The 55,293-nt window shown below is 57.4% G+C and carries 58 protein-coding genes, 4 tRNA genes and 1 riboswitch (2 of these 63 only partly in view); of the genes, 28 read left to right on the top strand and 34 right to left on the bottom strand.

What is annotated here, in order from left to right; all coding sequences use genetic code 11:
* A protein-coding gene (locus ACR0AP_RS12125) for a GFA family protein (protein WP_480506932.1) crosses the window boundary here: on the bottom strand, positions 1–386 show its 5' portion. The gene continues 52 nt to the left of window position 1, outside the view; the window shows 386 of its 438 coding nt (coding positions 1–386); it begins with the start codon at positions 384–386; the stop codon falls past the left edge of the window.
* A gap of 24 nt (positions 387–410) precedes the next feature.
* A complete protein-coding gene (locus ACR0AP_RS12120) occupies positions 411–1,844 on the bottom strand; it encodes an NAD(P)-dependent oxidoreductase (protein WP_480506931.1) in 1,434 nt (477 codons plus the stop codon).
* A 231-nt stretch (positions 1,845–2,075) separates the two neighbouring features.
* Here ACR0AP_RS12120 and ACR0AP_RS12115 point away from each other — a divergent pair, with 231 nt between their 5' ends.
* A complete protein-coding gene (locus tag ACR0AP_RS12115) occupies positions 2,076–2,879 on the top strand; it encodes an undecaprenyl-diphosphate phosphatase (protein ID WP_480506930.1) in 804 nt (267 codons plus the stop codon).
* Here ACR0AP_RS12115 and ACR0AP_RS12110 read toward each other — a convergent pair whose 3' ends face one another.
* The gene (locus ACR0AP_RS12110) at positions 2,880–3,863 is read right to left on the bottom strand and encodes a complex I NDUFA9 subunit family protein (RefSeq protein ID WP_480506929.1); all 984 of its coding nucleotides are present in this window, start codon (positions 3,861–3,863) and stop codon (positions 2,880–2,882) included.
* Positions 3,864–4,064: 201 nt separating this feature from the next.
* Here ACR0AP_RS12110 and ACR0AP_RS12105 point away from each other — a divergent pair.
* Positions 4,065–4,151, top strand: a tRNA-Leu gene (locus ACR0AP_RS12105).
* 133 nt (positions 4,152–4,284) lie between these two features.
* Here ACR0AP_RS12105 and dxs read toward each other — a convergent pair.
* From dxs to ACR0AP_RS12075, 6 genes are all read right to left on the bottom strand, one after another.
* The gene (dxs, locus tag ACR0AP_RS12100) at positions 4,285–6,213 is read right to left on the bottom strand and encodes a 1-deoxy-D-xylulose-5-phosphate synthase (RefSeq protein WP_480506928.1); all 1,929 of its coding nucleotides are present in this window, start codon (positions 6,211–6,213) and stop codon (positions 4,285–4,287) included.
* Positions 6,214–6,229: 16 nt separating this feature from the next.
* Positions 6,230–7,096, bottom strand: coding sequence for a polyprenyl synthetase family protein (locus tag ACR0AP_RS12095; RefSeq protein WP_480506927.1), 867 nt, complete (start codon positions 7,094–7,096; stop codon positions 6,230–6,232).
* On the bottom strand, positions 7,097–7,339 hold the full coding sequence (locus ACR0AP_RS12090) for an exodeoxyribonuclease VII small subunit (protein WP_267363166.1): 243 nt from the start codon (positions 7,337–7,339) through the stop codon (positions 7,097–7,099).
* Positions 7,336–8,262, bottom strand: coding sequence for a histone deacetylase family protein (locus tag ACR0AP_RS12085; RefSeq protein ID WP_480506926.1), 927 nt, complete (start codon positions 8,260–8,262; stop codon positions 7,336–7,338). Before ACR0AP_RS12085 ends, ACR0AP_RS12090 begins: the two co-directional genes overlap by 4 nt.
* Positions 8,263–8,330: 68 nt before the next feature.
* On the bottom strand, positions 8,331–9,032 hold the full coding sequence (locus ACR0AP_RS12080; RefSeq protein ID WP_209506983.1) for a response regulator: 702 nt from the start codon (positions 9,030–9,032) through the stop codon (positions 8,331–8,333).
* On the bottom strand, positions 9,029–9,541 hold the full coding sequence (locus ACR0AP_RS12075; RefSeq protein ID WP_209598920.1) for a MarR family winged helix-turn-helix transcriptional regulator: 513 nt from the start codon (positions 9,539–9,541) through the stop codon (positions 9,029–9,031). Before ACR0AP_RS12075 ends, ACR0AP_RS12080 begins: the two co-directional genes overlap by 4 nt.
* A gap of 159 nt (positions 9,542–9,700) precedes the next feature.
* On the opposite strand from ACR0AP_RS12075, the gene ACR0AP_RS12070 reads away from it, so the two are divergent.
* The 4 genes from ACR0AP_RS12070 to ACR0AP_RS12055 all read left to right on the top strand — a co-directional run bounded on the left by ACR0AP_RS12070 (position 9,701) and on the right by ACR0AP_RS12055 (position 12,483).
* Entirely contained in the window at positions 9,701–10,567 is an 867-nt protein-coding gene (locus ACR0AP_RS12070) for a branched-chain amino acid aminotransferase (RefSeq protein WP_480506925.1), read from the top strand.
* Between the two features lie 109 nt (positions 10,568–10,676).
* Positions 10,677–11,627 carry an AraC family transcriptional regulator gene (locus tag ACR0AP_RS12065; RefSeq protein WP_480487834.1) on the top strand — a complete coding sequence of 317 codons (951 nt, stop codon included), beginning with the start codon at positions 10,677–10,679 and terminating at the stop codon, positions 11,625–11,627.
* 111 nt (positions 11,628–11,738) lie between these two features.
* Complete coding sequence (locus tag ACR0AP_RS12060) at positions 11,739–12,104, top strand: SPW repeat domain-containing protein (protein WP_480506924.1); 366 nt, start codon at positions 11,739–11,741, stop codon at positions 12,102–12,104.
* A gap of 172 nt (positions 12,105–12,276) precedes the next feature.
* The gene (locus tag ACR0AP_RS12055; protein WP_480506923.1) at positions 12,277–12,483 is read left to right on the top strand and encodes a hypothetical protein; all 207 of its coding nucleotides are present in this window, start codon (positions 12,277–12,279) and stop codon (positions 12,481–12,483) included.
* Positions 12,484–12,517: 34 nt separating this feature from the next.
* On the opposite strand, the gene cobO is transcribed toward ACR0AP_RS12055, so the two are convergent.
* From cobO to ACR0AP_RS12030, 5 genes are all read right to left on the bottom strand, one after another.
* On the bottom strand, positions 12,518–13,117 hold the full coding sequence (gene cobO / locus ACR0AP_RS12050; protein WP_480506922.1) for a cob(I)yrinic acid a,c-diamide adenosyltransferase: 600 nt from the start codon (positions 13,115–13,117) through the stop codon (positions 12,518–12,520).
* A gap of 56 nt (positions 13,118–13,173) precedes the next feature.
* Positions 13,174–14,109, bottom strand: coding sequence for a DMT family transporter (locus ACR0AP_RS12045; RefSeq protein ID WP_480506921.1), 936 nt, complete (start codon positions 14,107–14,109; stop codon positions 13,174–13,176).
* Between the two features lie 45 nt (positions 14,110–14,154).
* Positions 14,155–14,817: an HD domain-containing protein gene (locus ACR0AP_RS12040; protein WP_480506920.1), complete on the bottom strand. Its 663-nt coding sequence runs from the start codon at positions 14,815–14,817 to the stop codon at positions 14,155–14,157.
* On the bottom strand, positions 14,801–15,901 hold the full coding sequence (gene aroC, locus ACR0AP_RS12035; RefSeq protein ID WP_480506919.1) for a chorismate synthase: 1,101 nt from the start codon (positions 15,899–15,901) through the stop codon (positions 14,801–14,803). The genes ACR0AP_RS12040 and aroC overlap by 17 nt, the downstream gene beginning before the upstream one ends.
* 125 nt (positions 15,902–16,026) lie before the next feature.
* A complete protein-coding gene (locus tag ACR0AP_RS12030; protein WP_480506918.1) occupies positions 16,027–16,467 on the bottom strand; it encodes a 6,7-dimethyl-8-ribityllumazine synthase in 441 nt (146 codons plus the stop codon).
* 130 nt (positions 16,468–16,597) lie between these two features.
* Positions 16,598–16,745: riboswitch (FMN riboswitch) on the bottom strand.
* A gap of 54 nt (positions 16,746–16,799) precedes the next feature.
* Here ACR0AP_RS12030 and ACR0AP_RS12025 point away from each other — a divergent pair.
* Positions 16,800–17,411 (top strand): FMN-binding negative transcriptional regulator, encoded by a 612-nt coding sequence (locus ACR0AP_RS12025; protein ID WP_480506917.1) that lies wholly within the window; start codon positions 16,800–16,802, stop codon positions 17,409–17,411.
* A gap of 19 nt (positions 17,412–17,430) precedes the next feature.
* Here ACR0AP_RS12025 and ACR0AP_RS12020 read toward each other — a convergent pair whose 3' ends face one another.
* The gene (locus ACR0AP_RS12020) at positions 17,431–17,877 is read right to left on the bottom strand and encodes a c-type cytochrome (protein ID WP_480506916.1); all 447 of its coding nucleotides are present in this window, start codon (positions 17,875–17,877) and stop codon (positions 17,431–17,433) included.
* Positions 17,878–18,338: 461 nt separating this feature from the next.
* Between ACR0AP_RS12020 and petA the strand changes: the two genes are divergently transcribed.
* The 6 genes from petA (at position 18,339) to ACR0AP_RS11990 (ending at position 22,653) form a co-directional block, all read left to right on the top strand.
* Positions 18,339–18,923: a ubiquinol-cytochrome c reductase iron-sulfur subunit gene (petA, locus tag ACR0AP_RS12015; protein WP_267363183.1), complete on the top strand. Its 585-nt coding sequence runs from the start codon at positions 18,339–18,341 to the stop codon at positions 18,921–18,923.
* Positions 18,924–18,938: 15 nt separating this feature from the next.
* The gene (petB, locus tag ACR0AP_RS12010) at positions 18,939–20,270 is read left to right on the top strand and encodes a cytochrome b (RefSeq protein ID WP_267363184.1); all 1,332 of its coding nucleotides are present in this window, start codon (positions 18,939–18,941) and stop codon (positions 20,268–20,270) included.
* A 17-nt stretch (positions 20,271–20,287) separates the two neighbouring features.
* The gene (locus ACR0AP_RS12005; protein WP_480482771.1) at positions 20,288–21,079 is read left to right on the top strand and encodes a cytochrome c1; all 792 of its coding nucleotides are present in this window, start codon (positions 20,288–20,290) and stop codon (positions 21,077–21,079) included.
* Positions 21,080–21,278: 199 nt separating this feature from the next.
* Positions 21,279–21,530, top strand: coding sequence for a PepSY domain-containing protein (locus ACR0AP_RS12000; RefSeq protein ID WP_480506915.1), 252 nt, complete (start codon positions 21,279–21,281; stop codon positions 21,528–21,530).
* A 5-nt stretch (positions 21,531–21,535) separates the two neighbouring features.
* Positions 21,536–22,111, top strand: coding sequence for a cytochrome b/b6 domain-containing protein (locus ACR0AP_RS11995; protein WP_480482775.1), 576 nt, complete (start codon positions 21,536–21,538; stop codon positions 22,109–22,111).
* Positions 22,108–22,653: a helix-turn-helix transcriptional regulator gene (locus ACR0AP_RS11990; RefSeq protein ID WP_480506914.1), complete on the top strand. Its 546-nt coding sequence runs from the start codon at positions 22,108–22,110 to the stop codon at positions 22,651–22,653. The genes ACR0AP_RS11995 and ACR0AP_RS11990 overlap by 4 nt, the downstream gene beginning before the upstream one ends.
* On the opposite strand, the gene mtaB is transcribed toward ACR0AP_RS11990, so the two are convergent.
* On the bottom strand, positions 22,635–23,891 hold the full coding sequence (gene mtaB, locus ACR0AP_RS11985; protein WP_480506913.1) for a tRNA (N(6)-L-threonylcarbamoyladenosine(37)-C(2))-methylthiotransferase MtaB: 1,257 nt from the start codon (positions 23,889–23,891) through the stop codon (positions 22,635–22,637). The two genes, ACR0AP_RS11990 and mtaB, sit on opposite strands and share 19 nt — an antisense overlap.
* Positions 23,888–24,721, bottom strand: a complete 834-nt coding sequence (gene dapF / locus ACR0AP_RS11980; protein WP_480506912.1) for a diaminopimelate epimerase — start codon at positions 24,719–24,721, stop codon at positions 23,888–23,890. Before dapF ends, mtaB begins: the two co-directional genes overlap by 4 nt.
* Positions 24,722–24,941: 220 nt before the next feature.
* Between dapF and ACR0AP_RS11975 the strand changes: the two genes are divergently transcribed.
* Positions 24,942–25,017, top strand: a tRNA-Lys gene (locus ACR0AP_RS11975).
* 218 nt (positions 25,018–25,235) lie between these two features.
* Here the strand turns inward: ACR0AP_RS11975 and ACR0AP_RS11970 are convergent.
* A tRNA-Thr gene (locus ACR0AP_RS11970) sits at positions 25,236–25,311 on the bottom strand.
* 238 nt (positions 25,312–25,549) lie between these two features.
* On the opposite strand from ACR0AP_RS11970, the gene ACR0AP_RS11965 reads away from it, so the two are divergent.
* Genes ACR0AP_RS11965 through arsJ form a run of 3 tightly spaced genes read left to right on the top strand, consistent with a single transcriptional unit; the run spans position 25,550 to position 28,640 of the window.
* Positions 25,550–26,383, top strand: a complete 834-nt coding sequence (locus tag ACR0AP_RS11965; RefSeq protein ID WP_480506911.1) for an arsenate reductase/protein-tyrosine-phosphatase family protein — start codon at positions 25,550–25,552, stop codon at positions 26,381–26,383.
* Complete coding sequence (locus tag ACR0AP_RS11960) at positions 26,380–27,378, top strand: ArsJ-associated glyceraldehyde-3-phosphate dehydrogenase (protein ID WP_480506910.1); 999 nt, start codon at positions 26,380–26,382, stop codon at positions 27,376–27,378. The genes ACR0AP_RS11965 and ACR0AP_RS11960 overlap by 4 nt, the downstream gene beginning before the upstream one ends.
* Entirely contained in the window at positions 27,375–28,640 is a 1,266-nt protein-coding gene (gene arsJ, locus ACR0AP_RS11955; protein ID WP_480506909.1) for an organoarsenical effux MFS transporter ArsJ, read from the top strand. The genes ACR0AP_RS11960 and arsJ overlap by 4 nt, the downstream gene beginning before the upstream one ends.
* Positions 28,641–28,841: 201 nt before the next feature.
* On the opposite strand, the gene ACR0AP_RS11950 is transcribed toward arsJ, so the two are convergent.
* Positions 28,842–28,918 (bottom strand) — tRNA-Arg (locus ACR0AP_RS11950).
* Positions 28,919–29,033: 115 nt separating this feature from the next.
* Between ACR0AP_RS11950 and ACR0AP_RS11945 the strand changes: the two genes are divergently transcribed.
* Positions 29,034–30,059: a LacI family DNA-binding transcriptional regulator gene (locus ACR0AP_RS11945; protein WP_267366879.1), complete on the top strand. Its 1,026-nt coding sequence runs from the start codon at positions 29,034–29,036 to the stop codon at positions 30,057–30,059.
* Positions 30,056–31,267 carry a winged helix-turn-helix domain-containing protein gene (locus ACR0AP_RS11940; protein ID WP_480506908.1) on the top strand — a complete coding sequence of 404 codons (1,212 nt, stop codon included), beginning with the start codon at positions 30,056–30,058 and terminating at the stop codon, positions 31,265–31,267. The genes ACR0AP_RS11945 and ACR0AP_RS11940 overlap by 4 nt, the downstream gene beginning before the upstream one ends.
* Positions 31,268–31,270: 3 nt before the next feature.
* On the opposite strand, the gene ACR0AP_RS11935 is transcribed toward ACR0AP_RS11940, so the two are convergent.
* Both ACR0AP_RS11935 and hpaR read right to left on the bottom strand, forming a co-directional pair.
* Positions 31,271–31,969 (bottom strand): fumarylacetoacetate hydrolase family protein, encoded by a 699-nt coding sequence (locus tag ACR0AP_RS11935; RefSeq protein WP_480506907.1) that lies wholly within the window; start codon positions 31,967–31,969, stop codon positions 31,271–31,273.
* A gap of 599 nt (positions 31,970–32,568) precedes the next feature.
* On the bottom strand, positions 32,569–33,003 hold the full coding sequence (hpaR, locus tag ACR0AP_RS11930; protein ID WP_209506956.1) for a homoprotocatechuate degradation operon regulator HpaR: 435 nt from the start codon (positions 33,001–33,003) through the stop codon (positions 32,569–32,571).
* A 188-nt stretch (positions 33,004–33,191) separates the two neighbouring features.
* Between hpaR and ACR0AP_RS11925 the strand changes: the two genes are divergently transcribed.
* A complete protein-coding gene (locus ACR0AP_RS11925) occupies positions 33,192–33,962 on the top strand; it encodes an HpcH/HpaI aldolase family protein (RefSeq protein WP_480506906.1) in 771 nt (256 codons plus the stop codon).
* 4 nt (positions 33,963–33,966) lie between these two features.
* On the opposite strand, the gene ACR0AP_RS11920 is transcribed toward ACR0AP_RS11925, so the two are convergent.
* Entirely contained in the window at positions 33,967–35,109 is a 1,143-nt protein-coding gene (locus ACR0AP_RS11920; protein WP_480506905.1) for a DUF3095 domain-containing protein, read from the bottom strand.
* A gap of 140 nt (positions 35,110–35,249) precedes the next feature.
* On the opposite strand from ACR0AP_RS11920, the gene ACR0AP_RS11915 reads away from it, so the two are divergent.
* From ACR0AP_RS11915 to ACR0AP_RS11895, 5 genes are all read left to right on the top strand, one after another.
* A complete protein-coding gene (locus ACR0AP_RS11915; protein ID WP_480506904.1) occupies positions 35,250–36,422 on the top strand; it encodes an MFS transporter in 1,173 nt (390 codons plus the stop codon).
* Positions 36,423–36,443: 21 nt separating this feature from the next.
* On the top strand, positions 36,444–37,475 hold the full coding sequence (locus ACR0AP_RS11910; protein WP_480506903.1) for a glycosyltransferase family 4 protein: 1,032 nt from the start codon (positions 36,444–36,446) through the stop codon (positions 37,473–37,475).
* A 103-nt stretch (positions 37,476–37,578) separates the two neighbouring features.
* Positions 37,579–38,601, top strand: a complete 1,023-nt coding sequence (locus ACR0AP_RS11905; RefSeq protein WP_480506902.1) for an aspartate-semialdehyde dehydrogenase — start codon at positions 37,579–37,581, stop codon at positions 38,599–38,601.
* Between the two features lie 123 nt (positions 38,602–38,724).
* Positions 38,725–40,356 (top strand): DUF4139 domain-containing protein, encoded by a 1,632-nt coding sequence (locus ACR0AP_RS11900; protein ID WP_480506901.1) that lies wholly within the window; start codon positions 38,725–38,727, stop codon positions 40,354–40,356.
* Positions 40,357–40,573: 217 nt separating this feature from the next.
* Positions 40,574–41,491 carry an endonuclease/exonuclease/phosphatase family protein gene (locus ACR0AP_RS11895; RefSeq protein ID WP_480506900.1) on the top strand — a complete coding sequence of 306 codons (918 nt, stop codon included), beginning with the start codon at positions 40,574–40,576 and terminating at the stop codon, positions 41,489–41,491.
* Positions 41,492–41,554: 63 nt separating this feature from the next.
* Here ACR0AP_RS11895 and ACR0AP_RS11890 read toward each other — a convergent pair whose 3' ends face one another.
* Positions 41,555–42,091: an SRPBCC family protein gene (locus ACR0AP_RS11890; RefSeq protein WP_480506899.1), complete on the bottom strand. Its 537-nt coding sequence runs from the start codon at positions 42,089–42,091 to the stop codon at positions 41,555–41,557.
* A 97-nt stretch (positions 42,092–42,188) separates the two neighbouring features.
* The gene (locus ACR0AP_RS11885; RefSeq protein WP_209506947.1) at positions 42,189–42,839 is read right to left on the bottom strand and encodes a carbonic anhydrase; all 651 of its coding nucleotides are present in this window, start codon (positions 42,837–42,839) and stop codon (positions 42,189–42,191) included.
* A 144-nt stretch (positions 42,840–42,983) separates the two neighbouring features.
* On the opposite strand from ACR0AP_RS11885, the gene ACR0AP_RS11880 reads away from it, so the two are divergent.
* From ACR0AP_RS11880 to ACR0AP_RS11870, 3 genes are all read left to right on the top strand, one after another.
* Positions 42,984–43,373: a hypothetical protein gene (locus ACR0AP_RS11880; protein WP_480506950.1), complete on the top strand. Its 390-nt coding sequence runs from the start codon at positions 42,984–42,986 to the stop codon at positions 43,371–43,373.
* Positions 43,374–43,436: 63 nt separating this feature from the next.
* Positions 43,437–44,819 carry a leucyl aminopeptidase family protein gene (locus ACR0AP_RS11875; protein ID WP_480506898.1) on the top strand — a complete coding sequence of 461 codons (1,383 nt, stop codon included), beginning with the start codon at positions 43,437–43,439 and terminating at the stop codon, positions 44,817–44,819.
* Positions 44,816–45,697: a C40 family peptidase gene (locus ACR0AP_RS11870; protein WP_480486995.1), complete on the top strand. Its 882-nt coding sequence runs from the start codon at positions 44,816–44,818 to the stop codon at positions 45,695–45,697. The genes ACR0AP_RS11875 and ACR0AP_RS11870 overlap by 4 nt, the downstream gene beginning before the upstream one ends.
* 3 nt (positions 45,698–45,700) lie before the next feature.
* On the opposite strand, the gene ACR0AP_RS11865 is transcribed toward ACR0AP_RS11870, so the two are convergent.
* The 10 genes from ACR0AP_RS11865 to ACR0AP_RS11820 all read right to left on the bottom strand — a co-directional run.
* Positions 45,701–46,051, bottom strand: coding sequence for a DUF2794 domain-containing protein (locus tag ACR0AP_RS11865; protein ID WP_209598949.1), 351 nt, complete (start codon positions 46,049–46,051; stop codon positions 45,701–45,703).
* Between the two features lie 73 nt (positions 46,052–46,124).
* A complete protein-coding gene (locus tag ACR0AP_RS11860) occupies positions 46,125–47,789 on the bottom strand; it encodes an ABC transporter permease (protein WP_480506897.1) in 1,665 nt (554 codons plus the stop codon).
* Between the two features lie 122 nt (positions 47,790–47,911).
* On the bottom strand, positions 47,912–49,129 hold the full coding sequence (locus ACR0AP_RS11855) for a phenylacetate--CoA ligase family protein (protein WP_480506949.1): 1,218 nt from the start codon (positions 49,127–49,129) through the stop codon (positions 47,912–47,914).
* 19 nt (positions 49,130–49,148) lie between these two features.
* On the bottom strand, positions 49,149–49,982 hold the full coding sequence (locus tag ACR0AP_RS11850; RefSeq protein ID WP_480474334.1) for an ABC transporter ATP-binding protein: 834 nt from the start codon (positions 49,980–49,982) through the stop codon (positions 49,149–49,151).
* A gap of 111 nt (positions 49,983–50,093) precedes the next feature.
* Complete coding sequence (locus ACR0AP_RS11845) at positions 50,094–51,377, bottom strand: ABC transporter substrate-binding protein (protein ID WP_480474335.1); 1,284 nt, start codon at positions 51,375–51,377, stop codon at positions 50,094–50,096.
* Between the two features lie 74 nt (positions 51,378–51,451).
* On the bottom strand, positions 51,452–52,528 hold the full coding sequence (locus ACR0AP_RS11840) for a branched-chain amino acid ABC transporter permease (RefSeq protein WP_209598953.1): 1,077 nt from the start codon (positions 52,526–52,528) through the stop codon (positions 51,452–51,454).
* A gap of 3 nt (positions 52,529–52,531) precedes the next feature.
* Positions 52,532–52,789 (bottom strand): hypothetical protein, encoded by a 258-nt coding sequence (locus ACR0AP_RS11835; RefSeq protein ID WP_209506939.1) that lies wholly within the window; start codon positions 52,787–52,789, stop codon positions 52,532–52,534.
* Between the two features lie 3 nt (positions 52,790–52,792).
* Positions 52,793–53,779: a branched-chain amino acid ABC transporter permease gene (locus ACR0AP_RS11830; protein ID WP_209506938.1), complete on the bottom strand. Its 987-nt coding sequence runs from the start codon at positions 53,777–53,779 to the stop codon at positions 52,793–52,795.
* Positions 53,780–53,808: 29 nt separating this feature from the next.
* Positions 53,809–54,627, bottom strand: a complete 819-nt coding sequence (locus ACR0AP_RS11825; protein WP_267363930.1) for an ABC transporter ATP-binding protein — start codon at positions 54,625–54,627, stop codon at positions 53,809–53,811.
* A gap of 78 nt (positions 54,628–54,705) precedes the next feature.
* Positions 54,706–55,293 carry the 3' end of an AMP-binding protein gene (locus ACR0AP_RS11820; RefSeq protein ID WP_480506896.1) on the bottom strand. Its footprint extends 1,404 nt past the window's final position, so the window shows 588 of its 1,992 coding nt (coding positions 1,405–1,992); the start codon falls outside the window, past its right edge; the stop codon is at positions 54,706–54,708.

The raw sequence follows: 55,293 nt of genomic DNA, 5'->3' as shown, positions 1-55,293 counted from the left end.
TTGGTCATTTGCCGACGTTCACCTGCGAACGCGTATCCCTCGGGCTTTTTGTCGATATAAAGTTCAAGTTTCAGCGGGTTACCTGTCGCATTTTCAAACAGGCCAGCCGCCATTTGTGTCTGTCCGTGCATCTCACCCGGCAGCGTGATCCGATACCAGAGCGAGGATCCGCAATCGCCGCAAAAAGCACGTTCTGCCCAGTCGGACGAGGTAAATGTCTTGACCGGGCCCAGCGCGGCATAGCCTTCTTTCGCCTGAAAGGTCACCAGCATCGAACTGGTCCACCGACGGCATTGATCACAGTGACACGCCCCCAGAGCATCCCGTACAGGGGTGGCGGTGACTGTGACCGCACCACACATGCATTGGCCTTGAAGTTCCGACATTTCGAACCCTCCTGAAAACTGGGGTTATTCCGCCGCCACGGCAGTTTTGGCGTTGAACCGGTCGATGATCGCGTCAGCGCAGTCGCGCCCGTCACGGATCGCCCATACGACCAGTGAGGCACCGCGCACGATGTCCCCGATCGCGTACACACCTTCCATTTCGGTTTCCCCGGTCTGGAATGCTGCCCTGACCGTTCCCCATCGGGTGACAGGCAAGTCGGGCTGCCCGAACAAGGTGGGCAGGTCTTCAGGTTCAAAACCCAATGCCTTGATCACCAGATCGGCGTCCTCGACATAATCCGCGCCTTCGATCACTTCGGGGGCCTGGCGACCAGATGCATCGGGCTGACCCAGACGCATCTTCTGCACCATCACGCCGGAAACCTTGTCGTCGCCCGTGAATCCCTTCGGTGCACTGAGCCATTCGAATACCACGCCTTCTTCCTCGGCGTTCTGTGTCTCGCGCTGCGAACCCGGCATGTTTGTCCGGTCACGACGGTACAGGCATTTGACCGATGTCGCGCCCTGACGGATCGACGTACGCACACAATCCATCGCGGTGTCACCACCACCGATCACGACAACCTTCTTGCCCTCGGCATTCAGCCGTCCGTTGTCGAAATCCTCAACAGTGTCACCAAAGCTTTTACGGTTTGATGCGGTCAGGAAATCGATTGCCTTCTCGATCCCGGCAAGACCACTGCCCGGCATGGACAGATCCCTCGACTTGTAAACGCCCGTTGCGATGATGATGGCGTCATGCTTTGCGTGAATTTCAGCGAATTTTGCGGCGTCCACGTCGCAGTTCAATACGAACTCGACACCGCCGTCCGCCAACAGGTCGTTACGCCGCTGGACGACTTCTTTTTCCAGCTTGAAGCCCGGAATGCCATACATCAGCAGACCACCCGCACGGTCGTAGCGGTCATAGACCGTGACCTGAACACCGGCCCGACGCAGCATGTCCGCCGCGGCAAGACCACCCGGCCCGCCACCGATAATGCCGACGCTTTCACGGCGCTCTGTCGCAGGGACCACTGGTTTGACCCAGCCTTTGTCCCACGCCGTGTCGGTAATGTACTTTTCGATCGTGCCGATGGTGACCGTTCCGTGGCCGGATTGTTCGATCACGCAATTTCCTTCGCACAAACGGTCTTGCGGGCAGATGCGGCCGCAAATCTCGGGGAAGGTGTTTGTCGCCTGGCTGGTTTCGTAAGCCTCTTCCAGCCGTCCGGTTGCAGTCAGCCGCAACCAGTCGGGAATGTTGTTATGCAGCGGGCAGTGCGATTGACAGTAGGGCACACCGCATTGACTGCAACGGCTGGCCTGTTCTGCTGCTTTCTCGGCAGCGAACTCGGCATAAATTTCGTTAAAGTCTTCTCTGCGGTCATTGGCGGCACGCTTTTCCGGCATGACGCGGTCGATCTGCACAAATTTCAGCATCGGTTGCTTGGCCACGGGTCAGACTCCATGAATTGGCTTGGTTGGATTTCTTTATGCGATGCGCAAACGGATGAAAAGTCATATATGCTGACCTATTGTGAGAATTTTCCACCCGCTCACTCGAAATCTGTGAATTCTTAAAGGAATTTTAGGTACGATTCGGACCTATATGAAGACTTTCCTTTTCCCCACCACCCTTATAGCCATACACCACATAAAAAACGTGGCGGCAGCACGGCAGGGCAGATGAGTCTTTTCCACCTGATTCTCGTGGCAATCATTCAGGGAATAACTGAGTTTTTGCCCATTTCGTCTTCGGGTCACCTGATCCTGCTGCCGAACTTGTCGGGCCTTCAGGATCAGGGTCAGGCCATAGACATCGCGGTGCACGTGGGAACCCTTGGAGCGGTCGTTCTGTATTTCTGGGCGGATGTGAAGCAGGCTCTTGCCGGGGTGCCGCGCGCCCTGACCGGCCGGACAGATACGCCGCAGGCCCGTTTGGCTCTTGGTCTGATCATTGCGACACTTCCAACCGTGATTGCAGGTCTGATTCTGCATCTGACCGGGTTAAGCGAGGCCATGCGTTCGATCGCTGTAATCGGGTGGACGATGCTGGGCTTTGGCCTGCTGCTTTATTGGATTGACCAGAAAGGCCCCCAAAAGAAAGAGGCGTCTGATTGGGGTATTCGCGATGCTTTCGTCATGGGGCTGTGGCAGGTTCTTGCGCTGATCCCCGGAACATCGCGGTCCGGGATCACCATTACAGGGGCACGTCAATTGGGCTATACCAGAGAAGACGGCGCGCGGATTGCCATGCTGATGTCAATCCCAACCATTCTGGCCTCTGGCACACTGCTTGCACTGGATGTGATACGCGACGCTGATGCGCGACTGGCCCGGGATGGGGCCATTGCCGCGGCATTTGCTTTTGTCTCAGCACTATTGGCGCTTAGCCTTATGATGCGACTGCTGCGCAGTGTCAGCTTTACGCCCTATGTGATCTACCGCGTCATTCTGGGCGCAGCATTGTTGTTCATGGCCTACAGCTGATCAGATACGCAGGTTTTTCGCAGAGTTCTGAATGTCATCATACTGCCCCGACGGGCGGAACTTCCACAGATATTCCGGCAGCACCGATTCCAGAGTGGTCGGCGCAATGCCTAGGTCCGCAAAGGACTTGGCCCCGTCAGATACCACGTTGTCATGACGCAGATTCCTGACTTGATCGCGGGTCAAAATGTTGTTCGGGAACAGCTGGAAGCTGACGAATTTTGCGATATCCAGCACACCCGCCATAATCCGGGCAGCAAAAAACGGCAGGCCGACAATGATGCGCCGCCGGTGGACAACTTCAAGCATCTGCTGCATCAGGGCGCGGAAGGTTTTCACTTCCGGTCCGCCAAGCTCGTACACGCCCGGCTCAGCCTGCCCCAGAATGCCTTTGACCGCTGCCTGGGCCACGTCATCCACGTAAACGGGCTGGAATTTGGTCTCGGCACCAACCACCGGCAGAAACGGACCCATGCGGGTCATCCCGGCGAAACGGTTGAAGAACTGATCCTCGGTTCCGAAGATAACCGAGGGGCGCAGGATCATGGCATTGGGCATATGCTTCAAAACACCTGCTTCGCCTTGCGCTTTGCTTTGAGAGTACTCGCTGGCTGAACCTGCATCTGCACCAATCGCCGAGATGTGAACCATCCGTTCGATACCCTGCTCGGCTGCAAGCCGCGCGATACGTTCGGCTCCTTCGGCCTGAACTGCATCAAACGCGTTCTTGCCCAGTTCGTTCAGCACGCCCACACAGTTCACCACGACATCGGCGCTCTGCATCGCCAGCGCGACCGAGGCGTCATCGCGGATATTGCACAGCACAGGCTCAACCTGTCCGACGGCGCCGTAGGGTTTCACGAACATGGCTTCGTTCGGGCGTCGTACAGCCACCCGCACACGCCACCCCTCACTCGCCATGCGCCGCGCGATGTAGCGGCCGACAAATCCCGATCCGCCATAAATCGTCACCAGTTTCGACATGAGAGGGCTCCTGCTGAGAAATTGCGCCCTAGAACTAACGCCCGCAGGCCAGCCAAACAAGGCACTAATTCGCCGCGCCGGTCATGAAATATTCAGGCCAAATTCTCAGTTCGAAAACCGAATTCAAAAAACTTTCAAAATTCATTCAGAATCCGGTTGACGCCCCCCGCCAGTCAGCTTAAACGCCGCTCCACGACACCTGCCCAGGTGGCGGAATTGGTAGACGCGCTAGCTTCAGGTGCTAGTGTCCGTATGGACGTGGAGGTTCGAGTCCTCTCCTGGGCACCAAAACTCCCAAACAAAATTGTCCGTTTAAAAGGTACTTAGTACTCGTATCGGAAACGCACTGCATCCAGCCGTCTTTCCAGCGCCGTACCTATGAAGATCGGTGCAACAAAATACGGATAACGCAGCGCCGGAATTACGCGCGCTTTTCACCGATCGAGGCCACGCCCAGAACATCCAAAACCCTGGCTTCGATCTGCTCGGCATTCATACCTGCAACGGCATACATATCTGCAGGGCTGGCCTGATCGATGAAAATATCAGGCAAGACCATCGAGCGGTATTTCAGACCCCGGTCAAAAACACCTTCATCCGCCAGAAGCTGTGCCACATGGCTGCCAAACCCGCCAACAGCGCCTTCTTCGATGGTGATCAACGCCTCATGATCCGCAGCCAGGTCCAGGATCAGGTCGCGATCCAGCGGCTTGGCAAAGCGGGCGTCGGCTATGGTTGGGTTAATGCCTTTGGCGGTCAGAGACTCGGCTGCTTTCTGAACTTCAGCCAGCCGCGTGCCAAAAGACAAAAGTGCGACGCGCGCGCCTTTTCGGATCATGCGGCCTTTGCCGATCTCCAGTACCTCACCGTGTTCGGGCAAGTCCACTCCAACACCTTCACCGCGCGGATAGCGGAAGGCAATCGGCCCTTCATTATGCGCGACAGCGGTTGCCACCATGTGCAACAATTCCGCCTCATCCGCGGCGGCCATGACGACCATGCCCGGCAGATTGGCCAAATAGGCAATATCGAACGACCCGGCATGGGTGGCACCGTCAGCCCCCACCAAACCTGCGCGATCGATGGCAAACCGAACGGGCAAGCGCTGGATTGCAACGTCATGTACAACCTGATCGTATCCCCGCTGCAGAAAGGTCGAATACATCGCGCAGAATGGCTTCATCCCGCCTGCGGCCAGCGCGGCGGAAAAGGTCACGCCGTGCTGCTCGGCAATTGCCACATCGAAACAGCGTGACGGGTACCGTTCGGCAAACAGGCCCAACCCGGTACCATCTGGCATCGCGGCAGTCACCGCAACGATCTTGTCATCGCGCGCGGCCGCATCCACCAGAGCCTTGCCAAAGACAGACGTGTAAGAAGGCGCGTTTGAAGGGGCCTTTTTCTGCTCGCCCGTAACCACATCGAATTTGGCTGTCGCGTGGCCTTTGTCGCGGGCCTGTTCGGCTGGTGCGTACCCTTTGCCCTTCTTGGTCAAGACGTGGATCAGGATCGGCCCGGTTGCCCGCGCCTTGACGGTGCGCAGAACCGGCAACAGCTGATCCAGGTCATGCCCATCAATAGGCCCGAGATAGGAAAACCCGAGCTCTTCAAACAGCGTTCCGCCCACGGCCATGCCCTTGAGCATTTCCTTAGCGCGTTTGGCCCCTTCGCGGAACGGTTCGGGCAAAAGTGAAACAGCGCCCTTTGCGGCGGCTTTCAGATCGTGGAATGGCGCCTCGGCGTAGATTCGGGACAGATAGCTGGACAGGGCACCAACAGGGGGGGCGATGCTCATTTCATTGTCATTCAGAATGACGATCAGGCGTTTCTTCAGGTGACCGGCATTGTTCATCGCCTCAAAGGCCATGCCTGCGGACATCGATCCATCACCGATCACGGCAATGGCGTCGCCCAACCCTTCAGGGGTTACACCGCCCAGATCACGCGCCACGGCAAAACCCAGTGCAGCACTGATCGAGGTGCTGGAATGCGCGGCGCCAAACGGGTCATAGGGGCTTTCACTTCGTTTGGTGAAACCGCTCAGGCCATCTTTCATGCGCAGCGTGCGGATGCGGTCGCGCCGTTCGGTCAGGATTTTGTGCGGATAGCACTGATGGCCCACATCCCAGATGATCTTGTCGCGCGGCGTGTCGAAAACAGCGTGCAGCGCGGTTGTCAGTTCCACAACACCCAGACCCGCGCCCAGATGCCCGCCGGTCACAGAAACCGCCGAAATCGTCTCGGCCCGCAATTCCTGCGCAACCTGATGCAGCTGCGCGTCCGAGAACCGCTTCAGATCGGCGGGGCGGTTCACAAGGTCCAGCAGGGGCGTTTTGGGGCGGTCAGACATTTGGCGCGTTCCTGGCTTAGCTGTCCCGGGCAATAACGAAGCGAGCGGCTTCCTTCAAGGTTTCTGCCGTTGGGCCATACCCGTCCAGTGCGGCACAGGCCTGATCAGCAAGTTCACTGGCGCGGGTTCTGGCAGCATCCAAACCCAGAAGCGATACGAAAGTGGCCTTTCCCGCATCCGCATCTTTCTGAAGACGTTTGCCTGCCTTTGTCGCATCACCTTCAATATCAAGGATGTCGTCTGCAATCTGAAAAGCAAGACCAAGGGCTCGGGCATATTGGCGCAAGGGCTCTGGATCCGCTTTCGCCAGACGCGCACCCGCACAGGCGGACCATTCGATCAAAGCGCCCGTTTTGCCGCCCTGAAGCTGTGTTATCGCATTCAGCGTCAGAGGCTCAGAAGCGGTTTCCGCCGCGATATCAAGCGCCTGCCCCAAAACCATACCTTGCGCACCGCTTGCCCTGGCCAGTGTCAGTGCCAGATCAACGCGAACGCCTGCATCTCCAACCTCGGGCCGGGTACACAGCTCAAAGGCCAGTGTTTGCAGCGCGTCCCCGGCAAGTACAGCCGTGCCTTCATCCCATTTCACATGCACCGTGGGGCGTCCGCGCCGCAGATCGTCGTCATCCATGCAGGGCAGATCGTCGTGAACCAGCGAATAGGCGTGTAGGGCCTCGATCGCGGTCGCGGGCCAGATCGCGCGGGACTCGTCGATTTGGTGCAGGCGCGCACTTTCCAGAACCAGAAACCCGCGCAGCCGTTTACCGCCCCGGGTGGCGTAGGCCATTGCCCGTGTCACATCCAGATCGTCCAGCGCGCCCATTATCAGGTCAAAATGATCCTGAAGGCGCGCCGCGTCCTGCGCCAGTCTTTCCTGAAACATTTACTGACCTTCGACAGGTGTGGTCCCGGTCGGTTGGCCATTCGCGTCCAGAGTGATCGCGGCCACTTTTTCCTCGGCCCGCTTCAACTCGTCCTCGCAACGCTTTTTCAAAGCGGCCCCGCGTTCATACAGCGCAATCGACTGATCCAGCGCCACGTCGCCGCGCTCAAGCTGACCAACCACGGTCTCAAGCTCTTTCATGGCCTGCTCGAATGTCATCTGCTCAACTGGGGTATCGGTCATCGTGCTGCCTTTATCAGTTCTTCCACATGGGCGCGTGTCGCCTCGGCCAGTGCGTTCAGATCATACCCGCCCTCCAGAGTCGAGACGATACGGCCCTGACACACCTCATCGGCTATCCCGCACAGCTCTGCCGTGATCCAGGCGAAATCGCCAGTCGACCAGTTCAGATTGGCCAGCGGATCGTCCTGATGCGCATCGAACCCGGCCGAGATGATGATCAACTCCGGCCGGAATGCCCGCAGGCGCGGAAAGGCCTGCGTTTCATAGGCGGAACGCATCTCAGCCCCGCCGGTGCCCGGGGCCAGCGGGATGTTCAGAACGTTATCGTAAGCGCCTGTCTCGTCCGGGCGGCCGGATCCGGGCCATAAAGGCATCTGCTGGCTTGTGATCACAAGGGCCCGATCTTCATCCCACAGCAGGTCCTGCGTACCGTTGCCATGATGAACGTCGAAATCGACCACTGCGACCCGCTTTAGCCCGTGGTAATCCAGTGCGTGTTTCGCAGCAAGCGCCGCGTTGCCAAACAGGCAGAACCCCATGGCTTTCTCGGCTTCGGCATGGTGCCCCGGTGGGCGAATGGCACAAAAGGCGTTCGACGCTTCACCGCCCAAAACCAGATCAACAGCCCGCACCGCCGCACCCGCCGCGCGATAGGCCGCATCAAGTGAACCCGGTGACATGAAGGTGTCCCCGTCAATTTGCGCAAACCCGTCAGAAGGGCGCGACGATCTGATGTCGCGGATATGGTTTTCGGGATGAACACGCAGCAAATCATCGTCTGCCGCCAGCGGAGCGGTCACGCGCTTAAGATCCAGCCCTTCCAGCGCGTGCAGGATATGCTCCAGCCGCGCCACCTGTTCCGGATGACCCTGGGGTGTGACATGTCCAAGGCAATCGGCATGTGTCAAAAGGGCGGTTTTCATCGGGATCCCATCTTCATCTGGCTAAAAATATCCTCGCCGAAGGCATTAATCGCCGCGCAGCGGCTCATTCAATCGGGTGCCAGCATATAGCCTGCGCCCCGGACTGTCTGCAGATACCGGGGCTGTTTCGGGTCCTGTTCGATCTTCCGGCGCAGGCGGGTGATCTGCACGTCCACGGCACGTTCTTGCGCCTGTCCTTTATCCCGGCCCAGATCTTCCACCAGTTTTGCACGGCTGATCGGCTCGCCAGGTTGGGCCGAGAAAATTTTCATCAGCTGGCTTTCGGTTGCCGTCAGGCGGACCGGCATTTCGCCCTGCCACATTTCACCACGTTCAATGTCATACCGGATGGGACCAAGATGCAGGATCTTCGCCGCTGTTTCCTCGGCCGGGGTTTCCGGCATTCGGCGCAGGATCGCATTGATCCGCAGCAACAACTCTTTCGGCTCGAAAGGTTTGGCGAGATAATCATCCGCCCCGGCTTCAAGCCCTGCAATCCGATGCTCGGTCTCGCCCTTGGCGGTCAACAACAGGATCGGTGTCGTATGGGTGTCACGCAGTGATCTGGTCAGACTGACGCCATCTTCGCCCGGCATCATCACATCCATGACGATCATGTCGAAATCCAATCCCGACAGAACCCGCCGCGCATGGGCCGCATCCCGTGCCGCTGTCACCAGAAACCCGTTTCGCATCAGGAATTTCTTGAGCAGATCGCGAATGCGTTCGTCATCATCAACAATCAGCAGATGGGCATCCATTTCGCTCATGAACTCGTATCCCGCAATTTCGTATAGGCATGACGCATATCAGCATCCATCATTGCTTCAAGTACTTTGCGAAACCCGGCCACGGCCTCGGGACCGGCATCCTTGAAGGCTGCGCGCATTCTTGTTCGTTGCGCATCTGACAACGTGGCCTCCAACGTTTCGCCCTTTTCCGTCAGAAATAGGTGCCGTTCGCGTTTGTCCACGGTTCCGACCCGGCTTTCCACCAGACCATCCTCGATCAATGTCCGAAGAACCCTGTTCAGAGACTGTTTTGTAACCCCGAGGATCGCCAGCAAATTGTTCACCGTGGTGCCCGGCGCACGGTTGATAAAATGGATCGCGCGGTGATGGGCGCGGCCATAGGCCATCTCGGACAGGATACGATCAGGATCCGCGGTAAAGCCGCGATAGGCAAAGAACATGGCCTCGATCCCCTGCCGCAACTGTTCATCCGTCAAAAACAACAGGCTTTCGCCCCCATATCGCGGGGCTGGGCGGATTTCGGACATATCATGCCTCATTCGTTACTCGGGTTTGACTTTATGTCAGCGTTATTGACATTCCAAGGGCGGAGCGGTATCGAATCGCAGTTTTTGCGCAACATTGTGTCCGCATCGGACCTAAGTAGCGCAACAATCGGAAATTTAACCCGGTTCAGGAGGTTTCGCATGGCGGGGTATGATGATCGTGACGGTGTCATCTGGATGGATGGTAAGCTGGTGCCCTGGCGCGATGCCAATGTGCATATTCTGACCCACGCAATGCACTATGCCTCATCCGTGTTCGAGGGCGAACGGGCTTATAACGGCAAGATTTTCAAAAGCCGCGAACATTCCGAACGTCTTATCGCCAGCGCCGAGGCGCTGGACATGCCGATGCCTTACACCGTCGATCAGATTGAAGCGGCCAAGGAAGAGACCCTGAAAGCCAGTGGCCTTCAGGACGCCTATGTCCGCGCATTGGTCTGGCGCGGGTCTGGCGAAGACATGGGCGTGGCGTCGGCCCGCAACCCGGTACGGATGGCCATCGCGGTCTGGCCCTGGGGCGCCTATTACGGCGACGCCAAGATGCAGGGCGCAAAACTGGACATCGCCGAATGGAAACGCCCCAGCCCGGAAACCATCCCGGTCCACGCCAAGGCAGCGGGCCTTTACATGATCTGCACCATTTCCAAGCACAAGGCCGAAGCCAAGGGATGCTCGGACGCGCTGTTCATGGACTGGCGTGGTTACGTGGCCGAGGCAACAGGTGCCAACGTGTTCTTCGTCAAGGATGGAGAGGTTCACACCCCGCTGGCGGATTGCTTCCTGAACGGCATCACCCGTCAGACCGTCATTCAGATGCTGAAGGATAAAGGCATCACTGTGCATGAGCGGCGCATCAAGCCCGAAGAAATGGCTGATTTCGAACAGTGCTGGCTGACCGGAACCGCCGCCGAGGTCACTCCGGTCGGGCAAATCGGAGATTACACTTTCGAAGTCGGCGACCTGACCCGCGAAATCGCAGAAGATTACGAAAAACTGGTCCGCTCGTAATAACTTGCAAAACCCCGCTTCGGCGGGGTTTTTGTTGCAGATCGTGCAAATTGTCGTGCAAAGCGTTCCGTGATCTGGACGATCGGGTCAGTTCCCGTATCTTCACCGCATGTTGGATCTTCTCAGCGATATTCTCACCCGTCTGTCCCTGCGTGGCACGTTCTACTTCCGCACCTCGTTCACACCACCATTTGGTATTCAGGTGCCGGAATTCGAAAACGTCGCGCGGTTTCATTTTGTTCAACGGGGTGAGCTCAAGGTCCATGTCTCATCCACCGGAGAAACGTTGAGGCTGCGGCAGGGGGATCTGATCCTGATCCCTCATGGGGCGCCACATGCGTTGTTGTGTGCCGAGGTCAGGCCACCGGATGCGCTTCCTCTGGAACAGGTTCTTGAGATTGCCGGCTACAAGGGCGATGGCGTCCTTGTCTATGGCGGTGCAGACGAGGACCGGGACACGCAACTGATCTGCGGCCATTTTTCTTTCACCGGCCCAGCAGGGCGAAAAGGCACCGGGCATATGCTGATCGACCGCCTGCCACCCTACATCCTGATCGAGAATTATGGTGAAGAGGCCGGATCGTGGATGGAATCGACCCTGCGCATGATCGGATCCGAAGTGTCTGGGGCCCGTATTGGCGGCGATCTGATTGCGCTGAAGCTGTCCGAAGTTCTGTTTGCGCAGGCGATCCGAACCTATCTGGAACGGCAAAGCCCCCAGGACACCGCCCTTGCGGGCTTTGCGGATACGCGCATCTCACGCGCTTTGACGGCGTTCCACCAAGCGCCAGCGCAAGACTGGAGCGTTGCGGCACTGGCACGCGAATCCGGCATGTCGCGCACAGCCTTTTCTCAGTTGTTTGCCCAGAAGATGGGCACGACGCCGATGCAATACCTCACCGACTGGCGCATGCAGATTGCGTGCCATGGCCTTACAGAGGCACGATGGAACGTCGCAGATGCAGCAGCCGAAGTTGGATATGCCTCTGAGGCCGCGTTTTCCCGTGTTTTCAAGAAGCAGGTCGGCTTGTCACCAGCCGCATACAGGTCCATGCACTAATACGCCAAGAATTCTGTACGATCTGCAAGATTTTTGAAACGATCGAGAATTCAGCGTTCGGGTCAGGCTTTCTATCTTTCTTTCATCACTGATTGAAAAGAGGAAAATCTTATGTCCCTGCGTTTCGTTACCCGCTCTGTCCACGCGTATCTGGACTACCCGGTTGCCATTGCCCTGATGACACTGCCATTCCTGCTGGGATTGGGTCAATCCAGCCCGCTGGCGCTGTGGCTTTCGGTAGTCACCGGCGTCGCCGCCTTTGTCCTGACGGTTCTGACAGACCATCATCTGGGAATTTGGCGCGTTCTACCCTACAAATTTCACCTAGCTGTGGACCTGATTGTCGGCATCACCTTTCTGTTTGCACCCAGTGTACTGGGGTTTTCAGGATTGGATGCGGCGTTCTACTGGCTGAACGGTGCGGCTGTGGTTCTCGTCATCTCGCTCAGCGCGCCCGAGCAGGAAGTCGCTGCCTGAGCACTGTGCCTCAGCACTGGCAACTTTGTCCAAATACTACCGAAAAAGCTGAGCTGCCTGTTTTGGAAATCGGCGGCTCAGAGCAGAGAAGCGCGTCGACCGGTCGGGTGAATTTACTTGAAAAAGCTGACTGAATTCATCAGATTTATCCCAGCGCGGGGTGAGGTCACAGATGACAGACACGCTTGACGAAATCATAGCCCAACATGATGCGCTGGTTGCGTGCGGTTGCAGTTGTTGCGAAGGCGACTATTGCGCCTATGCCGACCGCCAGAACCGGGACACCGCAACCGCTGAAGAAGCCCGGGCACAAGGCACCGCCCATCAACGCAAGTCGTTGCGATATATCTTTGAAACTGTGCTTAGCGGCAGAGGATAGCAGCGCAGCAGTTTAGGCTGCGCTGTTGCAAGGTTCAGAAATCCACCCCGCGCTGGGCTTTGATTCCCGCCTGGAACGGATGCTTTTCTTCGGTCATTTCGGTGACCAGATCTGCATAATCACGTAACGCCTGCGGCGCGTCGCGGCCCGTCAGGAACACACTCGTCTTGTCCGAACGCGCGTTCAGCCCGTCTATCACCTGCTCGACCGAGAGATATTCATAGCGAAGCGCGATGTTGATCTCGTCCAGAACCACCAGATCGAATTCGCCACTTGCCATAAGGGCGCAAGCCTTGTCGAAGGCGGCATTGGCGGCTGCAATGTCGCGTTCGCGGTCTTGTGTATCCCAGGTAAACCCCTCACCCATCGTATTCCAGGTGACCAGATCGCGTTCTTCGAAGAAACGGCGCTCGCCGGTTTTCCACTTGCCCTTGATGAACTGCACCACGGCGACCTTCTGACCCCAACCAAGCGCGCGGATGACCACACCAAAGGCCGCCGATGACTTACCTTTGCCTTTGCCGGTATTGATCAGAACAAGGCCGCGTTCGGGATCAACAGCCTCGGACACCTTCTTGCGGTGCTGGGCCTGCACCTTTTGCATCTTTTCCTTGTGATCCTGCGCGTCGCTCATTGGGGAACCTCTTTGATTGTCCGGCCCAACCTAGGGAAAGAATGCAAAAGGTAAAGTCACGCTTTGGGGTCCGTGACAGAACGCGCCTTGCCACGCTCCAGCCCAAGCTGGTGTTCGCGCCAGATCACAACAACATTGCCTGCGATCACCAATGCGGCCCCGATCAGGATCGCAACGGTAGGCAATTCATCAAACACGAAATAACCGATCACAATCGCAAAGAGCATTGTTGCATAGTCATAAGGTGCCAGCATCGATGCCTGTCCAAAGCGATACGAGGACGTGACCAAAATCTGCGCTACTCCGCCAATTAACCCCATGGTGATCAGTATTAGAGCCTGAGACAGAGTTGGCATTGTCCATCCCCAGATGGCCGTCAGGGCTGATAGCAGCGTCGCTGTCAGCGAGAAATAGAACACGATTGCAGCAGGGTGATCGACCTTGACCAGTTGTCGGATGTGGATCTGCACGAAAGCCCGGGCAAAGGTCGCAACCAGTACACACAGCGCCCCGATGGTCGCAGCCGTTTCCATCTGAGTGGTGCCAAGTCGGGGCCAGATCATGATCATCACGCCCAGCAACCCAAGTGCCACGGCACCGATGCGAATCATACGAATGCGCTCACCCAGCATCACTGCGGCCAAAATCAGGGTGAAAATCGGTGTGGCGTAACCGATTGCAGTGACTTCGGGCAGCGGCAGCAGGCTAAGGCCGGTGAATGTCAGCCCCATGGCGCTGGTGCCCAGAACACCGCGCCAGAAATGACCCATGGGTTTCTTGACGACAAAGCCTTGCGCCAGCTCTCGGCGCGCGATCAGCCACAGAATGATGACCGGAATAGCAAACAGGGACCGGAAGAACACCAGTTGGCCCGGCGGGAATTCGTCAGATAAGGCTTTGACCAGCGCCGACATCGACGTGAAAAGGAACAGCGCGCCAAGCTTCAGCGCCACAGCCAGCAAAGGTCGATGCGATGTTAAGGGTTTTGTCATCGGCGCGACCCTGCGCCTTTGCAGAAAAAAGATCAACGGGGTGGATCAGGTGATGGTCCACGAGTTCGGGATCGATGCGCCGATTTCCGCTGCAAAATCCTCAAGGAACTGAAACATTCGGCCCACCCTCGCCTGCGCAATCTGTTTGCCGGCATCCGTCAGCATATCGTCCGGCAGGGTCAGCAGTTTGACCTTCCAGTGATCAATCGAATACCGCAGATCGTCCAGCGGGCGCGCCTCTGCGAATGGGTCAGCCGGATCATAAAGGACACGACCCAAAGCACCCGATACAGAAAATGTGCGCGCAATCCCGATGGCCCCCAAGGCGTCAAGGCGATCCGCATCCCGTAGGATCCGGGCCTCGAGCGTTTCGGGTGGGATGTTGGCCGAGAAGCTATGGGCCGCTATCGCATGTTGCGCGGCCTGAACCTGATCGCCGGAAAAGCCCAATTTTGCCAGAATAGGCCCTGATTCAGCCGCTGACTGGCGTGAGGCAAACAGTCGGTTCGGGTCATTCTTGGGTAGGTTGACCAGATCATGAAGATAACAGGCTGCCAACAGGACGGGGATGTCCGCCTGAGCGTCTGCAATGGCCTGAGCATTGGTCCAAACACGATCCAGATGGGCCAGGTCATGGGCCGGATCAGTTTCCATACGTTGCGCGACAACGGCACGCAAACGCGCGCGCAGATCAGCCGATCCGTCCACGGTTTTCTCCGATCTGACCACGGTGCAGCAGTAGGTGGTCCAGGATGACACAGGCCATCATCGCCTCACCGACAGGGACAGCGCGGATGCCAACACAGGGGTCATGACGGCCTTTTGTGATGATCTCGGTCTCTTCACCGGATTTTGTAATGGTTTTGCGGGTGGTCAGGATCGAAGAGGTTGGCTTGACCGCAAAGCGCACGACAATGTCCTGTCCGGTCGAGATGCCGCCCAGAATCCCGCCTGCGTGGTTTGAACTGTATTGCGGGCCATCCTGACCCATGAAGATTTCGTCGGCATTGGCTTCGCCAGTCAGTTCGGCGGCAGCCATGCCTTCGCCGATCTCGACTCCCTTGACGGCGTTGATCGACATCATCGCGGCCGCAAGATCAGTGTCTAACTTGGCGTAAATCGGTGCCCCAAGCCCTGCCGGGACACCGCGTGCCACAACCTCGACCACGGCACCGACCGAGTTGCCGGATTTGCGCAGGTCATCCAGATAGGTCGCCCAATCCCCGGCCGCCTGTTCATCAGGCGCCCAGAACGGGTTCTGTTCAATCTGCGCCCAGTCGAATTTGGCGCGGTCGATCTTGTGCGGACCGATCTGGGTCATGTAGCCGGTGATCTGCACATTCGGCGCAATCTGCCGGATGGCCTCGCGCGCCAGTCCACCCGCGGCCACGCGCGACGCGGTTTCCCGGGCTGAACTGCGCCCACCCCCGCGATAATCGCGGATGCCGTATTTCTGCCAGTAGGTGATATCGGCATGGCCCGGACGGAACTTGTCCATGATGTCGCCGTAGTCTTTCGAGCGCTGATCGGTGTTTTCGATCATCAGTTGCACGGGCGTGCCTGTAGTTTGGCCTTCGAACACGCCAGAAAGGATCTTGACCTGATCCGGTTCGCGCCGCTGCGTTGTGAACTTGTTTTGCCCCGGTTTGCGCTTGTCCAGCCAGTGCTGGATCATCGCCTCGTCAATCGCAACGCCCGGCGGGCAACCGTCGACAGTGGCGCCCAAGGCGGGCCCATGGCTTTCACCCCAGGTGGTGACGCGGAAAAGATGGCCAAAGCTGTTCATCGACATGGGGCGTGCTCCTTTGCGGATCGTGATTAGCGGGCAAGGCCCCCGGCCTCAAGCGGATTTGGCCGTTGACGGTTTGAGCGCCGCCCGTCGGGCGGCGATTTTGAGTATTTTCGAAAAGATGAAGATTAGGCGGCCTGTGCGACTTTCGCACGGGTTTCCGAGATCATCAGCGCGGCCTGAGCCGCTTCGCGCCCTTTTTGTACGAAATGGTCGCGGTAGATCGCATTGTGATGATTGGTTTCCTGATATTGGTGCGGGGTCAGCGAGACCGAAAGGACAGGAACCCCTGTATCAAGCCCGGCGCGCATCAGGCCATCGACCACGGCCTGCGCAACGAAGTCGTGCCTGTAGATGCCGCCATCAACGACAAAGGCAGCGCAGGCGACGGCGGCATAGCGCCCGCTCCGGGCCAGATCACGGGCCAGCAGGGGCATCTCGAACGCGCCGGGAACGTCGTAGACATCGACTTGTTCCGAGGGGACGAGTTCGAGGAAGCCGTCGAGCGCGCGGTCAACAATATCGGAATGCCAGTTGGCTTTGACAAAAGCATAGCGGGTGTGTGTCATCATGATCTCCTTTCAGTTTGGTGGCCTGCTGGCAGTCGCGAGAACCGGTTCCCACTTTTCGCTGCCAGCCCGGCATGACACGTCACCCAAGGCGATCACGAGCAGGCGCGCCGTATTACCGGCGCGGCTTGCGCGTTCTCTTTCATCCGGACTTTGACCGTCGGCTCTGGTATCTCACCAGATCTGCTGACACCCCGAAAGCCGGGGCCGCTCGCGGGCTTACGGGCCGTGGCCCGCATACCGCCGGTGGGGAATTCCACCCCGCCCTGAGAACGAGGCGGACCTTGCCAAGAACTGTCCGACGCTGCAAGAGATTTGACAGGAGGACATTCATGCACCCTAACCCCGTTTTTCGCGCCGAGGATCGTGCGCGTCATGTTGAATTCGCCCGCGACCGGGCGTTTGGCGTTCTGGCACTCTCTGCGGAAGAGGGCCCGTTATTAAGTCATGTCCCGTTTTTGTTGTCCGAAGACGGATCAATGGCTGACCTGCATCTTGTGCGCTCGAACCCTATCGTGCGTGCGCTGCACGAACCGCAGCGCGCAAAGATCGCGGTGCAGGGACCGGATGCATATATTTCGCCCGATTGGTACGGTGTCGAAGATCAGGTGCCGACATGGAATTATGTCGCCGTGCACCTGATCGGGAAGCTTGAGCTACGCCCGCAGGACGAGTTACGTGACGTACTTGACCGCCAATCTGCGTTCTACGAAAAGCGGCTGCTGCCCAAGGCCCCTTGGGTCACGGGAAAAATGTCCTCGGACGCGCTGAACAAGATGATGCGCATGATCGTTCCGTGCCGCATGCAGGTTGAAGATATTCAGGGCACGTGGAAGCTTGGTCAAAACAAACCCGAAGGTGCGCGAAATGCTGCCGCTGATCAGGTATCCTCTGGCTTTGGCAGTGAAATCGCCCGGCTGGGCGCCTTGATGCACAAGGCTTAACCAGCATCAGGCGCCGGGTTTACTGAGGGCTGAAGGTCGCCAGATAAGCGGCAATATCGTCTGCACCGGTCTTGAGTTTGACGCTCATGTTCGGACGGGCAGTTTCGTCATCCAGAAAATCCTGGATGAAGCCGATCGGATCCTGCGCATAAGCAACGATGTTTTCCTCGGTCCAGACCAGACCCGCTTCGCCGGCACGGATCATGTCATCCGTGAACATGCCGATCGGCAGGCGCTCGCTGCCATAGCGATAATCGTTTTCGGACCCGGCCACGCGACCGACGACGCCATACAGATTCGGGCCGGTGATTCCACCTTTGACCAGAACTTCACCATCCTTGATGATCGCATGACACGAAGAACAACGGTTATATATTGCCTCACCTTTCGCGGGGTCGCCCGCGGCAAGGGTCTGAGAGGGCAGGGCCAATGTGCACAAGGCAGCGGCCAGAATGATCTTTGACATTGGGGTCTCCTTGCAGGAGTTCGCACGCCTTTTGCGCTGTCCTTTATTCGCGCGGAAAGTGCAACAGGTGAGGCGCGTGCAATTTGTAATTTAAATCATTTATTTAGCGAGTATGTTTTTGCTGAAAACAATCCCCGTTTCGAAGTCTTGATTATGTACCTTTTGGGCGCAAATCAGCGGCACCCAGGACAGACTTCAAATACCCAACCCGGGTTGCGGAAGGCGGGGTGCGAAAGCGAATCAATGACGCATGAATCGAACTTGCCAACAAAGTCGCACGCGAGATTCACCAAAAAACACTCTCCGCAGCTGCTGGAAACGACACATGCGGCGTATTGCGCGTTTATGAACGCTGGACGAACACTATTCTCCCCGATAGTAAGCGCGGTTAAGACACCGCATTCGTGCGGTGCGCGAGCTATTTGCCCGTCCGCGGGCGCCAGACAATCGGAGATAACCTCGTGTCCCACGCAGAAGACCACGAAGGCACCCGCAGAGATTTCCTGTACTACGTCGCTGGCGGCGCAGGTGTCGTTGCAACGGGTGCAGCCGTATGGCCCCTGATCAACCAAATGAACCCATCGGCAGACGTTCAGGCGCTGTCCTCGATCCGTGTGGATGTGAGCGGTGTTGAGCCGGGTACGCAGCTGACCGTCAAATGGTTGGGAAAACCCGTCTTTGTCCGTCACCGCACCGGTGCCGAGATTCAGGAAGCTCAGAAACAGGACGCCGAAGGTGTTGATGCGCTGCCCGATCCGCTGGCTCGCAACTTTAACCTGAGCGCCGATGCTCCTGCGACCGACGCAAACCGTGTGATGCCGTCGCCGGAAGGCGAAGCGCCGGGTGCATGGGTCGTCCAGATGGGTGTTTGCACCCACCTCGGCTGTGTGCCTCTGGGTGATGCAGGCGACTTCGGTGGCTGGTTCTGCCCCTGCCACGGTTCACACTACGACCTTGCCGGTCGTATCCGCAAAGGCCCCGCGCCTGAGAACCTGCCCATTCCGCCCGCAGAGTGGGTGGACAACGGCACAATCAAACTCGGCTAAGGGAGACCCAAACTTATGTCCGGAATTCCCCACGATCATTACGAGCCGAAGACAAACGGCGAGAAATGGCTGAACAGCCGCCTGCCGATTGTTGGCCTGCTGTATGACACCCTCATGATCCCGACCCCCAAGAACCTGAACTGGTGGTGGATCTGGGGCATCGTTCTGGCGTTCTGCCTGGCGCTGCAAATTGTCACCGGTATCATTCTGGTGATGCACTATACGCCGCATGTCGACATGGCATTTGCCAGCATCGAACACATCATGCGCAACGTAAATGGCGGTTACTTCATCCGCTACCTGCACATGAACGGCGCATCGCTGTTCTTTGTTGCGGTCTACATCCACATCTTCCGCGGCTTGTTCTATGGCTCATACAAAGCCCCGCGCGAGATCACGTGGATCGTCGGCATGCTGATCTACCTGATGATGATGGGCACGGCCTTCATGGGCTATGTTCTGCCATGGGGTCAGATGTCCTTCTGGGGTGCGACTGTGATCACCGGTCTGTTTGGTGCCATTCCGTTTGTGGGTGACGCGATCCAGACCTGGCTGCTGGGCGGACCCGCGGTGGACAACGCCACGCTGAACCGCTTCTTCTCGCTGCATTACCTGCTGCCGTTCATCATCGCAGCTTTGGTCGTGGTACACATCTGGGCCTTCCACACCACGGGCAACAACAACCCCACAGGTGTTGAAGTGCGTCGCGGCTCGAAGGACGAGGCGAAGAAAGACACGCTGCCGTTCTGGCCGTATTTCGTGATCAAGGACCTGTTCGCGCTGGCCGTGATCCTGGTCGTGTTCTGGGCCGTTGTCGGTTTCATGCCGAACTATCTGGGCCACCCGGACAACTATATCGAAGCCAACCCGCTGGCGACACCCGCACATATCGTGCCTGAATGGTACTTCCTGCCGTTCTACGCGATCCTGCGTGCCTTTACCGGTGAAGTCTGGGTTGTTCAGTTCGCCAGCTTCATCACCGGTGGTATCGTTGACGCCAAGTTCTTCGGTGTTCTGGCGATGTTTGGTGCGATCCTGGCCATGGCGCTGGCGCCCTGGCTGGACACGTCGAGCGTGCGTTCGGGCAAGTACCGTCCGATGTTGAAATGGTGGTTCTACCTGCTGATCATCGACTTCTTCGCCCTGATGTGGCTGGGTGCGATGCCTGCGGAAGAACCCTATGCGACCTTCTCGCTGATCGCATCGGCCTACTGGTTCGCCTATTTCTTCGTGATCCTGCCGATCCTTGGTGTGATCGAGAAACCTCTGGCCCAGCCCGAGACCATCGAAGAAGACTTCAACGCGCATTATGGCAAGGCTGACGCCGACGCCACGCCGGCCGAGTAAGAAGAGGGACCGGAAACATGTTCAAGAAACTTGCAATCGGCGCCGCGTTTGCTCTGGCCCTGACCCCTGCTGCTTCCATTGCAGCAGGTGGTGGTGAGCAGCATATCGAAGATTTCGCCTTCTCGTTCGAAGGCCCGTTCGGCACCTGGGATCAGCATCAGCTGCAACGCGGCCTGCAGATCTATACCGAGGTCTGCGCGGCTTGCCACGGTCTGCAATATGTGCCGCTGCGCGATCTGGAAGCGCTGGGTTACTCGGAAGAAGAAGTCATCGCATACGCTGCTGGCAACTTCGAAGTCTTCGACCCCGAGCTGGACGATTTCCGCCCGGCGATTCCCACCGATCACTTCCCGGCCAATACCGGCGTCGGCGCTCCGGACCTTAGCTTGATGGCAAAGGCACGTGCTGGCTTCCACGGGCCTTATGGTCTGGGCATCAACCAGCTGGTCAAAGGCATGGGTGGCCCGGAATACATCGCCTCGCTGCTACACGGCTACACTGGCCACGAAAAAGAAGAAGCGGGTGCAGTGCTCTACGAAAACACCGCCTTCCCCGGCGGCTGGATTTCGATGGCGCCTCCGCTGGCTGACGAGCAGGTCGAGTTCGCGGACGGGCACTCGAACACGGTTGAGCATATGGCCGAGGACGTTGCCGCATTCCTGATGTGGGCGGCCGAGCCAAAGCTGACAGACCGCAAGAACGCAGGCTTTGTCGGTGTCATCTTCCTGACCGTTCTGTCGGTGCTGCTGTACCTGGTCAACAAGCGCCTCTGGGCACCGCACAAGGGCAAACTCCGCAAGGAAGATTGATCCGATCCGTCCTACCGGATTTTACTAATTCAGCCCCCGCGCCGTCAGGTTGCGGGGGTTTTCTTTTTCCAAGCCTCCATCAGCGCGCGCTTATTTGACCGAAATAAGCGCCGGGTCAATGGATTGGACAGCTTCACAGGCGCACATCAGCCACAACGGCTGATCAACTGCCGTTTGTCTGAAACACGGAGTCACGACAATGAAACTTCCTATTCTTTTTGCCTCAATTCTATTTGCAACGCCGGTATTGGCACTGGATCTCGCACCCGATGCCGAGCTTGGAAAATCCGAAGCCGAAATTCGGCAAACTCTGACAGGCATGGGATTCGATGTCCGCAAAATCGAGACGGAAGACGGCAAGATCGAAGCCTATGTCGTCAAGGATGGTAAACTGGCCGAGGTTTACGTTGATCCCGCAAGCGGTAAAGTCGTCAAGATTGAGGATCAGTAACCAGAATGTCTGAAACAGAATTGATGCATCGTGGGCGCACAGGCGCCCACGACGTTCAGGTCTGGGATCCTTTGGTCCGGCTGGTTCACTGGGTCGTAGTCTTGTGCGTTCTGATCAATGCGGGGATATCAAATCCCGAGGGCGCGTTCCACGAATATGTGGGCTATGTCGTGCTGGCTTTGGTCTTGTTGCGGTTGCTTTGGGGGTTAACGGGTCCGGCTTTTGCTAGGTTTGCAGCCTTCCCTTTCAGCCCCCGTTCGGCACTCAACCACCTGCGCGACATGGGGCGTGGTGACCAAAGCGTGCACCTTTCACACAACCCTCTGGGGGCCTTAATGGTCTATAACCTCTGGGCGACACTGCTGGCTTTGTGTGTGACAGGGTTCATGATGGGGACAGTTCGGTTCTTTGGCATCGAATGGGTCGAAGATCTGCACGAACTGGCCTTCAACTGGCTGATGCTGTCTGTTCTGCTGCATGTTGCCGGGGTTGTCATTGATCAGAGGCGAACAGGTGTCGCTTTGGCAAAAGCTATGATAACAGGGCGGAAGAATATACCTGAGGATTGGTCAACCAAATGATCAAATGGATCAGCAGCCATTGGCGGCCCGGAGATGCAGACGCTCACCGGGCTGTACTTATGTCGATAATGATCGTTGTTCAGGTACTTTGCGTAGTGTTTTACCTTGGCGACGTCGCTCTGGATTTGAAGGAAGGCGAGGGGCCTTCTCATGTAAGTCTTGAGGCTTTTGTCGCATTTGTTCTGCTTGCCGGAGTTGTTTTTTTCATGATTGAACTTCGACGCCTGCTGGCAAGGGTGGAACAGACCAAGCTTGGCCTACAGGCCGCGCAGGGTGAAATGAACGTCGTCATCAACACGTTCTTCGACCGTTGGGGGCTTACCGCTGCCGAGCGTGACGTGGGGCTCTTGGTTCTGAAAGGGCTGGATAACGAAAACATCGCGCGCATCCGGGGGCGGGCCGTAGGAACTGTGCGCGCGCAGACCGCCTCGATCTATGCCAAAGCCGGGGTTGACGGGCGTGCGCAGCTGATAAGCGTATTCATGGAAGAATTGCTTGTCGCAGATGGCGAGGCTGCGGACCTTCAGACAACCAAACTGTGATCATTCGTCCCAATGGCTCGGGCGGTTACGATCTGGCCTTCGGGCTGAGGTGCATTGAACGTAACTTCGGTGAATTGTTCCGTCCGCCCCATATGCGGGTTCTCCATCAGGATCCGGTGGGTTTTACCGATCTGTTCTGACAGGTGTTTCCTGACCTGAACGTCCCCGGCCGCACGCAGACGGGCGGCGCGATCCTTGATTACATTGCCGTTCACCTGCTGCGGGATACGGGCTGCTGGGGTGCCTTCGCGTTTCGAATATGGGAAGACATGCAGCCAGGTCAGATCGCAATCGGTAACCAGTTTCAGCGAGTTCTCGAAATGCGCTGCGGTCTCGGTCGGGAAACCTGCGATGATGTCGGCACCAAAGGTCATGTCGGGGCGCAGTTTCCGGGCCTCTTCGGTAAACCGGATGGCATCGTCGCGCAGGTGGCGACGCTTCATGCGCTTCAGGATCAGATTGTCACCATGCTGAAGCGACAGGTGCAGATGCGGCATCAGGCGTGGTTCGGTTGCGATGGCCTGCATCAGGTTTTCGTCCACTTCGATCGAGTCGATCGAACTGATCCTCAGGCGAGCCAAATCCGGCACTAGCTTCAGGATGCGCATCACCAGATCGCCCAGTTTGGGCTGCGCAGGCAGATCGGCCCCCCATGAGGTTAGGTCAACGCCGGTCAGCACCACCTCATGATAGCCCCGATCCACCAGCCGCTTGACCTGATCCACCACGACACCGGCAGGCACGCTGCGCGAATTGCCCCGACCGTAGGGAATGATGCAGAAGGTGCAGCGATGGTCGCACCCGTTCTGGACCTGCACATAAGCGCGTGAGCGTGTGCCGAACCCGTCGATCAGGTGCCCGGCCGTTTCGGTGACAGACATGATGTCATCGACCTGAACGGTCTCGGTCTCGCCGATAAAGTCGGCGGCCATGCCTTTCCAGGTTTCTGGCCGCATCTTTTCCGTGTTGCCGATCACCGCATCGACCTCGGCCATCTGCGCAAAGGTGTCGGGTTCTGTCTGAGCGGCGCACCCGGTGACAATCAGCCGGGCGTTCGGATTTTCACGGCGAAGTTTCCGGATCTCCTGTCGCGCTTTGCGCACAGCCTCAGCTGTGACGGCGCAGGTGTTTATCACCACGGCATCCGTCAGTCCGGCTTGTTGCGACAGCTCTTTCATCGCCTCGGTTTCATAGGCGTTCAGGCGGCAACCCAATGTGGTGAATTTAGGCGGGTTCATCCCAGCGTACCTAAGAACTCGGGCGACAACGTGCCCGAGAAGACGTGACAGGTTGACCCGGTCATCCAGACACCATTCTCGCGCCAGTCAACCCACAGGGTTCCCCCATCAAGATCAATCTGCACCTTTCGCCCCGTCAGCCCACGCCGCGCCGCAGCCACCGCGGTTGCACAGGATGACGACCCTGATGCCAGGGTGATGCCCACGCCCCGTTCCCACACCCGCATGCGGATGTGATCCGGACCCACAACCTGAGCTACCTGCACATTGGTGCGCGCAGGATACAAAGGATGGTGTTCATAGCGCGCGCCGAACTCGGCCAACGGAATCGCCTCGGCGTTTTCAACAAAGAACGTGCAGTGCGGATTGCCCATACCCGTCGCTGTCGGGGCGCCCTCGATGGGCAGTTCCAGCGTGTCCATCTCTTCAGCCAGCGGAATTTCGTGCCATTCCAACTGAGGAAGACCCATATTGACCGAGGTCAGCCCATCACCTGCGTCCTGCGCAAAAAGTGTTCCACGTTCGGTTGTCAACGTCAGCTGGGTTTTGCCCGTCTCATCCATCAACATTCGTGCGATGCATCTTGTGGCGTTGCCACACGCCGCCGAAGTTGATCCATCCGAATTGTAAAACACCAGATGCGCGTCCGCCGCACCGTTTTCGATTACGGCCAGCTGATCGAATCCCACACCAAAATGCCGATGCCCGATTCCTCGAGCCAGAGCCGGGGTAATCGAAACATCCTGCATGCGCGCGTCAACGACGACGAAGTCATTTCCCAGCCCATGCATCTTAACAAAGGGCAATCCGGTATCGAGTTTCTGTTGCATGGCGGCGATATAGCGTCGGTCGGAACATGAATCCACCCTGTCGCGTCGAATCGTGAAAAAAGGGGTTGACCCCCCTGCGCCACCTGCCTAAGTAGGCCGCCTATCGGGTCGCCGGAAACACAGGTTGTTTCAGCGAAACGAGGCGCAAATTAAGGGCTTGAATCCGGTTGGGAAATTGCCGTAAAGAGCGCCACGGATCAACAAGATCCAATAAAAGAGTGGGCCGTTAGCTCAGTTGGTAGAGCAACTGACTTTTAATCAGTGGGTCGCAGGTTCGAATCCTGCACGGCTCACCACTTTTTTCCTTGCATTCAAAGGCATTAATGGATTCAAGCGAAGCGCTTTTCGATGCGAAGCTTCTTAGGATCAATAGACGCCATCAATATCATACACGTGCATCGACATAAGCTAAAATAGATGATTTGGGCTTAGAAGGTCGGCCTTGAGATGAGGTCATAAACCTTGAAACCTACCCAAGAAAGCGAGTTGAGCGAATTCAAGATAATGGAAGAACTGGTGCCGCTGAAGGGACTCGAACCCCCGACCCCATCATTACGAATGACGTGCTCTACCAGCTGAGCTACAGCGGCGCCTTGAGTCATCCGGAACTGGTCTCTGCCGGATGAGATGGCTCATTTAAACTGTCAACCTGAAGCCTGCAAGACCAGTTGTGTCCGTTCGGGCCTTTCCTCTCTTTTCACCAGATGTTGTCGGCGAGGTATTGGGCCAATGATCAATCCATTGGGGCGAGCTTCCAGTTTGTGAAATTTTTGTAACGACGCAAAAGTCGTTTTGACTCCATAACTATAATTCCATAATTCATGAAATATGACAACAGAAGTAATCGATCAACTGGCCATCCTTGGCCACCCACAACGTATCACCGTGTTTCGCATGTTGATGCGACGGTATCCCGACGCCGTTCCGGCGGGGGAACTGGCGTCGGAACTGGGGATCAAGTCCAGCACCTTGTCGAACTATCTCAACGCGTTGCTGCGATCCGGGCTGGTCAAGCAGGAACGCTCCGGGACATCACTGCTCTATTCGGTTGAAATGAAGAACGTGCAGCACATGTTCGATTTCCTGCTCGTGGATTGCTGCCGTGGCCGACCCGATCTTTGCATGCCCTTAGCCAAAGGACGTGAAACCATGGCTGACCGAAAATTCAACGTGTTATTCATTTGCGTGGGTAATTCTGCCCGGTCGATCTTTGCCGAATCCCTTTTGCGGGATATCGGCGGGGATCGGTTCACTGTCTATTCGGCCGGCATACGGCCGTTTTCCGAACTCAACCCGTTTGCAATTCAGGTTCTGCAAGACAAGGGGCACGATACTTCGGCGCTCCGCTCAAAGAATGTATCCGAGTTCTCGGGGCGGGACGCGCCTGAAATGGATTTCGTCTTTACGGTCTGCAATCAGGCTGCGAACGAAGAATGCCCCGCCTGGGAAAGCCAGCCAATCAGCGGTCACTGGGGCATGGCAGATCCGGTCAAGGCAGAAGGTACCGATGCCGAAAAAAGCCTGGCCTTTCAAAACGCGTACGGCGCGCTGAAGCGTCGGATTCAAGCCTTTACATCACTGCCGGTTGAAAGCCTGGACCGGATCGCACTGCAATCCGCCGTTGATGAAATCGCGCGGTCGCCACTTGAGGATGCACCATGACGACTTACGCTTTGAACGGCCTTGGCCGAATGGGGAAACTGGCCCTGAAGCCCTTGTTGGAACAGGGCGCAAGTATCGCCTGGATCAACGATTCTGTCGGCGATCCCCAGATGCACGCGCATTTGTTGGAGTTCGACACCGTGCATGGACGATGGGATGCAGAATTCGGCTTTGATGCCGACAGCATCACCGTGAACGAAACCCGCCTGCCGTTCATTGGCACCAAAGACCTGAGCGCGCTGCCTCTGGACGGTGTTGACGTGGTGATCGACTGTACGGGCGTGTTCAAGACCGAGGCCAAGCTGGCCCCCTATTTTGATGCCGGGGTGAAGAAGGTCGTCGTCTCGGCTCCGGTCAAGGACGGCCCGACAGCCAATATCGTCATGGGTGTAAATGACGGAACCTACGACCCCGCGGCGCATAGGATCGTGACGGCGGCCTCGTGCACGACAAATTGCCTGGCACCAGTGGTCAAGGTGATCCACGAGAATCTAGGGATTCGCCACGGGTCGATGACCACGATCCATGACGTGACCAACACGCAAACGATCGTTGATCGGCCCGCAAAAGACTTGCGGCGCGCACGGTCGGCCCTCAACTCACTGATCCCGACCACGACCGGCTCGGCCACGGCCATCACTCTGATCTATCCGGAACTCAAAGGTCGTTTGAACGGCCATGCGGTTCGGGTGCCGTTGCTGAACGCCTCGCTCACCGATTGCGTGTTCGAGGTTGAGCGTGAAACCACGGTTGAAGAGGTCAACACTTTCTTCAAAGCCGCTGCCGAGGGCGAACTGAAGGGCATTCTGGGCTATGAGACGCGCCCGCTGGTGTCCACCGATTACACCAATGACAAACGCTCCTCGATCATCGATGCGCCCTCGACCATGGTGATAAACGGGACGCAGGTGAAGATCTATGCGTGGTACGACAATGAGATGGGCTATGCACATCGGCTGGTGGATGTCGCGCTGATGGTCGGAGCATCATTGTGACGCAACGCACCGAAGGACTGTCGGCCTATATCGCGGTCACGGCGGCCTATTGGGCCTTCATGCTGACCGACGGGGCGCTCAGGATGCTGGTGCTGCTGCACTTTCACACCATGGGCTTCACGCCGGTTCAGCTGGCCTATCTGTTCGTGCTTTATGAGATCGCAGGGATCGTCACAAACCTGGCCGCAGGCTGGATTGCCGCCCGGTTCGGGTTAACTTCCACCCTTTATGCGGGATTGGGGCTGCAGGTGGTGGCGTTGCTTGCCATGACGCAGCTTGATCCGCACTGGACCGTTACCGCCTCGGTCAGCTTTGTGATGATGGTGCAGGGGGCAAGCGGAGTGGCCAAGGATCTGGCCAAGATGTCGTCGAAATCATCTGTCAAGCTGCTGGCCCCGGCCGAGGGCGGCGGGTTGTTTCGGTGGGTCGCTGTGCTGACCGGATCAAAAAATGCCGTCAAAGGGCTGGGTTTCCTGTTGGGCGCGGCCATGCTGGCCACGTTGGGATTCATGGCGGCAATCCTGGTCATGGCGGCGGTTTTGGCACTGATCCTGTTTGCAGTTTTCCTGTTCATGCCAGCGGGCCTGCCGAAGGGGCGAAAAGGGGCAAAATTCTCGGAAGTATTGTCAAAATCCGCCAATGTGAACTGGCTATCCGCAGCGCGTGTCTTTCTGTTCGGCGCGCGCGATGTCTGGTTCGTGGTCGGCATTCCGGTCTATTTCTACACCGTCCTGTCGGATGGCACCGACGACGGCAACCGTGCCGCGTTCTTCATGATCGGAACATTCATGGCGCTGTGGGTCATCCTCTATGGCGCAGTGCAGGCCTACGCGCCAAAGATCCTTCGTGCGGCGGATCGAACCGAAGGCGATTTGATCCGCGCGGCGCGCAGTTGGGCGAGTGCCCTTTTCTGCGTTCCCGCGGCTCTAACATTGGCCGTATCGCTGTCACATGGGCCTGAAACCTGGCTGACCATAACGCTTGTGGCTGGGCTGCTGATCTTCGGAGCAATATTTGCGGTGAATTCATCGCTGCATTCCTATCTGATTTTGGCCTTCACCCGGTCCGAACGTGTGACAATGGATGTCGGATTTTATTACATGGCAAATGCAACAGGCCGGCTGATCGGCACGGTTCTGTCCGGCCTGACCTATCAGATCGGAGGATTGTCCCTGGTTCTCGGGACCGCGACCGTGATGGTTGCCCTTGCTGCGCTGACTTCAGGCAAACTGACGGACCAAACCTCCGAAGCACTGACGTGACCGTTTTTGAACGATACCTCTCAGTCTGAATCGCCCTCGCCATGATTGGTGGCGTTCTTATCGGGTAGGCTGCGTAATGTTATTGAAGAACGAACGGTGAGAGTTTTACATGTTTCGGCATTTGCCCCCGCAAAGTTCAGCAAACCAAGACGACAACGCTGGCCGCAGAAACCCGGTATCTGCTAAGTTATCCGATTTTTCTGGTGACCCCGGCAGGATTCGAACCTGCAACCTGCCCCTTAGGAGGGGGCTGCTCTATCCAGTTGAGCCACGGGGCCGTGCCAGGCTCTCTGTAACCGGGATTTTCCGGGTTGTCATCGCCTTTGCACAATTGTTGTACACACCGACCTGTTCACGCTACCATCGGACAAAACAACAACGCAGGTGCCTCCCGTGAACAGTGAAACCAAACGCCCGCTTACCCTTCGTGATGTGTCCGAAGCTTCCGGAGTATCCGAGATGACGGTAAGCCGGGTTCTGCGTAACCGGGGGGATGTGTCCGACGCCACCCGCACCCGCGTTCTGGCCGCCGCCAAGGAGCTTGGCTATGTTCCCAACAAGATCGCGGGCGCATTGGCGTCCAGCCGGGTTAATCTGATCGCGGTGATCATCCCTTCGCTTTCAAACATGGTCTTCCCCGAGGTGATGACAGGCATCAACCAGGTGTTGGAAGACACCGAACTGCAACCCGTGGTGGGTGTAACCGATTATCTGCCCGAGAAAGAGGAAAAAGTGCTGTACGAGATGCTCTCGTGGCGGCCCTCTGGCGTGATCATTGCGGGGCTTGAACATACCGAAGCCGCACGCGCCATGTTGGATTCGGCGGGTATTCCGGTGGTCGAGATCATGGACACGGATGGCAAACCGGTAGATGCGATGGTGGGGATCTCACATCGTCGCGCCGGGCGCGAAATGGCGCAGGCAATCCTGAAGGCCGGGTATCAGCATATCGGTTTCATGGGTACCAAGATGCCGCTGGACCATCGCGCACGGAAGCGGTTCGAGGGCTTTACCGAAGTTCTTGGCAAACACGGGATCGAGATCGAGGATCGCGAGTTCTATTCCGGCGGATCGGCCCTGGCCAAAGGGCGCGAGATGACCCAGGCCATGCTGGAACGCTCACCCGAGCTGGATTTTCTGTATTACTCGAACGATATGATCGGGGCCGGTGGCCTGCTGTACCTGCTGGAACAGGGTATCGATATTCCGGGACAGATCGGCCTGGCCGGGTTTAACAATGTCGAGCTTTTGCAAGGCTTGCCCCGAAAACTCGCGACGATGGACGCCTGTCGTCTGGAAATCGGCCGTCAAGCCGCCCAGATCATCGCCGAACGTCTGGAAAATCCTGATACCGAGATCGAGACACGCGTTACTCTGACCCCCACGATCAGTTATGGTGACACGCTGAAACGGCGATGAACACACCCCTGAAAAGGCTCGACAATCGGGCGGCACGGGCGATCTTCATGGACCGACACGCGTTGGGTGAACAACCCTCGGGTTCGGCCAAAGGTGTCGCGCTTCTGGATCTGATCCAACGGCTTGGGTTTGTTCAGCTTGACAGCATCAACACCGTTGCCCGAGCACATGACATGATCCTGTTCTCGCGCAGGCCCGCCTATCGCAGCGCCAACCTGAAAAGGCTCTATGAAAGGGACAATGCGCTTTTCGAGCATTGGACGCACGATGCAGCGGTCATTCCGATGGAGTTCTATCAGCATTGGCATCTGCGCTTTCAGCGGGATGCGGATATGTTGAAGGCACGGTGGAAGAACTGGCGGCGGGATGGGTTCGAACAGCAGTTTGACACTGTCCTGCAACACATCCGCGACCATGGGGCGGTGTCGTCATCGGATGTTGGCAAGGATGAAAAGAAGGGCTCGGGTGGGTGGTGGGACTGGCACCCATCTAAAACCGCGTTGGAGTATCTGTGGCGCTCGGGTGCCCTGACCGTCGTTGGTCGGGATGGGTTCCAGAAACGCTATGATCTGACAGAGCGCGTGATTGAAACACATCTCTGCCCCGGCAGCACGCCCTGTGATGCCGAGGCGACGCTGGATTGGCTGTGCAACGCCGCATTGGACCGGCTGGGATTTGCAACATCCGGAGAGTTGGCGGCTTTCTGGGACACCGTCAGCGCGGCTGAGGCAAAAGACTGGTGCGCAGCGGCACTGGAAAGTGGCGACATTGAAGAAATCGAGGTTACCTGTGCCGATGGGCGCTTGCGCAAGACATTCGCACGCCCAGATCTGACTACCGAAGTACCGCAGCCACCAGGCCGCATTCGCGTGCTCAGCCCGTTTGACCCCATGCTGCGCGACCGCAACCGGGCCGAGCGGCTGTTCGGCTTTCACTACCGCATCGAGGTTTTCGTCCCCGAGGCCAAACGAACTTATGGATACTACGTTTTTCCGCTGCTCGAAGGCGACCGTATGATTGGCCGTATCGATATGAAGGCCCACCGCGATCGTGACTTGCTGCACGTCAAAGCGCTCTGGCCCGAGCGCGGGGTGCGCTGGTCAGATGCCCGTACCCGACGCCTGAACGCCGAGCTGGACCGGGTGCGGCGACTTGCTGGTGTGGAACGTGTGACGTTCGCCAAGGACTGGCTGAAAGAGCCTATTTAGGGTCTATTCTGCGTCTGACAGGGTCAACTTGACCGGCTCCAGCCCATCAATCTCACCTGTCAGAACATCCCCTGCAACGACTGGGCCAACACCAGCCGGTGTACCGGTCAGGATCAGGTCACCGGGGCGCAGGTGGTAAAAGCCGGACAGGTGCATGACAATCTCGTCGATCTTCCAGATCAGCTCCTCCAGGGTCGCGTTCTGGCGCAACTCTCCGTTTACGCTTAGCTGAATGCGTTTGTCATCCTCCGGGGTCCAATCGGCAGCTGGTGTCAACGGGGCAAAGACCGCTCCGTTTTCGACGTCCTTTCCCAGATCCCAGGGCCGCTGCTTGTTGCGCTCGCGGATTTGCAGATCACGACGCGTCATATCCAGGGCGCAGCCATAGGCATAAACGGCTTCCCACGCCTGCGCACTGGTGGCACGAAACACGGGCTTTCCAATGGCCAATGCCAATTCCATCTCATGATGGTAATTCTCGGTCCCGGCAGGATAAGGAACCGTCGCACCCGAGAGTACGGTGTTCGGGGCGGATTTGGTGAAATAGAAAGGTGCCTCGCGATCCACCTCATTCCCCATTTCGGCGGCATGGGCGGCATAGTTTCGACCGACGCAGAAGATCCGTCCAATGGGATATCCGGCTGCCGCGCCGACAACGGGGATGGTGATCGGGTCCGGAAGCGAAAAAAGGCTGTTTGGCATGATAATCCCTGAAGGTTGCGTAGCTGCCATATTACGTCTGCCAGACCCTCCAGCAAGCCCGGAAAACACGCTGTATTTCGCCAATCTCGAAGTGGTGTTTCAGCGTGAAACGGCTCAATTCTGACCTGATTGACTGACGCCGTGTCAAAAATTGGTTTCATCAGTTTTTATGGTCTCACCAGTACACAAACAGGTCGAAACAACTCTTGGCTCAGTCAAAAGCCGGGCAAAATCCTCAGGTGGTCAGGACCGCTCCGATTTCGGTGCGGTGTCATAATTCAGAACAGCAGCTTTGGTAAAGCATTCCACCAAAGTGACGTCGGCAAACCATAGGCTGACCCATTTACCGGTCGGCTAAGCCTAAATCAGTTTCGGAGAGTATAGGTGCAGGCCCCTCCCCCAAGGGCCGAAAGACCCTGTTCAGAGCCACATCACAGGCTTTTCATGTACTCCGAAGCACAGGCCGGACCGTCAGGTTTGACGTAACCGGTCTTGGGCCAGGCACCAACGACCAGTCCGGGTCTGGCCGCCCCGTCGGAGACTCCCCCTACAGTTTCCGGCGGGGTCACTGCCGAAGACATCTGATGCAGTGCCGATGATCAGGATTCGAGGTCTTTCAACTCGTTCAGCAGATCCAGCAGGAGTTCATGCTTGTCCGGCCCAAGCTGAGATCGAATACGTTCTGCCTGAGCCGTGCTTGCAGCCAGATTGGCGCGAATGATCTGAACCCCTTTTGTGCTGATCTCAACAACCTGACGTCGTCGGTCTGCCGGATGGCTGCGCCGCGTGATCAGTCCACGGGTCTCCAGCTTTTGCAGAATGCGTGTCAGGCTTGGCAGCAACAGGCAGGCGCGATCAGCGATATGGGTCGGCTCTTGCGGGCCTTCTTCATTCAACACCCGCAACACGCGCCACTGCTGTTCCGTGACGCCAGCGTCAGCCAGCATTGCTCGAATGGGTCCCATAACCTTTTCCCGCGCCCGCAAAAGCGCAATGGGCAAAGATCGCGACGTCAGAGGGAGATCGTCGGTCATAAGAAAATTATCACCGAAATCCGGGATATAAGCAAGCAACCCGACACGCAGCAGCAGCGCCCACTCCCGTATTCGCACGTTATGCGGGCCGATTTCAGGCTGGACAATTAGGAACGACCGTTGATGATGCGACCGAGGTCCATTTCATGTCCTTCTCACCTGCTCCGGCTCAAATATGAGGTTTCAGCATGTCAGCCCCAAAGAATATGTTCAAACAGGCTCTAATAAAGGGCGAACAGCAGATTGGTTGCTGGATGAGCTTTGCTGAATCCGTCACCGCCGAGATCATGGGAACCGCGGGTTTCGATTGGCTGGTGATCGATGGTGAACATGCGCCAAATGAGATCCGCTCGATCCGGGATCAACTGACAGCTTTGGCCGGTAGCGCATCTCATCCCGTTGTTCGGGTCCCTGTTGGAGAGACCTGGCTGATCAAGATGGTTCTGGATGCTGGTGCCCAAACAGTACTGGTTCCGATTGTCGAAAGCGCCGCGCAGGCGCAGGATCTGGTCCGTGCCTGCCGCTATCCACCGGACGGGGTGCGGGGTGTTGGTGCAGCCGCATCTCGTGCCACGATGTATGGGTCGACAAGCGACTATATCCAGACCGCAGATCAGGAAATCTGCCTGTTGTTGCAGGTGGAAACCCGCGCAGGAGTGGCCGCGTTGGATGACATTCTTCAAGTCGAAGGTGTGGATGGCGTTTTCATCGGTCCCGCTGATCTGTCAACCGACATGGGGTACAAGGGCAACAGCGCCGCACCCGAGGTGCGTGCGGTCATCGCGGACGCCCTGGCCCGGATCAAGGCCGCAGGCAAAGCGCCGGGCATCCTTGCCACCAATAACGAAGCGCGTCAGGCCTATCTGGACATGGGCGCCCAATTTCTGGCGGTCGGCATTGATGTGATGCTGCTGGCACAGGCGGCACGCGCGCTGGCCGCGCAATGGAAACCTTCCTAGACATTCAAGTGCGCATGGCCGCAGCGGCCTGCGCATAGCCGCCCGAGGCTCCATCAACAAAATGCACATGGTCATCCCGTGTGGCCGAGGGGACGATACATGTCATCATCGCCTCGTCCTGTGCGTGCAAACCGTATCTGATTTTCCCCCGGCGACGCGCCTCTTCAAGCAGGTGTTCGATTTGGCGCAATGTGTCCGGATCGCAGTCGAGCGTCATTTTCAACCCGTCATCAAACTTTCTGTAATCGGCATTGCTGCTGACCATATGTCTGTAATGGTCCGGCTCAAAGCGTCCCATCCGCAGGCCAGTTTTGAACAATACCGCGATCAACAGGTTCTGAACCAGCAGGACGACTTTGTGCAAAATCACATGACGCCCGTTGCGCGACACATGTGCGTCAATGTCAAGGCCGGGCGGAGGCCATGTCATGGGCGGACCCTTTTCCGACACCGGATGGCCTGCGCGCTCAAGCGCTTCCGACGCGGACAAGACGGATTGCGCAAGATCGGCAAAGTCCCGTTCGGTTGCTGACGGTGTGGGCTGTACGACCAGTGAAACGATCTGACCGTGACGGGCCGGGCTGTTGGACCACCTGCAAGACAGGCCCGTCAGATCCGGCTGTGCACCTGGCCCTGCGGGTGTGACCATGTTTTGCCCGGCTTTCATCCCGGCCTCGGCCCAGGCCAGACCACCGCCGGAAAACATAGCGTAATCCACTCCGGTAGAGGGTGCATAGCGCGCAACGCGCAGATCCTTACCCGCTTTGCGAATATCAGCCACCGACACCAACGCCGCCCGCAATGGCATAGAGAACTCTTCATCTGCCCAGCGCCGCAAATCCGCCAGCGTAGCCCGGGCGGTTTCAGCTTTTCCAGGCGGGACAGCAAACCCCGCCCCATCGCCGCCAAAAACATATGGAAACAACGCGCCGTCCATTGCATTGATCATGGCCGAAATGACCGCAGCGCCCACAGTATTGACGGTCTTGTACCGGCCCCGCGCAATTTCGCCCGTTGAATCGACAATGTCGGCAACACCCAGAACCCAATCATCGGGCAATTTTGAAAACTGCGCAGGATCTGACAGACGGGTAAAATCGCGCTGCAAGGGAAGGTTTTCGTAAAATGCAGACTGGAGGTCTTTCATGCTCCCCCTCGGAATCAATGTTTTGACAAAGATAGCCGTAAGGCGAGCCATGTCCTGATTTTGAAACATAATACACAGGCTTGTGCGTTGCATCACGGCGTGCCAAGCATTTTCCTCGGACGAGCAGGAAAGGGCTAAATATGCAGGCAGGTTTGGTGGTTTTATGCCTGGGCTATGTGCTCAGCCAGTTTTTCCGTGCCTTCCTTGCGGTTCTCAGCCTGGATCTGGAACGTGACATCAGTGCCGCGCCCGAAGATCTGGCCTTTGCTTCCGGTCTTTGGTTTATCGTGTTCGCGGTCATGCAGATCCCGGTCGGATGGGCGCTGGACAGGATTGGCCCCCGCCTCACGTCCGCCGCGCTGCTTCTGGTGGGCGGGGCAGGTGGAGCGGCGGTTTTCGCAGTCGCAACAGCGCCCCTGCACATCAGCATAGCCATGGGCCTGATCGGTGTCGGGTGCTCTCCGGTCCTGATGGCCTCCTACTATATCTTTGCGCGTGAATACCCCCCGGCGCGGTTTGCGACATTGGCCGCCGTGATGTTGGGCGCAGGGTCCGTTGGAAATCTGGTGGCTTCTTATCCAACCGCGCTTGCCGTGGAATGGATGGGGTGGCGCGCAACGATGGTCGGGCTGGCCACAGTGTCCGCCGCAATCGCATTGGGCCTGTGGCTGACTGTTCACGACCCGGCGAAGGTCGAAACAGAACACAAGGGATCCCTGCTGGATCTGCTGAAAGAGCCTGCCCTGTGGCTGATCCTGCCCCTGATGCTGGTTGCTTACGCCCCCGCTGCAGCGCTGCGCGGGCTGTGGGCCGGGCCGTACCTGAATGACGTTTTCGACCTCAGTTCCACTCAGATCGGCACCGCAACGCTGATCATGGGCGCGGCTATGATTGCGGGCACTTTTGTCTACGGACCGCTGGACCGTATTTTTGGCACCCGGAAATGGGTGGTTTTCGCTGGCAACGCTTTGGGTTCAGTTGCGCTGGGCCTGCTCTGCCTGTGGATTGATAATGCAATATGGCTGTCCGTCCTGCTAATGGCCGTCGTCGGCTTTACCGGTGCCAGCTTCCCGGTCATCATGGCCCATGGCCGGGCGTTTGTTCCTCCGCATCTGGTAGGGCGCGGGGTGACGCTGCTAAACCTGTTCGGCATCGGCGGCGTTGGTATAGCTCAATTTGTCACCGGGCGTATTCACGCAGCCACCGTGCAAGACGGACCAACCGTACCCTACACGGCAATATTCGGGTTTTTTGCGGTCACCCTTGCCATTGGTTGCGTGATCTATCTATTCAGCCGGGATAGTGTGGATTGACGCAGCCATCAGGAGAGTCCGTTGAAAGACCCCGTTGTCATAGCCCCAAATCTAAAACGCAGACTTTCGGGCGTAACAGCGACCATCGCAAGGCTGGTTCCTCTGCAGGCGCAATGGATCGACATCGCCGCCACTGGACCGGGTCTGCCCGCCGACACGCCGCACATCCCGCTGGGTCGACTGCCCTTCCTGTCGCGTCGAAAAAGGCGGGTCTGGCACGCACGCCGCAACACCGAGATGTTGCTGGGGCTTATCCTGCGCGATGTATTCCGGTTAAAGCTCAAAATGCTGTTCACAAGCGCGTCCCAAAGGCCGCACACAGGCTATACCAAATGGCTGATCGGCAAAATGGATGCGGTCGTTGCAACCTCGCGCAAAACCGCAGGGTATCTTGAGCGAGACTCGCAGGTGGTGATGCATGGCATCAACCTAGAAGACTTCGTTCCACCTTCAGACAAGGCCGCCGTCCGTGCTCGGCTGGGGCTGCCGGATGGGGTACTGTTAGGGTGTTACGGCCGCATTCGACACCAAAAAGGCACGGATGCCTTTGTCGACGCCATGATTGACTTGTGCGGACGGTTCGACACAGTGTCAGGCATCGTCATGGGCCGGGCAACCGAGAAACACACCGCTTTTCTGGCCGAACTGAAGGATAAAGTCACCAAAGCTGGCTTGTCTGATCGCATCCTTTTCAAGCCCGAGGTGGCGGTAGATCAGATTGCTGAATGGTATCAGGCCCTGGACCTGTTTGTTGCGCCACAAAGGTGGGAGGGGTTTGGTTTGACCCCTCTCGAAGCGATGGCCTGCGGTGTTCCGGTCGTGGCCACAGATGTCGGCGCGTTTGCCGAGATTATTACTGATCCGTCCTTTGGCAAAGTGGTGACCCCCGATGACGTTCCCGCCTTGGTCGAGGCGATTGCCCAAATGCTGAAAAGTAATGATTCCCTGTCACAAGCAGGCCAGGCATCCCGCGCCCATGTCGAGCAGCATTTCGGCATTCAGGGCGAAGCAAAGGCGCTGGTTGCGCTTTATGAACGACTTTTGAACGATTGAACCGCTTGAATTCGGCATCAGTCGTTGAAAACCCCGCTGATAGCCCTTTTTTCTTCGCCGCAACGCGGCTATGAACGCGCGTCCTTAACTTTGGAGACATGAAATGGGCTATCGCGTCGTAGTCGTCGGCGCCACGGGTAATGTGGGCCGCGAAATGCTGAACATTCTGGCTGAACGCCAGTTCCCGGTTGATGAACTTGCCGCCCTGGCAAGCCGTCGCTCGCTGGGTACCGAAGTAAGCTTTGGCGACAAGACCCTAACGACCAAAGATCTGGACACGTTCGATTTCACCGGCTGGGACATGGCGTTGTTTGCCGTGGGTTCCGAGGCGACCAAAGTCTACGCCCCCAAGGCGGCTGCGGCGGGTTGCGTGGTGATCGACAACTCGTCGCTCTATCGCTATGACCCGGACATTCCGCTGATCGTGCCGGAATGTAACCCGCAGGCGATCCACGACTACAAGAACAAGAACATCATCGCCAACCCCAACTGCTCGACCGCGCAGATGGTTGTCGCGCTGAAGCCGCTGCATGACCGCGCCAGGATCAAGCGCGTTGTTGTGTCGACCTATCAGTCAGTTTCGGGTGCCGGCAAAGAGGGCATGGATGAGCTTTGGGATCAGACCAAGGCCGTCTACAACCCTACCACCGAGGTCGCCCCGAAGAAGTTCCAGAAACAGATCGCCTTCAACGTCATTCCGCAGATCGACGTCTTCATGGAAGACGGCTCGACCAAGGAAGAGTGGAAGATGGTTGTCGAGACCAAGAAGATCGTCGATCCGTCAATCAAGGTCACTGCAACCTGCGTCCGCGTTCCCGTTTTCGTCGGCCATTCCGAGGCCGTGAACATCGAGTTCGAGGAATTCCTGGACGAAGACGAAGCCCGCGATATCCTGCGCGAAGCGCCGGGCATCATGGTGATCGACAAGCGCGAAGCGGGTGGCTACGTCTCGCCCATCGAATGCGCAGGCGACTTTGCCACATTCATCAGCCGCATCCGCCAGGATTCGACTATCGAAAACGGTCTGAACCTGTGGTGCGTCAGCGACAACCTGCGCAAGGGTGCCGCCCTGAACGCGGTTCAGATCGCCGAACTGCTGGGCCGTGAGGTCCTGAAAAAGGGCTGAGGGCTTTCAAAGCTGAAAACCCCTAAGGGTCGCCCTTTGCAGGCGGCCCTTTTTTGTGCTTGCAGTCGACCATCCGGGCTGCAACCCTTGCGGGAAGTTAGCCCCTGATTTCCGCGAGTGATTATGAGACCCCTGATTTACCTTCTGGCCCTTGCGCCCACTGTCCTGAATGCTGAAACATTTTTGATCGACACCAAAGTCAGTGAGGTCACGGTTTACCCCAGAGGAGCCGACATTATCCGCACAGGGGCCTACGAAATTCCTGCTGGCAACCATCGTTTGATCTTGCAGGGCATTCCCGCACGTGACGAAGATCAGTTGTTTTCAATTCAGGTTCTGGCCGAAGATCTGACACAAACCGCGTTGCTGCGGCGCTTTGAAAACCTTCCGATACAGGACCGCAAAAGCGAAGCTGTAATGCAGGCCGAGGACCGGATCGAAGCCATCGAAGATCAGATCACTGCTGTCACTGACAAGGCAAAAGCCACCCGTCTACGCGCCGAGGCTGCACGCCAATCCTTATTGTTTCTAGGTCAATTGGGACAGAATGAAGGTCTGCCTGCCGACCCAAACACGCTGCGTGAGATCACCCGCATGATCGCCGAGGAATCTCTGCGCGCCGAGCAAGAAGCCCAATCGGCGGAAATCGAAGCCCGGGGTGTCGAGCGGCAACTGGAACAGCTGGAAGAAGATTTGTTGATTGCTCAGGCTGATCTGGCAGCACTGATCCCCGAAGCTGATGACCATGTATTCGTTGCCATCGACGTGACCGCCGAAACAGCAACAAAGGGTGCTCTGACCGTGTCTTACATCGACTCCTATGCCGCAGAATGGTCTCCGGGATACGAGTTTCATTTGGCAACCGGCGACGCGCCCACAGTTCGGATCGACCGCAACATCCTGATCACGCAGGACACCGGTGAAAACTGGCGCGATGTTACGATGCATGTTTCGACCATTGCCCCCACAGGGCAGAACGCTGCATCATGGCTGCCTTCAGTACGACATTGGATACGCGAAACACCGCCACCGCTACCAGAACAGGGAAATTTCGGGAAATTGGCAGAAGCGGTTGTCGAGGCACCTGTCATAGTGGAAGAGACATCCATAGGCACGATGTTGACCTCGTCAGTAGAAGGCACCGGTATCACATACACTTTGCCAAATCTCATCTCGGTTTCCACTGGTTATGAGATTACCGAGGTCGCATTGGACTCAATCACCCAATCTGCCGAGGTTTTTGCGCTTGGCGTGCCCTGGCGAGATGACACAGCGTATCGGACCGCGCGGTTCACAAACCCAATGGATCAGAGGCTTCTGGAGTCGGCTGCCGCACGGTGGTTTGTAGACGATATTCTTGTTGCTGCCGGAGGGTCGCAGGAAATTGGCCCTCGGGAAGAAATCGAGATGGGATTTGGTCCCATCCATGGTCTGACACTGTCGCGACAGATCCTGAACCGCAGCAGCGGTGACACCGGGATCATTTCGCGGTCCAATCAACGGATCGAACAGGCTGAAATCAGCATTGAAAACCTGACGGACCAAACCTGGCCGCTGCGCCTTTTGGACCGGGTTCCATATTCCGAGCAGGACGATCTGGAAATCACCTGGAACGCCAATCCGCGCCCAAATGAAGAAAATGTGGACAACCAACGCGGAATTCTAGCTTGGGAGATGGGTATTGCCCCCGACCAAAAGGCAAACATCACCTTGAACCTTGAACTGAACTGGCCCGAGGGGATGGACCTGAGGTAGCTTCCAAAGACGCTCGGATTTTGCCGTCTAACTCATCAGCCGCACCCATCAAGGCACCGACCGGACCCCAAGCACCGGCAGAGCGCTGACGGCAATCCAAATTGCCGACCAGTTGACAAATTCAGGCGTGCTTGCCAGCTAATCACCGACCTGAACGCGATGGATGGGACAAAACAGACAACAGGTGGTGCCCCGCACAGGGCATCAGAGGCAGAGCATGGGAAATTCGGCCAAACGCAGAATTGGAAGATACCTGATCACAGGATGTACAGGCATTCTGGTTGGGCTTATCCTCATCGGGTTTACCGGACAATTCCTGGCGGTCGGAGATTCCTTTGCGCTTTTCCGCCCGCAAGCTGGCGTTCTGCTTTTGCCGTGTGCCGCGATCCTGCTGTATATGCGCGCCAGATACCTTGCTTTGGTCACCCTGGCCTTTGCCGCTGTTGCTGTGGGATCAATCGCAACCAGTTTCGCCGCCCCGCCCAAGGACTGCGACGGTCCGTGTCTGACCCTGTATCAAAAGAACCTCATGAGCCGGGCGTGGCCCCGGTATTCGCTGGCCGACGACATCATTGCATCCGATGCTCAGATCGTGACGTTGCAGGAAGTCTCGAGTCACAACCGCGAATACATGAGCAACCTGTTCGAGCATTACCCCGAAAAGGTGATCTGTGAGTTTCGTCCCGAACAAAACGTTGCCATCCTGACAACTTTGCCGATTGTCGAAGGGTCCGGGTTTTGCCTGAAAGGTCATGGTCTTGTCGGAATACAAGTCGAAGCCCCGGACGGGTCTTTGGTCTGGATCGTATCGATCCACCTGAACTGGCCTTTTCCTTATGACCAATCAACCCAAAGCCGGATCATTGCGGAACGCATTGCGGATCTGGATGGCCCGGTTTTGATAGCCGGGGATTTCAACATGGTTCCTTGGGGTGTAAGCGTCCGGCGGATAGCGGCGGCAGCAGACAACCAGAGTTTTGGGGCCGTCCTGAACACTCATGATCTTGGCAGCTGGCACCTACCGTTGCCAATCGACAACCTTTTGTTCCCGAAGGGAACAACCGGAACAGTCGAACTGCGTCCGTTCATGGGATCCGACCATTTCGGCAAATTCGCGCGGTTTCGTTTGGATTGATCCGCGAGGCCCCCGCTGCCTTGGTGGACATACCAGAACGTATGTCGCGATCCCAAGAAGGGTCTAGGTGTTATTTTCGATCAGCACTTTCAGATTATTCAACCCCCGCTCGTAATCGCCGCCAACCCATTTATCCATCATCACCCCCATCCAGCGGGACATGGGGTTGAGCCCCAGATCGGATTCGAACCCCCAAGTCACATTGGTTGAGTCACCATCGGGTTTCAGAGTGAACGAAGCCGACGCCGTGCCCATCTGCCCAAAGTCCAGATCTGTTTTGACCAGTTGATTTTCCACGCTTTCGACGATTTCCTGCGACCCCGTACCGACCTGTGCGTGATCCGAGCTCCAGTTCAACTTGTTACCGACACCTTCCTCGGGGCCACTGTAGCTTAGTTTCGTCTCCGGATCGCGTGACAGCCAGGGTGACCATTTCTCGGTCGCTTGCATGGAATTCACAAACGGAAAGATCACTGCAGCCGGGGCGTCGATGGTGATGCTGCGGGACACTTCCGCCTTGCCGGGCAACACGTATGAGACGGCGACGAACAGAAAAACAAGAAGGCACAGCCCTGCGAGAATTCGTTTAAGTATCTTCATAGCAAGCTCCAAAATCAAACGTCATGTGTGGAGCATACGAAAAAACGGCCCGGAATCAGAGCCGTATTCCGCATCATTTATTTGCTATGAACTGTCGTCAGACCGGAACGAATTTCTTCTGTATGGGGTCGAAACTCTCTAACCCGCCAGCACCTATATCGGTCCACAACCCGTGCAGGCTCAGAGTGCCTTTTTCGACCGCTGACGAGATGAACGGGAACGTCATCAGGTTTTCAAGCGACGCGACAACCGATTGGCGTTCCAGCTGTCGGGCTTGTTCGAGGCTGTCTTCGATATCAGCGACAAGTTCGAATTTTGGCTTCAGAATGTCCATCCAGCGGCCGACAAAGCTTTCTTTTGCATCCAGTTGCGGCGCCTGACCCTTGCACATGTCGATACAGCCCTGAACGCCACCGCATTGCGAATGGCCAAGAACCATCAGATGCGCAACCTTGAGAGAAGTGACGGCGTACTCGATTGCTGCGCTGGTACCGTGATGATCGCCGTCCGGCGCATAGGGTGGCACCAGATTGGCGATATTGCGGTGGATAAAGAAATCGCCCTGATCCGCACCGAACATCGAGGTCACATGGACCCGGCTGTCGCAGCAGGAAATCACCATCGCCCGGGGCCGCTGCCCTTCATCTGCCAGCCGCTTGAACCAGACCTGGTTTTCCGAATATGTGGTCGCTTTCCAGCCGTGATACCGCGTGACCAGATAGCTCGGCAAAGGTTTGGCAAATTCCATTACGGTGTCCCCGTTCTTGTCGCTGACCGATCCTCTAAACCGAATTCTAGGAAAATTCGAGTAATTATCCGGTTTCTCTGCAAGGTTTTGCAAAGGAATTTGCCACCAGTATCAAACCTGCGCCGTGGGGGCGTCAGAATTAGGGTGAATGTGGTGGAAAAAATTATCACGCTTGAACACAAGGAATCCGTCCGTCTGGATTCGGACCAACTAAGTGGCCTTTACCGTCAACTGGGCGACAAGAACGCGCTGGATGTGCTGTGCCGCACCATCGAAGAACTGGCAGTGCGCCTGTCGAACTGCGAACGCTTTTGGCGTCAGCGCGAATGGGCCGAACTGCGCAAATGCACAAGGTCCCTGGTCGCGATTTCCGAACAGGTCGGGATGACACTTCTGGCCAGGGTTGCAGGGGACGTGGCACAGGCCGTCGATTCCGGCGACGCAGTAGCAGCAGGCGCGACGCTGGGACGTCTGATCCGCGTTGGGGAGCGGTCATTGACAGCCGTCTGGGATCAACAGGACCTTTCCGTCTGACAGGGGTTGCGGGCAGAATATGCGCGGCTAGTCTGTGCACAGAAACAATCTGTCGAGGCGCCCATGACTCTGTCCTTCGCCCCATCCTCTGACCCTTCCGTACCGCTTCATGTGATCGCGCAGCCGGATTTGGACGGCTGGCTTCTGGATCAGCCCGAGCGCGTGCAATCCTGGGTCGCAGCAAACGGGTTTTCCGGTGCACTGGGGCAGGTCCTGCTTGTGCCAGCCACGAACGGCGCAATTGAATTCGCGCTGGCTGGTTACGGAACCGAAGACAAACGCGCGCGCAAACGGTTCCCTCTTGCCGCAGCGGCTTTGGCGTTTCCGGAAGGAACCTACAGCCTTGCTTCGGGCATTCCTGCGGATTTGTTGGAGATGGAGTGTCTTGGCTGGCTGATGACTGGCTATGCCTTTGATCGATACGCATCCCAGACCGGAGGGTCAGCGGCATTGATTGCACCTGACGGCATCAACGCCGCCCGTATCGAAGCCATGGCAAATGCCGAGGCTCTGACGCGCGATCTGGTCAACACGCCCACTTCGGACATGGGGCCGGATCAGTTGCAGCAAGCGGTCGAGGTTCTGGCGGATGAATTCGGCGCGTCTTGCAACGTGATCACCGGCCATGCGCTGCTGGACCAGAACTTTCCCATGATTCACACGGTAGGGCGGGCCGCGGAACAGGCCCCCAGGCTGATCGAGCTGAACTGGGGCACTAGTGGCCCCAGACTGACACTGGTGGGCAAAGGTGTATGTTTCGATACCGGCGGGCTGAATTTGAAACCGGGCGCATCCATGGGCCTGATGAAAAAAGACATGGGTGGCGCGGCCAATGTGTTGGGACTGGCCCGGATGATCATGGCGCTGAACCTTCCCCTGCAACTGCAGGTTCTGATCCCGGCCGTTGAAAACGCGGTATCAGGCAATGCCTTTCGCCCCGGTGATATCCTGACCTCACGCAAGGGCCTGACCGTTGAAATCAACAACACCGACGCGGAAGGGCGTCTGGTTCTGGCTGATGTGCTGACTTTGGCGGATGAGGGGAATCCCGATCTGGTGATCTCGATGGCGACGCTGACCGGTGCGGCGCGCGTGGCCGTGGGCCCTGATCTGGCACCGTTTTACACCGACGACGAAAGCTGCGCGATGGCCTTGGCACAAGCGGCCAAAACGTCTGCCGATCCGGTCTGGAGAATGCCGTTTCACACACCCTACGAGGCGATGATCGAACCCGGCATTGCCGATCTGGACAATGCCCCTTCGGGCGGGTTTGCCGGGTCTATCACCGCCGCGCTGTTTCTGCGCCGGTTCGTAGGGTCCAGCCGCTATATCCATTTTGACATCTACGCGTGGCAACCCAGCAATGAACCCGGCCGCACAAAAGGCGGTCTGGGTCAGGGAACACGCGCAGTGCTATCGGCCTTACCGGAGGTATTGGGGTTATGACGGATCACAGATTGCTCCCCTTCAACGGACGAGTAGCGCATTCATCGTTGAAAGGTCATATCGACGCTGACGATTTCACGGATGGTGAAACATATCGTATCCAATCGGTTGTGCGGGACGTTCTGGACAAACCCAATGGTAGCCGGCGGTGCCAAATGGTGTGTGGAGAAGTATTCATCATCTTGGAACGGACGCAGAACCACCTGTTCGGGTTTCGCGAAAAAGATGGCTATGTTGGATGGGTGCGACAGGAAATAGCGGTTCGGCCGCTTCAGCCAACGCATCGAGTTTCCGTGCCAAGGGCCGTTTCGTTGAAACACCCCGATGTGACCAAGAACGTGAATGAGCGGATACTGCCTTTTGGCGCTGGTGTTGAATACTGGCCGCGCCGCGATTCTGAACGCGAAAAAGCCATTCGTTCGACCGGGTGGGTTTGCGTGAAAGAAGAGGGCCACATTCCAACGCCGCGATACATTCGCGAAACACAGCTGGTCGAAAAAGACTGGGTGGGTTCTGATCCTGCAGCCATAGCAGAACAGTTTCTTACCACCCCTTACATCTACGGTGGCGATACCGGGCTTGGACTTGACTGTTCGGGCCTGATTCAAATCGCTTTTCATTCTTGCGGATTACCCTGCCCTCGCGATAGCGACATGCAAGCAGAGTTCTTCAAGCCAATCTCAAGCCCCGAGCTTCGCCGTGGTGATCTGGTGTTTTGGAAAGGTCACGTAGGCATGATGCTGGATCAGGACACGCTTCTGCATGCAAACGCACATCACATGGCTGTTGCCAAAGAACCTTTGGAAGACGCTATTTCTCGTATCGGCCGAAAAGAGTTCGGGGCTGTAACAGGATATGGGCGACATCCTGCGTCTTAGGCTCTAATCCGGGTTTACGGCCCGGATGAGCTTGCGTTCCAGCACCCGCAGTACCGCGCGCAGATCATGGCCGCGTTTCAGGATGCGGCCATCCATACCTATGACTGAGTACATCCCCTGCCGGGACTTCAGGCGCGGGTGCTTTTCGACGCGGTAGATCGGGTGCTCAGCGGTGCGACGGAAGATCGAGAACACTGCCATATCGCGCAGGTTTGAGATACCATAGTCTCGCCACTCTCCAGCGGCGACCATCCGTCCATAAACGGACAGGATTTGCGACATCTCATGCCGGTCAAAGGCCACGGGCATCTGCGCTGCGTTTGCCGAAAACCGGTTGGGAGGCTGCATGTTCATACCGCCAGCCTTGCCGGAAATCATGTTTGAATCAAGCCTGATGCGCTGTTGCCCGGCTTTTACAACACAAGTGTTACCGTCGACCAACCTGACGGCAAATCAGGATTACCGGCAGCAGGCCGACCGCCAGAATGACCAGCGACGGCACGGCTGCGCCTTCAAGTCTCTCATCCGAGGCAAGCCTGTACGCCTGTACGGCCAGTGTGTCGAAGTTGAACGGGCGCATGATCAGGGTGGCAGGCAATTCCTTCATCACGTCCACAAAGACGATCAACAGCGCGGTCAGCAGCGACGGCGTTAAAATGGGCAGGTGAACGCGCCGCAATGTTCCCAGCGGGGTTTGCCCCAACGAGCGGGCCGCGGCATCCATATTGGCATGAACCGTGCTTTGACCCCCCTCATATGCGCTGAGCGCGGCGGCAAGGAATCGCACCATGTAAGCGGCGACCAGCAACCAGATCGAACCTGTCACCAACAACCCAGTCGATACATCGAAGGTCTGCCGCATCCAGGCGTCCAACGTGTTGTCAAAGCTGGCGAAAGGTACAATCAAGCCGACTGCAATGACGCCACCGGGCACGGCATATCCCAGCCGCGCCATATAGGCCGTCGCAGACGACGCGCGCCCGGGTCTCAGGCGTTGAAAGAACCCGACACAGATCGCCGCAAAGACAGTGAAAACTGCAGCCGTTCCGGCGAGGATCAGCGAGTTCTGGATGAAACCGATATAGCGCCGCGACAGCAAGTTCTGTTCCGATTCCAAACCCATCTCGACCAGTATGATAACGGGCAGCAGAAACCCGAAGATAACGGGTATCGTACATAACAAGAATGCGGCGGCGGCGCGAAGACCGGTCAGATGTTCCGCCGGTTGGGCAGCATGTTTCTTTCCGGCCTGATAGTATTTTGCCTTACCGCGCTGGGTGCGCTCGGCCACAGCCATGATCAGCGCAAAGACAAGCAGGCACCAGGCCAGCTGCGCCGCCGCTGCTCGGTCGGCCATGGAAAACCAGCTGGTGTAAATCCCGGTCGCAAAGGTCTGCACACCGAAATAGGACACGGTTCCGAAATCGGCGATGGTTTCCATGATGGCCAGTAGCACACCACCGGCGATTGCCGGGCGCGCCATCGGCAGCGAGACGCGCCGAAACGCCAGCCATGGATTGTTGCCCAGCGCCCGAGCAGCGAGAAACGCCGAAGCACTTTGTTGCAGGAACGCAGCCCGCGCCAGCAGGTAGACATAGGGGTACAGCACCAGAATCAGCATCACCGCAGCGCCCCCGGTCGAGCGGATTTCAGGGAACCAGTAGTCGCGCGGCCCCCAGCCTGTTACATCCCGCAAAGTGCTTTGAACGATACCCGGATGATCCAGAATAAAGGTGTATGCATAGGCAAGCACGTATGCCGGAAAGGCCAAGGGCAAGACCAGCGCGATCTCAAGGATCCTGACGCCCGGAAAGCGGGTCATCGTCACCAACCAGGCAGCGCCCGTGCCGATACTGAACGTACCCGCCGCGACCAGCACCACAAGGATCAGGGTCGTCACGGTATAGCTGGGCAGCACCGTCTCCATCAGGTGCGAGATCGTATCTGTCCCCCCAGTCACCGCTGCCAGAACCACGGCCACCATGGGCAACAGGCACGCGGCAGCCACAAGATAGGCGACAGCGGCCAACAGCCGTGTGCCGCGTACACCGCGATTGCGTGATCCGTTTTCTGAATAGTCGATCTGGGTCATCATCCCGGCTTTTGATTGGCAAAGGCTTAGGGTCTGCCTTTAATCGACCAAAATGCTCGGAAACACCAGTGCGTCGGTCAACAAATCTGCGGCACAAACTGCCGCAGACCTGTTTTTCACTGCTATTCGTAGACGCGCTGATCCTCGATCACCAACCCGTCTTTGGGCAGCGAGCCGGGGGCCACGACTTCGATTGCGCCTTTCAGTTTCAGCACTTCGGCCACCGATCTGGCATATGCCGTATCATCCCCGCCTGTGCTTTCGATCTGGACAGTCATCGAATCCATCTCGCCCTGACGGGTGGCGATGACTCGAGCCTTGACGATCTCTTCATGCTTGTCGACCAAAGCGGCAACCTGTTCCGGACGCACGAACATACCTTTGATCTTGGTCGTCTGATCTGCACGCCCCATCCAACCTTTGATCCGGGTGTTCGTGCGACCGCAGGGGGAAATCCCCGGCATTACGGCGGACAGGTCGCCCGTCGCAAAGCGGATCAGCGGGTAATCTGGGTTGAGAGAGGTCACCACAACCTCGCCCACCTCACCCGGTGCCACCGGAGTTCCGGTTCCAGGTGTCACAATCTCGACAATCACGTGCTCGTCGATGATCATCCCGTCGATCGCGGCGCTTTCATAAGCAATATTGCCCAGATCCGCTGTCGCGTAACATTGCAGGCACGAGATACCCCGGTCGGCATATTCCTGTCGCAAAGACGGGAACAAAGCGCCTCCGCCAACGGCGGCTTTCGAGAAATGTAGTGAAACGCCCATCTCGTCGGCTTTGTCCAGAATGACCTTCAGGTAATCCGGCGTACCTGCATAGGCCGTACAGCCAACATCGCGGGCGGCAGTCACCTGCAACTCGGTTTGTCCGGTCCCTGCGGGCAGAACAGCCGCGCCAACAGCCCGTGCGCCATTTTCAAAGATCATACCGGCCGGCGTCAGATGATACCCAAAACAGTTCTGGACGATGTCCCCTGCGCCAACGCCCGCGGCATTCAGGAAACGGCCCATGCGCCACCAGTCGTGATCAGTGCTGCCCGGCTCATAGATCGGCCCGGGCGACTGGAACACATGATGGAAATGCCGCGCGGGTTTTACCGTAAATCCGCCAAACGGGGAGCGTTTGGCCTGTGCCCGGGTCAAATCCGATTTCCGCAGAACGGGCAATGTCTGCAAATCTTCTGCTGACTTTACCTTATTAGTGTCTGATTCTGACAGATGCGACGCAAATCCAGGGGCCGACATCGCGCGTTTGATCTGCTCCACTAGTGCCTTGGCCTGGTCCGAGGCGCGTTCGTCTGCCGAGCGTGTTTCGAGTGCGTCGAAATAGGTCATCGCCATATCCTCCATCCGCTCACAGCCACCTTTTGCGACGACGATAGGACCGCACATCACGAAAGCTTTTGCGGCCCTCGTCGGACATACCCAGATAAAACTCTTTCACATCCGGGTTTTCGCGCAGGTCTGCGGCCGGGCCGTCCATCACGACACGCCCGGATTCAAGAATATAGCCGTAATGCGCAAAGCGCAGGGCGACGTTGGTGTTCTGCTCTGCTAGCAGAAAGGACACGCCCTCTTTTTCGTTGAGGTCCTTCACGATACTGAAAATCTCTTCGACCAGCTGCGGAGCAAGACCCATTGAAGGTTCGTCCAGCAAAATCGTCTCGGGCCGCGACATCAACGCCCGCCCCATGGCAACCATTTGCTGTTCCCCACCCGATGTATAGCCTGCCTGCGACCGGCGACGTTCCTTGAGCCGGGGGAAATATGCGTAAACCATCTCAAGATCCCGCTGGACCGCAGCCGCCCCGTCCTTGCGGGTGTAGGCACCGGTCAGCAAGTTTTCCTCGACGGTCAGGTGCTCGAAACAGTGGCGGCCTTCCATCACCTGAATGACACCCTTTTCAACCAGATCGGCCGGATCGCTTTCATGCACGTTCTGGCCGCGATACTTGATCGAACCTTTGGTGACTTCTCCGCGTTCGGAATGCAGCAGGTTCGAAACGGCCTTGAGCGTGGTTGTCTTGCCCGCGCCATTGCCGCCCAGCAGTGCTGTGATGCCGCCCTTTGGAACGTTCAGGCTGACGCCTTTCAACACGAGGATCACGTGGTTGTAGATCACCTCGATATTATTGACCTCAAGCAGGGTTTCCGCCTGCACGTCAGTGGTTTGTGCCGCATCCAGCATCAGCGCGTTTCCTCATGCCTGCCCGTTCCGGGGCTGTTCGTGAGGAGCGGCAGGTAACCCGCCGCTCCGGTTGTCTGAACGCCCCGGATCACATCCGTGGCGCAACATGCCTTACTCGCAACGTGGCGAGATGCTGTTTTCGGTTGCGTAGGCACCGGAATCTTCATCGATCAACGCGCCGATAACTTCGGCATCTGTCGGTTTGAAGTCCTGTACCGGGTTCCAGGCGCCAGTCGCCGCATCCCACTGAACAACACCGACAAGGCCTGGGCCGCCGTGATTTTCGCAGGAAACCGAGAATTCAGGGCCGAACCCGGACATGCCAAGAGCTTCCATCTTGGCGTTGGTCATTTCCAATGCTTCCATGCCATCGCGCATCATCGATGCGTCGATATCAGCGGTTCCGTGCATCGCCTGCGCCGTTTTCACAGCCTCGGCTGCCAGCATGGCGGCATAAAGACCACGGTTGTACTGAACTGTACCCAGCTGATCGCCGGCACCTGCAGCCTTGCCCGAGTCAACGACGTACTTTTTCAGGTCGTCATAGACAGGATAGTCCATACCAAGGCCAGTAAAGGTCAGTGCCTTGTAACCGGTCGCTTTTTCCCCAGCAGGCTGAACGTCGAATTCCGCGCCCGACCACCAGACACCGATGAAGTTTTCCATCGGGAAACGGATGTTGGCCGCTTCCTGAACCGCAACCTGGTTCATGACGCCCCAGCCCCACATGATGACATAGTCAGGCTTTTCGCGGCGAATTTGCAGCCATTGCGACTTCTGCTCCTGGCCCGGGTGATCAACCGGCAGCAAGGACAGCTCATACCCATGCTTTTCAGCCAGAGTTTCCAGCGTCCGGATCGGTTCCTTGCCATAGGCCGAGTTGTGATAGACCAGCGCAATCTTCTTACCGCTCAGGTCACCGCCATTTTCATCCAACAGATAGTTGATCGCGCCGGACGCACCGTTCCAGTAGTTGGCCGGATAGTTGAACACATGGCTGAACACTTTGCCATTCGCAGCCGAGGTCCGGCCATACCCCATTGTGTGTAGCGGAATGCCGTCAGCGGTCACTTTGGGGATCAGCTGATAGGTGATACCGGTCGACAGCGGCTGATACACCAGTGCGCCTTCACCTTTGGTGGATTCATAACATTCCACGCCTTTTTCGGTGTTATACCCGGTTTCACATTCGATCACGTTTGCTGGTACACCGCCAATGCCACCATCCCGCTCGTTCAGCAGCGTGAAATAGTCGGCGTAACCGTCCGCGAACGGAATACCACCGGCCGCATAGGGCCCGGTTCGATAGCTGAGCGACGGGAACACAAGATCCGCCATCGCAGGTCCTGCCGCCATCAGGGCGCTCAGCGCCACAGTTGCCAGTTTCTTGTTCATCGGGTGTCTCCTCCCTTGATTGATCCGATATTGAGTTCGGGCTTGATCACCCGTCTTTATGATTGGGCCAGCCCTCAGTGCGGGAACGGCCAGAGTCTGAGTTTCTCTTTCGCCACGCGCCACAACTGGGCCAGACCGTGAGGCTCGAGGATCAGGAACATGATGATCAGCGCGCCCACAATCACCAGCTGAAGATGGGCAACGATATCGGTCGGCCAACCCAGAAGATCGACGCCAACCAGTTTGAGCAGAACCGGCAGCAGCACCAGGAACGCCGCCCCGGCAAAAGACCCGAAGATCGAGCCTAACCCGCCGATAATCACCATGAAAAGCACCAGAAACGACTTCTGAATGCCGAACGCTTCGCCCACCTCGACCGCGCCAAGATAGACGGCAAAGAACAAGGCCCCTGCGATGCCCACAAAGAACGAACTGACAGCGAAAGCGCTGATCTTGGCCTTCAACGGGTTCACCCCGATGATTTCGGCGGCGATATCCATGTCGCGGATCGCCATCCATGTCCGCCCGGTCGTGCCGCGGGTCAGGTTGCGCGCAATAATCGCGCTGGCGGTCAGGAAGATCAGACAGAACAGGTAGGTCGCCCATGCCGGGGCGTTCGGGCCCGAGATGATAATGCCGAACACGTCACGTTCTGGCGCGTTGATCTGACCCGAGGCCGAGTAGTTGTAAAACCACGGCACCCGGTTGAAGAGCCACACCAGAAAGAACTGTGCTGCAAGCGTCGCCACCGCCAGATAAAACCCTTTGATCCGCAAAGAAGGCAGGCCGAACAAGACGCCTACAATCGCAGTGATACCACCAGCCAGCAGGACATGAATGAACATGCTGACGTCTGGAAATGCGGTCATCAACTTGTAGCAGGCATAAGCGCCGACAGCCATGAAACCGCCTGTACCAAGGCTGACCTGCCCGCAATAGCCCACGAGTATGTTCAATCCGATCGCCGCGATGGCATAGATCAGAAAGGGCAGCAGCAGGGCGTTTGCCCAATAGTCGTTGATGATGAACGGAATGATCCCGAACGCCACCGCCAAAACGACATAGTACCGGTACCGGTCGAACTTGATCGGGAAAGTCTGGCTGTCATCCACGTAGGAGGTTTTGAAATCTCCGGCCTCACGATAGAACATCTGTTACTTTCCCCATTCTTCCTGCGCCCGGTTCCGGGTCGCGGCGTCCAGCTGGCTGGACCCTTTGGCATATCCGCTCGCCTCAGAGGCGCGCACCAGTTTCAGGTAGGCCAGAACACCCATGATCAGACCTGCAAAGGCCAGGATCGCGGCAATCGTCAGCTGGCTGTCAGTCAGGTCGTTCGAGGTCAGCGCGATATATCCAAAGGCCCAGAACCCCGCCCATGCGATCACATTGATGATGGCGATCAGCTTGGTCATGCGTTACACCCTCTCGATGATCTTCTCGCCGAACAGACCCTGCGGTCTAAACACCAGAAAGATCAGCGCCAGCACATAGGCGAACCAGTTTTCGGTCGCGCCGCCGACCAGCGGGCCAATCGAGAATTCGAACAGCTTCTCGCCCACACCGATGATCAGTCCGCCGACGATGGCACCGGGGATCGAAGTGAAACCGCCCAGCATCAGCACCGGCAGTGCCTTGAGTGCGATCAGCGACAGCGAGAACTGCACGCCCGATTTGGTGCCCCACATGATCCCTGCGACCAGCGCCACGAACCCGGCCACCGACCAGACCATGACCCAGATGAAGTTGAGCGAGATCCCGACCGAAAGTGCCGCCTGATGGTCATCCGCCACAGCGCGCATGGCCCGCCCCTGCTTTGTGTACTGGCTAAAGGCCACCAGCGCCGCCACCAGAAGCGCCGCAATCACGGTTGCCACGATGTCGAGGTTGTCGATGAAGAAGCCATAGCCGAAGATGTTAAAGGTGACCTCGTCGATCCACAGGTTGATGCCCTGGGGCAGACCCACATCCAGCGTCTTGATCTCGGATCCCCACATCAGGTCGGCCACGCCTTCAAGGAAATAGGCCAGACCGATCGTGGCCATGAACAGGATGATCGGCTCCTGCCCAACCAGATGCCGCATGACAAAGCGCTGCACACACCAGGCCAGCAGAACCATCACACCCATTGTCAGGATGATCGCCAGCAGGGCGGGGATGTTCCAGCCGAAGTTATAGACATGAGTGCCGAAGGTCGCGTTGATCAAATGCGCGAAAGGCACCTGCCCGTTCATGATCCCGACCAGTGTCATCGCCGCAAACAGGGCCATAACCCCTTGCGCGTAATTGAAAATCCCGGATGCCTTGTAGATCAGCACAAAGCCCAGCGCGACCAGCGCATAAAGCACCCCGGCCATCAGACCGTTAAGGATGACCTCCGTGGCAAAGATTAACTGCTCAGGCATATGTGCCTCCCCGGATATCTGCTTTGGTCTCAGTCATGGCTGACCCCCAGATAGGCGTCGATGACTTCCTGATTGTTGCGCACCTCGTCGGGTGTACCGTCACCAATCTTTTTTCCGTAATCCATCACGACCACGCGGTCGCTCAGGTCCATCACCACGCCCATATCGTGTTCGATCAGGGCGATGGTGGTGCCGAATTCGTCATTCACATCGAGGATAAAGCGGCTCATGTCCTCTTTCTCTTCGACATTCATGCCCGCCATCGGTTCATCCAGCAGCAAGAGCTTTGGTTCTGCCGCCAGTGCGCGGGCCAGTTCGACGCGTTTTTTCAGGCCATAAGGCAGGCGCGCAACGGGCGTCTTGCGGATGTGCTGGATTTCAAGGAAATCGATGATCTTCTCGACCGCCTCACGGTTTTCAACCTCTTCCGCCTCGGCCTTTCCCTTCCACCAGGCCTGCTGGAAGATGTTGGTCTGCATGAAATTCAAACGCCCGGTCATGACGTTGTCCAAAACGCTCATCCCTTCGAACAGGGCGATGTTCTGGAACGTCCGCGCGATCCCCTGCTGCGCCACCTCAAAGGGCCGCATCGCTGGGCGTTTTGATCCGTGGAACCAGACCTCGCCTTCCTGCGGGACATAGAACCCCGAGATAACGTTCAGCATGGATGATTTTCCGGCCCCGTTCGGCCCGATGATGGCGCGAATTTCGCCTTCGCGAATATCGAACGAGATGTCCTTGATCGCCACGACGCCGCCAAAGCGCAGGGTGATGTTCTTCATTTCCATCACCACGCCGCCGATCTTGCGACCGTCTTCGGTGACATATCCTTCGGCGTTATCCAGCATCAGTCACTCCCTGACTTGCGCATAAACGGGATGGCGGGCGTGGCGATGGCCGCAGGTCTAGCGGTGCAATGGCGGCCCTCATTCCGCTGCCACCTTGTGCTGCGCACCCGGTACAACCGGCGCATCCACGATTTTCAGCGTCGCGCTGATCGATCCCTTGCGCCCATCTTCATAGGTCACTTCGGTCGTGGTCGACACGCTTTCGGACCCGTCATAAAGCGCCGCAATGATGTCGTGGAACTTCTCTTCGACAAACCCACGCCGCACTTTCCGGGTGCGCGTCATCTCACCATCATCAGCGTCCAGTTCTTTGTGCAGAACGACAAAGCGATGCACCTGGCAACCGGACAGCATTTCATCAGCTGCTACCGATTTGTTGACCTCTTCCACATGCGCCTTGATCGTCTCTAACACACGCGGATGCCCGGCCAGTTCCTGATAGGACGCATAGGCCACGTTGTTGCGTTCCGCCCAGTTGCCGACCGCTGTCAGGTCGATATTGATGAACGCCACGCAGCGGTCCTTGCCGTTTCCGAACAGAACGACCTCGAGAATATCGGGGTAGAATTTCAGCTTGTTCTCGACATATTTCGGCGCGAACATGGACCCGTCTGCCATTTTGCCCACGTCCTTGGCGCGGTCGATGATCCGCAGATGGCCGCTGCT

Source organism: Ruegeria sp. AF7, assembly GCF_056541885.1.
This window is presented reverse-complemented; position numbering and strand designations above follow the sequence as displayed.

Bases quoted from the DNA above. Each gene is read 5' to 3' on its own strand.
- ACR0AP_RS12000 (WP_480506915.1), top strand. From the start codon at position 21,279: ATGAAACTTCCTATTCTTTTTGCCTCAATTCTATTTGCAACGCCGGTA.
- mtaB (WP_480506913.1), bottom strand. From the start codon at position 23,891: ATGAACCCGCCTAAATTCACCACATTGGGTTGCCGCCTGAACGCCTAT.
- ACR0AP_RS12115 (WP_480506930.1), top strand. From the start codon at position 2,076: ATGAGTCTTTTCCACCTGATTCTCGTGGCAATCATTCAGGGAATAACT.
- ACR0AP_RS12065 (WP_480487834.1), top strand. From the start codon at position 10,677: ATGTTGGATCTTCTCAGCGATATTCTCACCCGTCTGTCCCTGCGTGGC.
- ACR0AP_RS12055 (WP_480506923.1), top strand. From the start codon at position 12,277: ATGACAGACACGCTTGACGAAATCATAGCCCAACATGATGCGCTGGTT.
- ACR0AP_RS12075 (WP_209598920.1), bottom strand. From the start codon at position 9,541: ATGTCCGAAATCCGCCCAGCCCCGCGATATGGGGGCGAAAGCCTGTTG.
- dxs (WP_480506928.1), bottom strand. From the start codon at position 6,213: ATGTCTGACCGCCCCAAAACGCCCCTGCTGGACCTTGTGAACCGCCCC.
- ACR0AP_RS11920 (WP_480506905.1), bottom strand. From the start codon at position 35,109: ATGAAAGACCTCCAGTCTGCATTTTACGAAAACCTTCCCTTGCAGCGC.
- ACR0AP_RS11875 (WP_480506898.1), top strand. From the start codon at position 43,437: ATGACTCTGTCCTTCGCCCCATCCTCTGACCCTTCCGTACCGCTTCAT.
- hpaR (WP_209506956.1), bottom strand. From the start codon at position 33,003: ATGACCGACGATCTCCCTCTGACGTCGCGATCTTTGCCCATTGCGCTT.
- ACR0AP_RS11885 (WP_209506947.1), bottom strand. From the start codon at position 42,839: ATGGAATTTGCCAAACCTTTGCCGAGCTATCTGGTCACGCGGTATCAC.
- ACR0AP_RS11960 (WP_480506910.1), top strand. From the start codon at position 26,380: ATGACGACTTACGCTTTGAACGGCCTTGGCCGAATGGGGAAACTGGCC.
- ACR0AP_RS12090 (WP_267363166.1), bottom strand. From the start codon at position 7,339: ATGACCGATACCCCAGTTGAGCAGATGACATTCGAGCAGGCCATGAAA.
- ACR0AP_RS11855 (WP_480506949.1), bottom strand. From the start codon at position 49,129: ATGACCTATTTCGACGCACTCGAAACACGCTCGGCAGACGAACGCGCC.
- ACR0AP_RS11850 (WP_480474334.1), bottom strand. From the start codon at position 49,982: ATGCTGGATGCGGCACAAACCACTGACGTGCAGGCGGAAACCCTGCTT.
- ACR0AP_RS11890 (WP_480506899.1), bottom strand. From the start codon at position 42,091: ATGAAGATACTTAAACGAATTCTCGCAGGGCTGTGCCTTCTTGTTTTT.
- ACR0AP_RS11925 (WP_480506906.1), top strand. From the start codon at position 33,192: ATGTCAGCCCCAAAGAATATGTTCAAACAGGCTCTAATAAAGGGCGAA.
- ACR0AP_RS11995 (WP_480482775.1), top strand. From the start codon at position 21,536: ATGTCTGAAACAGAATTGATGCATCGTGGGCGCACAGGCGCCCACGAC.
- ACR0AP_RS12060 (WP_480506924.1), top strand. From the start codon at position 11,739: ATGTCCCTGCGTTTCGTTACCCGCTCTGTCCACGCGTATCTGGACTAC.
- ACR0AP_RS11845 (WP_480474335.1), bottom strand. From the start codon at position 51,377: ATGAACAAGAAACTGGCAACTGTGGCGCTGAGCGCCCTGATGGCGGCA.
- ACR0AP_RS11840 (WP_209598953.1), bottom strand. From the start codon at position 52,528: ATGTTCTATCGTGAGGCCGGAGATTTCAAAACCTCCTACGTGGATGAC.
- ACR0AP_RS11900 (WP_480506901.1), top strand. From the start codon at position 38,725: ATGAGACCCCTGATTTACCTTCTGGCCCTTGCGCCCACTGTCCTGAAT.
- dapF (WP_480506912.1), bottom strand. From the start codon at position 24,721: ATGCAACAGAAACTCGATACCGGATTGCCCTTTGTTAAGATGCATGGG.
- ACR0AP_RS12005 (WP_480482771.1), top strand. From the start codon at position 20,288: ATGTTCAAGAAACTTGCAATCGGCGCCGCGTTTGCTCTGGCCCTGACC.
- ACR0AP_RS12030 (WP_480506918.1), bottom strand. From the start codon at position 16,467: ATGACACACACCCGCTATGCTTTTGTCAAAGCCAACTGGCATTCCGAT.
- ACR0AP_RS12095 (WP_480506927.1), bottom strand. From the start codon at position 7,096: ATGTTTCAGGAAAGACTGGCGCAGGACGCGGCGCGCCTTCAGGATCAT.
- ACR0AP_RS11830 (WP_209506938.1), bottom strand. From the start codon at position 53,779: ATGCCTGAGCAGTTAATCTTTGCCACGGAGGTCATCCTTAACGGTCTG.
- ACR0AP_RS12025 (WP_480506917.1), top strand. From the start codon at position 16,800: ATGCACCCTAACCCCGTTTTTCGCGCCGAGGATCGTGCGCGTCATGTT.
- aroC (WP_480506919.1), bottom strand. From the start codon at position 15,901: ATGTCGATGAACAGCTTTGGCCATCTTTTCCGCGTCACCACCTGGGGT.
- ACR0AP_RS12080 (WP_209506983.1), bottom strand. From the start codon at position 9,032: ATGAGCGAAATGGATGCCCATCTGCTGATTGTTGATGATGACGAACGC.
- ACR0AP_RS11905 (WP_480506902.1), top strand. From the start codon at position 37,579: ATGGGCTATCGCGTCGTAGTCGTCGGCGCCACGGGTAATGTGGGCCGC.
- ACR0AP_RS11870 (WP_480486995.1), top strand. From the start codon at position 44,816: ATGACGGATCACAGATTGCTCCCCTTCAACGGACGAGTAGCGCATTCA.
- ACR0AP_RS11965 (WP_480506911.1), top strand. From the start codon at position 25,550: ATGACAACAGAAGTAATCGATCAACTGGCCATCCTTGGCCACCCACAA.
- ACR0AP_RS11835 (WP_209506939.1), bottom strand. From the start codon at position 52,789: ATGACCAAGCTGATCGCCATCATCAATGTGATCGCATGGGCGGGGTTC.
- ACR0AP_RS12085 (WP_480506926.1), bottom strand. From the start codon at position 8,262: ATGAAAACCGCCCTTTTGACACATGCCGATTGCCTTGGACATGTCACA.
- petB (WP_267363184.1), top strand. From the start codon at position 18,939: ATGTCCGGAATTCCCCACGATCATTACGAGCCGAAGACAAACGGCGAG.
- ACR0AP_RS12110 (WP_480506929.1), bottom strand. From the start codon at position 3,863: ATGTCGAAACTGGTGACGATTTATGGCGGATCGGGATTTGTCGGCCGC.
- ACR0AP_RS11940 (WP_480506908.1), top strand. From the start codon at position 30,056: ATGAACACACCCCTGAAAAGGCTCGACAATCGGGCGGCACGGGCGATC.
- ACR0AP_RS11825 (WP_267363930.1), bottom strand. From the start codon at position 54,627: ATGCTGGATAACGCCGAAGGATATGTCACCGAAGACGGTCGCAAGATC.
- ACR0AP_RS11865 (WP_209598949.1), bottom strand. From the start codon at position 46,051: ATGAACATGCAGCCTCCCAACCGGTTTTCGGCAAACGCAGCGCAGATG.
- ACR0AP_RS11915 (WP_480506904.1), top strand. From the start codon at position 35,250: ATGCAGGCAGGTTTGGTGGTTTTATGCCTGGGCTATGTGCTCAGCCAG.
- ACR0AP_RS12045 (WP_480506921.1), bottom strand. From the start codon at position 14,109: ATGACAAAACCCTTAACATCGCATCGACCTTTGCTGGCTGTGGCGCTG.
- ACR0AP_RS12020 (WP_480506916.1), bottom strand. From the start codon at position 17,877: ATGTCAAAGATCATTCTGGCCGCTGCCTTGTGCACATTGGCCCTGCCC.
- ACR0AP_RS11935 (WP_480506907.1), bottom strand. From the start codon at position 31,969: ATGCCAAACAGCCTTTTTTCGCTTCCGGACCCGATCACCATCCCCGTT.
- ACR0AP_RS11990 (WP_480506914.1), top strand. From the start codon at position 22,108: ATGATCAAATGGATCAGCAGCCATTGGCGGCCCGGAGATGCAGACGCT.
- cobO (WP_480506922.1), bottom strand. From the start codon at position 13,117: ATGAGCGACGCGCAGGATCACAAGGAAAAGATGCAAAAGGTGCAGGCC.
- ACR0AP_RS12070 (WP_480506925.1), top strand. From the start codon at position 9,701: ATGGCGGGGTATGATGATCGTGACGGTGTCATCTGGATGGATGGTAAG.
- ACR0AP_RS11860 (WP_480506897.1), bottom strand. From the start codon at position 47,789: ATGACCCAGATCGACTATTCAGAAAACGGATCACGCAATCGCGGTGTA.
- ACR0AP_RS11895 (WP_480506900.1), top strand. From the start codon at position 40,574: ATGGGAAATTCGGCCAAACGCAGAATTGGAAGATACCTGATCACAGGA.